Origin of the sequence: Paenibacillus solisilvae, from assembly GCF_042656405.1 — a bacterium.
In the GTDB taxonomy this organism is placed as follows: Bacteria; Bacillota; Bacilli; order Paenibacillales; family Paenibacillaceae; genus Paenibacillus_Z; species Paenibacillus_Z solisilvae.
The window spans coordinates 130,475-171,132 of sequence record NZ_JBHSOW010000028.1; the positions used below are offsets into that span (position 1 = coordinate 130,475).

At 49.4% G+C, this 40,658-nt stretch carries 42 protein-coding genes; 5 read left to right on the forward strand and 37 right to left on the reverse strand.

The window, feature by feature from the left end; translation table 11 throughout:
• Window positions 1-2: 2 nt before the first annotated feature.
• The 19 genes from rplS to ACFPYJ_RS07890 all read right to left on the reverse strand — a co-directional run bounded on the left by rplS (window position 3) and on the right by ACFPYJ_RS07890 (window position 17,263).
• Window positions 3-344: a 50S ribosomal protein L19 gene (gene rplS, locus ACFPYJ_RS07800; protein WP_379187523.1), complete on the reverse strand. Its 342-nt coding sequence runs from the start codon at window positions 342-344 to the stop codon at window positions 3-5.
• Window positions 345-492: 148 nt separating this feature from the next.
• Window positions 493-1,245: a tRNA (guanosine(37)-N1)-methyltransferase TrmD gene (gene trmD / locus ACFPYJ_RS07805; protein WP_379187524.1), complete on the reverse strand. Its 753-nt coding sequence runs from the start codon at window positions 1,243-1,245 to the stop codon at window positions 493-495.
• 2 nt (window positions 1,246-1,247) lie between these two features.
• Window positions 1,248-1,766, reverse strand: coding sequence for a ribosome maturation factor RimM (gene rimM / locus ACFPYJ_RS07810; RefSeq protein WP_379187525.1), 519 nt, complete (start codon window positions 1,764-1,766; stop codon window positions 1,248-1,250).
• 81 nt (window positions 1,767-1,847) lie between these two features.
• Window positions 1,848-2,078, reverse strand: coding sequence for a KH domain-containing protein (locus ACFPYJ_RS07815; RefSeq protein ID WP_379187526.1), 231 nt, complete (start codon window positions 2,076-2,078; stop codon window positions 1,848-1,850).
• Between the two features lie 29 nt (window positions 2,079-2,107).
• Window positions 2,108-2,380: a 30S ribosomal protein S16 gene (gene rpsP / locus ACFPYJ_RS07820; RefSeq protein ID WP_379187527.1), complete on the reverse strand. Its 273-nt coding sequence runs from the start codon at window positions 2,378-2,380 to the stop codon at window positions 2,108-2,110.
• 72 nt (window positions 2,381-2,452) lie between these two features.
• Window positions 2,453-3,826 carry a signal recognition particle protein gene (ffh, locus tag ACFPYJ_RS07825; RefSeq protein WP_379187528.1) on the reverse strand — a complete coding sequence of 458 codons (1,374 nt, stop codon included), beginning with the start codon at window positions 3,824-3,826 and terminating at the stop codon, window positions 2,453-2,455.
• A 50-nt stretch (window positions 3,827-3,876) separates the two neighbouring features.
• Window positions 3,877-4,197 carry a YlxM family DNA-binding protein gene (gene ylxM / locus ACFPYJ_RS07830; RefSeq protein WP_379187572.1) on the reverse strand — a complete coding sequence of 107 codons (321 nt, stop codon included), beginning with the start codon at window positions 4,195-4,197 and terminating at the stop codon, window positions 3,877-3,879.
• A gap of 154 nt (window positions 4,198-4,351) precedes the next feature.
• On the reverse strand, window positions 4,352-5,347 hold the full coding sequence (gene ftsY / locus ACFPYJ_RS07835; RefSeq protein WP_379187529.1) for a signal recognition particle-docking protein FtsY: 996 nt from the start codon (window positions 5,345-5,347) through the stop codon (window positions 4,352-4,354).
• Between the two features lie 111 nt (window positions 5,348-5,458).
• The gene (gene smc / locus ACFPYJ_RS07840; RefSeq protein ID WP_379187530.1) at window positions 5,459-9,034 is read right to left on the reverse strand and encodes a chromosome segregation protein SMC; all 3,576 of its coding nucleotides are present in this window, start codon (window positions 9,032-9,034) and stop codon (window positions 5,459-5,461) included.
• A gap of 162 nt (window positions 9,035-9,196) precedes the next feature.
• Complete coding sequence (rnc, locus tag ACFPYJ_RS07845; RefSeq protein WP_379187531.1) at window positions 9,197-9,889, reverse strand: ribonuclease III; 693 nt, start codon at window positions 9,887-9,889, stop codon at window positions 9,197-9,199.
• The gene (gene fabF / locus ACFPYJ_RS07850; RefSeq protein WP_379187532.1) at window positions 9,879-11,120 is read right to left on the reverse strand and encodes a beta-ketoacyl-ACP synthase II; all 1,242 of its coding nucleotides are present in this window, start codon (window positions 11,118-11,120) and stop codon (window positions 9,879-9,881) included. Before fabF ends, rnc begins: the two co-directional genes overlap by 11 nt.
• Before the next feature lie 145 nt (window positions 11,121-11,265).
• Window positions 11,266-11,502: an acyl carrier protein gene (gene acpP / locus ACFPYJ_RS07855; protein WP_379187533.1), complete on the reverse strand. Its 237-nt coding sequence runs from the start codon at window positions 11,500-11,502 to the stop codon at window positions 11,266-11,268.
• A 93-nt stretch (window positions 11,503-11,595) separates the two neighbouring features.
• Window positions 11,596-12,345 carry a 3-oxoacyl-[acyl-carrier-protein] reductase gene (gene fabG, locus ACFPYJ_RS07860; protein ID WP_379187534.1) on the reverse strand — a complete coding sequence of 250 codons (750 nt, stop codon included), beginning with the start codon at window positions 12,343-12,345 and terminating at the stop codon, window positions 11,596-11,598.
• Between the two features lie 375 nt (window positions 12,346-12,720).
• Complete coding sequence (gene fabD, locus ACFPYJ_RS07865; RefSeq protein ID WP_379187535.1) at window positions 12,721-13,650, reverse strand: ACP S-malonyltransferase; 930 nt, start codon at window positions 13,648-13,650, stop codon at window positions 12,721-12,723.
• Between the two features lie 43 nt (window positions 13,651-13,693).
• A complete protein-coding gene (locus ACFPYJ_RS07870; protein WP_379187536.1) occupies window positions 13,694-14,680 on the reverse strand; it encodes a beta-ketoacyl-ACP synthase III in 987 nt (328 codons plus the stop codon).
• 8 nt (window positions 14,681-14,688) lie between these two features.
• Window positions 14,689-15,678 (reverse strand): phosphate acyltransferase PlsX, encoded by a 990-nt coding sequence (gene plsX / locus ACFPYJ_RS07875; protein ID WP_379187537.1) that lies wholly within the window; start codon window positions 15,676-15,678, stop codon window positions 14,689-14,691.
• A complete protein-coding gene (fapR, locus tag ACFPYJ_RS07880) occupies window positions 15,662-16,258 on the reverse strand; it encodes a transcription factor FapR (protein WP_379187573.1) in 597 nt (198 codons plus the stop codon). Before fapR ends, plsX begins: the two co-directional genes overlap by 17 nt.
• 264 nt (window positions 16,259-16,522) lie before the next feature.
• The gene (rpmF, locus tag ACFPYJ_RS07885) at window positions 16,523-16,696 is read right to left on the reverse strand and encodes a 50S ribosomal protein L32 (RefSeq protein WP_188992574.1); all 174 of its coding nucleotides are present in this window, start codon (window positions 16,694-16,696) and stop codon (window positions 16,523-16,525) included.
• A 54-nt stretch (window positions 16,697-16,750) separates the two neighbouring features.
• Entirely contained in the window at window positions 16,751-17,263 is a 513-nt protein-coding gene (locus tag ACFPYJ_RS07890) for a YceD family protein (protein ID WP_379187538.1), read from the reverse strand.
• 113 nt (window positions 17,264-17,376) lie between these two features.
• Between ACFPYJ_RS07890 and ACFPYJ_RS07895 the strand changes: the two genes are divergently transcribed.
• Together ACFPYJ_RS07895 and ACFPYJ_RS07900 are read left to right on the forward strand one after the other, a co-directional pair.
• Entirely contained in the window at window positions 17,377-18,624 is a 1,248-nt protein-coding gene (locus ACFPYJ_RS07895; RefSeq protein ID WP_379187539.1) for a nucleotidyltransferase, read from the forward strand.
• A gap of 90 nt (window positions 18,625-18,714) precedes the next feature.
• On the forward strand, window positions 18,715-19,926 hold the full coding sequence (locus ACFPYJ_RS07900) for a nucleoside recognition domain-containing protein (protein WP_379187540.1): 1,212 nt from the start codon (window positions 18,715-18,717) through the stop codon (window positions 19,924-19,926).
• 43 nt (window positions 19,927-19,969) lie between these two features.
• Here ACFPYJ_RS07900 and coaD read toward each other — a convergent pair whose 3' ends face one another.
• Together coaD and rsmD are read right to left on the reverse strand one after the other, a co-directional pair.
• Window positions 19,970-20,488, reverse strand: coding sequence for a pantetheine-phosphate adenylyltransferase (coaD, locus tag ACFPYJ_RS07905; protein WP_379187541.1), 519 nt, complete (start codon window positions 20,486-20,488; stop codon window positions 19,970-19,972).
• Window positions 20,489-20,490: 2 nt separating this feature from the next.
• Window positions 20,491-21,081 (reverse strand): 16S rRNA (guanine(966)-N(2))-methyltransferase RsmD, encoded by a 591-nt coding sequence (gene rsmD / locus ACFPYJ_RS07910; protein WP_379187542.1) that lies wholly within the window; start codon window positions 21,079-21,081, stop codon window positions 20,491-20,493.
• A 140-nt stretch (window positions 21,082-21,221) separates the two neighbouring features.
• Between rsmD and rocF the strand changes: the two genes are divergently transcribed.
• The gene (gene rocF / locus ACFPYJ_RS07915; RefSeq protein ID WP_379187543.1) at window positions 21,222-22,127 is read left to right on the forward strand and encodes an arginase; all 906 of its coding nucleotides are present in this window, start codon (window positions 21,222-21,224) and stop codon (window positions 22,125-22,127) included.
• 85 nt (window positions 22,128-22,212) lie between these two features.
• Here the strand turns inward: rocF and ACFPYJ_RS07920 are convergent, their stop codons facing one another.
• From ACFPYJ_RS07920 to ACFPYJ_RS07980, 13 genes are all read right to left on the reverse strand, one after another.
• Window positions 22,213-23,184, reverse strand: coding sequence for an ABC transporter ATP-binding protein (locus tag ACFPYJ_RS07920; RefSeq protein WP_379187544.1), 972 nt, complete (start codon window positions 23,182-23,184; stop codon window positions 22,213-22,215).
• Complete coding sequence (locus tag ACFPYJ_RS07925) at window positions 23,181-24,173, reverse strand: ABC transporter ATP-binding protein (protein WP_379187546.1); 993 nt, start codon at window positions 24,171-24,173, stop codon at window positions 23,181-23,183. The genes ACFPYJ_RS07920 and ACFPYJ_RS07925 overlap by 4 nt, the downstream gene beginning before the upstream one ends.
• A gap of 19 nt (window positions 24,174-24,192) precedes the next feature.
• A complete protein-coding gene (locus tag ACFPYJ_RS07930) occupies window positions 24,193-25,143 on the reverse strand; it encodes an ABC transporter permease (RefSeq protein WP_379187547.1) in 951 nt (316 codons plus the stop codon).
• Window positions 25,140-26,075, reverse strand: coding sequence for an ABC transporter permease (locus ACFPYJ_RS07935; protein WP_379187548.1), 936 nt, complete (start codon window positions 26,073-26,075; stop codon window positions 25,140-25,142). Before ACFPYJ_RS07935 ends, ACFPYJ_RS07930 begins: the two co-directional genes overlap by 4 nt.
• Before the next feature lie 81 nt (window positions 26,076-26,156).
• On the reverse strand, window positions 26,157-27,797 hold the full coding sequence (locus ACFPYJ_RS07940; protein WP_379187549.1) for a peptide ABC transporter substrate-binding protein: 1,641 nt from the start codon (window positions 27,795-27,797) through the stop codon (window positions 26,157-26,159).
• A gap of 296 nt (window positions 27,798-28,093) precedes the next feature.
• Window positions 28,094-29,254, reverse strand: a complete 1,161-nt coding sequence (locus ACFPYJ_RS07945) for a peptidylprolyl isomerase (RefSeq protein WP_379187550.1) — start codon at window positions 29,252-29,254, stop codon at window positions 28,094-28,096.
• 154 nt (window positions 29,255-29,408) lie between these two features.
• Complete coding sequence (locus ACFPYJ_RS07950; protein ID WP_379187551.1) at window positions 29,409-30,101, reverse strand: LrgB family protein; 693 nt, start codon at window positions 30,099-30,101, stop codon at window positions 29,409-29,411.
• Window positions 30,079-30,447 carry a CidA/LrgA family protein gene (locus ACFPYJ_RS07955; protein ID WP_379187552.1) on the reverse strand — a complete coding sequence of 123 codons (369 nt, stop codon included), beginning with the start codon at window positions 30,445-30,447 and terminating at the stop codon, window positions 30,079-30,081. The genes ACFPYJ_RS07950 and ACFPYJ_RS07955 overlap by 23 nt, the downstream gene beginning before the upstream one ends.
• On the reverse strand, window positions 30,447-31,403 hold the full coding sequence (locus tag ACFPYJ_RS07960) for a D-2-hydroxyacid dehydrogenase (protein ID WP_379187553.1): 957 nt from the start codon (window positions 31,401-31,403) through the stop codon (window positions 30,447-30,449). The genes ACFPYJ_RS07955 and ACFPYJ_RS07960 overlap by 1 nt, the downstream gene beginning before the upstream one ends.
• A 38-nt stretch (window positions 31,404-31,441) precedes the next feature.
• A complete protein-coding gene (locus ACFPYJ_RS07965; protein ID WP_379187554.1) occupies window positions 31,442-32,680 on the reverse strand; it encodes an ArgE/DapE family deacylase in 1,239 nt (412 codons plus the stop codon).
• A complete protein-coding gene (locus tag ACFPYJ_RS07970; protein WP_379187555.1) occupies window positions 32,677-33,963 on the reverse strand; it encodes a Zn-dependent hydrolase in 1,287 nt (428 codons plus the stop codon). Before ACFPYJ_RS07970 ends, ACFPYJ_RS07965 begins: the two co-directional genes overlap by 4 nt.
• Complete coding sequence (gene allB, locus ACFPYJ_RS07975; RefSeq protein WP_379187556.1) at window positions 33,960-35,360, reverse strand: allantoinase AllB; 1,401 nt, start codon at window positions 35,358-35,360, stop codon at window positions 33,960-33,962. Before allB ends, ACFPYJ_RS07970 begins: the two co-directional genes overlap by 4 nt.
• A gap of 92 nt (window positions 35,361-35,452) precedes the next feature.
• Window positions 35,453-35,617 carry a hypothetical protein gene (locus ACFPYJ_RS07980; protein ID WP_379187557.1) on the reverse strand — a complete coding sequence of 55 codons (165 nt, stop codon included), beginning with the start codon at window positions 35,615-35,617 and terminating at the stop codon, window positions 35,453-35,455.
• Window positions 35,618-35,884: 267 nt separating this feature from the next.
• Between ACFPYJ_RS07980 and ACFPYJ_RS07985 the strand changes: the two genes are divergently transcribed.
• The gene (locus tag ACFPYJ_RS07985; protein ID WP_379187558.1) at window positions 35,885-36,424 is read left to right on the forward strand and encodes a helix-turn-helix domain-containing protein; all 540 of its coding nucleotides are present in this window, start codon (window positions 35,885-35,887) and stop codon (window positions 36,422-36,424) included.
• 348 nt (window positions 36,425-36,772) lie between these two features.
• Here ACFPYJ_RS07985 and ACFPYJ_RS07990 read toward each other — a convergent pair whose 3' ends face one another.
• Both ACFPYJ_RS07990 and ACFPYJ_RS07995 read right to left on the reverse strand, forming a co-directional pair.
• On the reverse strand, window positions 36,773-37,309 hold the full coding sequence (locus ACFPYJ_RS07990; RefSeq protein ID WP_379187559.1) for a GNAT family N-acetyltransferase: 537 nt from the start codon (window positions 37,307-37,309) through the stop codon (window positions 36,773-36,775).
• Between the two features lie 52 nt (window positions 37,310-37,361).
• Window positions 37,362-39,248 carry a heparinase II/III domain-containing protein gene (locus ACFPYJ_RS07995; protein WP_379187560.1) on the reverse strand — a complete coding sequence of 629 codons (1,887 nt, stop codon included), beginning with the start codon at window positions 39,246-39,248 and terminating at the stop codon, window positions 37,362-37,364.
• Window positions 39,249-39,501: 253 nt separating this feature from the next.
• Between ACFPYJ_RS07995 and ACFPYJ_RS08000 the strand changes: the two genes are divergently transcribed.
• Window positions 39,502-39,771 carry a hypothetical protein gene (locus ACFPYJ_RS08000; RefSeq protein ID WP_379187561.1) on the forward strand — a complete coding sequence of 90 codons (270 nt, stop codon included), beginning with the start codon at window positions 39,502-39,504 and terminating at the stop codon, window positions 39,769-39,771.
• Here ACFPYJ_RS08000 and ACFPYJ_RS08005 read toward each other — a convergent pair.
• On the reverse strand, window positions 39,755-40,459 hold the full coding sequence (locus ACFPYJ_RS08005) for a histidine phosphatase family protein (protein ID WP_379187562.1): 705 nt from the start codon (window positions 40,457-40,459) through the stop codon (window positions 39,755-39,757). The genes ACFPYJ_RS08000 and ACFPYJ_RS08005 overlap by 17 nt on opposite strands.
• Window positions 40,460-40,658 lie beyond the last annotated feature (199 nt).

The window sequence follows — 40,658 nt, forward strand, 5'->3', positions numbered from 1 at the left end:
CATTAACGAATTTCTTTGATTCTCGCAGCTTTACCGCGAAGATTGCGAAGATAGTACAGTTTCGCGCGGCGAACTTTACCACGGCGAGTTACTTCGATCTTCTCGATTTTTGGTGAGTTAACAGGGAAAGTTCTTTCCACGCCAACACCATACGAGATTTTACGAACCGTAAAAGTTTCGCTGATGCCGCCGCCTTGACGCTTAATAACAACGCCTTCGAATAGCTGAACACGCTCACGAGTTCCCTCGATAACTTTTACATGTACCTTCAGCGTATCGCCTGCGCGAAATCTTGGAAGGTCAGTACGAAGTTGTTCATTCGAAATGATTTGTAAAAGATTCATTGTAGTTTCACTCCTTCCACCATAGGCGTTCTTATAGCTACACGGTTCCCATCTGAACCGCCTCATCGCTTAATAGCGGACCGCCCGACTTTACAAAAGCAACACCAGAAATTTTACCACATCCAAGCCCACAATACAACAACAGAATCTACCGTTTTTTCGGTTCCGGCTCAGCAGCTGTCAAATTGTTCAACCACGCCCGTTCCTTCTTCGTTAGCTCAACTTGCTCCAGGAGCTCGGGACGGCGCTGAAGTGTGCGCAGCAGCGATTGCTCACGCCGCCAAGCTTCTACATTCGCATGATGGCCCGATAAGAGCACATCAGGAACCTCCCAGCCGCGAAATACCGCTGGACGGGTATAATGCGGATATTCAAGCAAACCTGTACTAAACGAATCCGTAACTGCTGAATTCTCATTGCCAAGAACACCGGGCAGCAAACGAACGACACTATCGATTACTGTCATGGCAGGAAGCTCTCCGCCAGTCAGAACATAATCGCCAATCGAGATCTCATCTGTAACCAGATGTTCACGTATCCGCTCATCATAGCCTTCATAGTGGCCGCAAACGAAAACCAGATGCTCCTCTTTAGAGAGCTCTTCTGCTTTGCTCTGCGTGAAGGTCTCGCCTTGGGGACACATCAGAATAACGCGAGGAGCCTTTGCGCCATCTGGAGCCAAATCCTCTACCGCAGCAAACAACGGTTCCGGCTTCAATACCATCCCGCCCCCGCCGCCGTATGGATAATCATCAACGGTATTATGCTTATTGTTCGCATAATTACGAAAGTTAACGGCATTCAAGCCGACAATTCCTTTATCACGCGCTTTACCCAGAATGCTTGCGCCAAATACCCCATCAAACATTTCCGGAAACAGCGTCAAAACATCTATCCGCATCTTTAAATCAGCCCTTCCATGAGGCGGACCGTTACCAGTTTGTTTGCAACATCCACATTCAGGAGCACTTCGTCAATAACAGGAATCAGCACCTGCTTGCCTTTAGGCTGGTCAACGACCCACACATCATTAGCGCCCGGTACCAGAATTTCAGAGATAACGCCAAGCTCTTCGCCCTCTTCCGTTACAACACGGCAGCCGATAATTTGATGGTGATAATATTCGCCTTCCTCAAGCTCAACAAGGTTGTCCTTTGTCACTTTAAGTGACCAGCCTTTGTATTTCTCCACATCATTAATATTATCGTAGCCCTTCAGCTTCACGATAATCAATTCCTTATGAAGTCTCGAGGATTGAACGGTCACCTTAAGCTGTTGACTATGATCAGGACTGAGCAGGATAAGCTCACTGCCGACAGCGAACCTTTCTTCGATAAAGTCTGTTTGTGAAATGACCTTTAAATCACCGCGTATGCCATGAGTATTGACCACTTTCCCTACGGATAACCATTGTTCTTCCATCTTTTTCTACCTACCTCTTTCGTTTGTTCCATCGAAAAAGGGCTAGGACATTTATCCTAACCCTGCTTCGATGTACGATCGCTACGAAATAATGTCGACCATGACGCGTTTGTGCGATTTGACGGCAGCCGAAGTGACAACCGTCCGCAGCGCTTTAGCAATCCGTCCCTGCTTACCGATTACTTTACCGACGTCGTCGGGGTGAACCGATAGCATAAAGACGGTGCCGCGATCGTCTTCTTTCACGTCGACGCGCACGTCTTCCGGGAAATCAACTAATGCCTTAGCTATGACAAGAATCAATTCTTTCATTATCTTAAGGCCCCCCGTAAAAGAGCAAGTTATTTCTGAAGTTTAAGCTCGTGAAGCTTAGTCATCACGCCTGCTTTGGAAAGCAAGTTGCGAACTGTGTCAGAAGCTTGAGCTCCGTTTTGAAGCCACTTAAGCGCCTTCTCTTCATCGATAGATACTAGAGCCGGTTGTGCAACCGGGTTGTAAGTACCGATTTCTTCGATGAATCGACCGTCACGTGGGGAACGGGAATCAGAAACTACTACACGGTAGAAAGGCGCTTTGTGCGCACCGATACGTTTCAAACGAATACGTACTGCCAAGAAAATCACCTCCTTTAAAAGTTTTACGGGTTCTTCGTAAGCGTAAAGCTTGAGCTGTAGAACTGCAGTTCCTTAGAAAGGGAACTTCATCCCTTTGCCCATTAAGCCCTTCAGGCCTTTCATGCCGCCTTTAGGACCCTTGGGACCCATCATCGAGGAGAACTGCTTCATCATCTTCTTCATATCGTCAAACTGCTTGATCAGACGGTTAACTTCAGTTACTGATGTTCCGCTGCCTGTCGCAATCCGTTTACGTCTGCTGTGATTCAAAATTTCAGGCTTGCGTTTCTCTTCCTTGGTCATGGACTTAACAATCGCTTCGACACGGCCAATCTGCTTCTCATCAACCTTAAGATTCTTCATGTCCTTCATCTTGCCCATGCCTGGCATCATGTCCATCAGCTGATCAAGCGGACCCAGCTTCCGTACCTGCTCCATCTGTTCCAAGAAATCTTCAAACGTGAATTCAGCGGTGCGCATTTTGCGTTCCATTTCGGCAGCCTTTTCCGCATCGATGCTCGACTGTGCTTTCTCGATCAAAGAAAGCATATCGCCCATTCCGAGAATACGTGAAGCCATACGCTCTGGATGGAACGGCTCCAGCGGCTCGATCTTCTCGCCGGTTGCAGCGAATTTAATCGGGCAGCCAGTTACGGCTTTGACAGAGAGTGCGGCACCGCCGCGGGTATCCCCATCAAGCTTCGTTAGGATAACGCCTGTCAATTCAAGCTGACTATGGAAGCTCTGCGCCACATTAACCGCTTCTTGTCCCGTCATTGCATCAACAATTAGGAGAACCTCATCCGGCTTTGTCGTCTCATGAATTTGTTTAAGCTCATTCATAAGGGCTTCATCAATATGCAGACGACCGGCTGTATCTATGATCACATAGTCATGACCGTTATCTTTGGCCTGCTGCAATCCCGCCCGGGCTATATCAACAGGCGATGTTTGATCACCCATTGTGAAGACAGGTACGCCGATTTGTTCACCCAGCACTTGAAGCTGTTTAATCGCAGCGGGGCGGTAGATATCGCCCGCAATGAGCAGCGGCTTATGCTTTTCTTTAAGCAGGAGCTTCGCAAGCTTGGCAGAGGAGGTTGTTTTCCCTGCCCCCTGTAAACCCGCCATCAAGATAACGGTCGGCGGCTTGTTAGCTTTAGCAAGCTTTGTGTTCGTACCGCCCATAAGCTCGGTCAATTCTTTGTTGACGATATCAATGATGACCATACCAGGCGTAAAGCTCTTCGCCAATTCCTGTCCGATCGCCCGTTCTTTCACCTTTGCGATGAAATCCTTCACGACTTTGAAGTTTACGTCGGCCTCAAGCAGCGCCAAACGCACTTCACGCATCGCTTCGTTGACATCATCCTCCGACACTTTTCCTTTGCCGCGCAGTTTACCGAACACATTCTGCAGCCTGCTGGATAATCCTTCAAACGCCATGACAATCACCTCAAAAGGTTTGTTTAAAAACTCAACTGTTAATGTTACTCTTATGACTCTTCCGGCTCGCGCAACCCCTGGGCAATCCGCCGTAATTGCAGACTAAGCTCCATGTGATCCGTAAGTGAATCCGCTAGTGAATCAAGCTTAGCAAGCCACGCTTTGGCAGCTTCATGTTTGGCGAGCAGATGCAGCTTGCTCTCATAGCTCTCAAGCACAGCTTCTGCCCGCTTCACGCTCTCATACACGGCTTGACGGCTGATATCGAACTCAGCTGCGATCTCACCGAGGGAATAGTCATCGTGAAAATAATATTTAAGGAACGTCTGCTGCTTATCTGTAAGCAGCAGCTCGTAAAAGTCGAAGAGCATATTGATTCGGTTCGTCTTCGCCAAGGCATCAGGTTCATGGACCGTCACCACAGCCGCCCCCTTTGTCAAGGCAAACACCTTTACAGGTTTACTACGACGTTTATCATAGCGCAGACGCCTATAGGCTGTCAAGTATATTCACTTGTCACCCTAATTAAACTTCTTCTCTTTCTTCAGCATCCTGCAGCATCCGGCCAAACAGCGCATGAATGAACTGCTCGGGGTCGAATTCCTGAAGATCGTCCATTTTCTCCCCGAGGCCAACCAGCTTTACGGGCAGATCAAGCTCACTGCGGATTGCAATAACGATCCCGCCCTTTGCCGTTCCGTCAAGCTTCGTCAATACAAGTCCTGTCACACCGCTTTTCTCGCCGAAGAGCTTAGCTTGACTAAGCGCATTTTGCCCGGTCGCCGCATCCAGCACAAGCAGCACTTCATGCGGCGCTGTTGGCACTTCCCGTTGAATAACGCGGAAAATTTTGTTCAGCTCGTCCATCAGATTGTTTTTATTTTGCAATCTCCCTGCGGTGTCGCAGAGCAAAACGTCAACTTTGCGCTGTTTCGCTGCATGAATCGCATCGAACATAACCGCTGCGGGATCTGCGCCTGAATTCTGCTTTATTACATCCACGCCTACGCGCTGTCCCCAAACCTCCAGCTGCTCGATGGCCCCCGCACGAAAAGTATCACCGGCTGCGAGAAGCACGCTTTTGCCTTCACTTTTGAATTTATGGGCCAGCTTGCCGATTGTCGTCGTCTTCCCTACGCCATTGACACCTACGAATAGAATGACTGTCATTCCTTCGTCAGCCATTTTCAGCTCGGTTTGTGCATTCCCTTTAAGCAGATCAACCAATTTCTCGGACAACACCGGCTGAAGCTCGGAAGCCTCTTCAATTTTGCGTTTCTTCACTTCAACACGCAAATCATCAATCAGCTTCATGACTGTATTGACGCCGACATCCGCGCCGATCAGAATTTCCTCGAGCTCTTCATAGAACTCCTCGTCGATTTTTTTGCGGCGGGTGATAAGCTCCTCGACACGTTCAACAAACGCGTTGCGCGTCTTGGTGAGCCCTTCCTTAAACTTATTCGTTACCGCTTCTGTTTTTTGCGAAATACTTTCTTTAAGCCGTTTAAAAAAACTCATCGGGCGCCCTCCATCAAATGATTTACAAAAGCCGGGCAAGGTCAACAAAGCACCAGGCACCGGCTTTCATTCGTTCTTACCAGCCATCTAACTATTCTAATCAGACACGCGCTAAGCCGAATACTGCTCCTCGTCTTCCAATCGTACAGAAACGAGCTTCGATACTCCGCCTTCTTCCATTGTAACCCCGTAAAGAACGTCGGCTTCTTCCATCGTACCTTTGCGGTGGGTAACGACAATAAACTGCGTCAGCTCAGAGAATTCGCGAAGGTATTGGGCAAACCGCGATACGTTCGCTTCATCCAGCGCGGCTTCGACCTCATCAAGGACGCAGAACGGAACCGGCTTGACCTGCAAAATCGCAAACAGCAGGGCAATTGCAGTCAACGCCCGCTCACCGCCGGAGAGAAGCTGCAGATTTTGAAGCTTCTTGCCTGGAGGCTGGGCTACGATATCAATTCCGCTATCAAGTACACGATCAGGCTCAACCATAATCAGATCCGCGCGTCCTCCGCCAAACAATTTGGCAAAAACGATCACGAAATGTCCGCGAATCGCATCAAATGTCGCTCTGAAGCGTTTGGACATTTCATCGTCCATCTCACGGATAACCTGATAAAGCGTTGTTTTCGCTTCAATTAAGTCATTCTTCTGGTCCGAGAGGAACGTAAACCGTTCGCTTACCCGTTCATATTCCTCAATTGCTCCGAGATTAACTTCACCCAGTCCCGAAATTTTCCGCTTCAAATCTCTGACTTCGTTTTGAAGAGCCTGAATATCCTCAGGTACAGGATATCGCTCTTTGGCAAGTTCGAAGCTAAGCTCGTATTCCTCGCTCAGCTTGCGAAGCAAATTATCAAGCTCCACATCAAGACGGTTCGCTGCGATTTCAGTCTGCCTTAACTGATCCTCAACCTTACGAAGCTGATTGCGCTGATCTCTGGTTTCATTCTCTCCTTCCTCCAGATCACGAGTCATCTCTGCACGCTCGGCTCGTTTCAAATCGGTCTGGGAAGAACAAGTTTCCTTCTGGAGCTTTAATTGATTCAGCTGCTCAATCTGTCTGACGCTTTCCTCCGTATGCTGAGCCGCATCTTCTTCTTGCCTCACCAGGAGCTGCCTGAGTCCTGCCAGCTCCTGCTTGGCACGACCGATATCGATCCGGATACGTGAAGCTTGATCCTCGAAGGAAAGCTTCTCCTGATCCGTCTTGGCAGCTGCGATCTTCAAATCGGTCAGCTGGTCCTGCAGCTGCTCCTTCGCTGATTCACCTGCTTTACGGCGCTCTTCAGCAATCCGTATAGCCGTTTGAAGCTTCTCTTCTTCTACGCTTAACAGCTCTAGACGTTTCTGAGCATCCGCTGCTGATGCGGCCAGCTGCGCTCTTTCGGTTTGATTACCCGTGCGATCGGCTTCAAAGAGGTGGCGCTGCTCTTCAAGATGACGGTTTTCATTATCCAGCTGCTGGAGCTCGGCACGAATTTGCTGTTCCTCAATACGCGACTGCTCTCCTTGCCCGCGCAGGTCATCAACGTTCTGGTTGCAGATGGACTGCTCTTTGCGAAGATCGCTGATCTTATCCCGCAGCTTGTTCAGCTGAAGGTCGGTCGTCTTAACCTCTTCCTCCAGCTGCTCAATTTGCCGCTGGCGGCCGAGCAGATTAGCCCCTTTCTTCTGAAGGCTTCCTCCGCTCATGGAACCGCCGGCATTGACCACATCGCCTTCCAGTGTTACAACCCGGAATCTATATTGACATCTGGAAGCAATTCGATTGGCCTGCTCCAAGTTTTCGGAGATTAATACGTTTCCGAGCAGATTCTCCACAATAGATCCATATCGGGACTCAAAGGATACCAGCTCGGCTGCGACGCCGACAAAACCTTCCAGCCCTGCAATCATTCGTTTATCCTGCTCGGAAATGTTACGGCTGCGGATGACATCAAGAGGCAGGAAGGTCGCCCTTCCTAATTGACGCTGCTTAAGGAAAGCGATAGCCGACCGGGCACTCCTCTCATCACTCATAACCACATGCTGCAAAGCCCCACCAAGAGCGGTCTCAATGGCAAGCTCCACCTTCTCTGGCACACGAATGAGCTCCGCAACAGCACCATGTACGCCCTCAATGCCGCCTGTAGAGCGGCGCGAAGCTTTCAGAACCTCACGGACACCCTGCATAAACCCATCCAGGTCATCCTGCATTTCTTTCATCGTATCGCGGCGGGAACGAAGCGCTTCAAGCTTCTGCTCCCATTTACGGACAGCAGATTGCGCTTCTTCGAGCAGCTTCTGCCCGGCGGAGAGCTTCTCGCTTTCTTGAATATATTTGTTACGAACGGACGAAATCTCATTAACCGTCACTTCAAGACGTTTACCCAGCTCAGAACGCTTAGCGCTCAGCTTCTGGTTCTGCTCCTGCCACTTGGCATTCTCGTCGCCCAGCCGTTCGAATCTTCTCTGCAGCGCTTCCTCTTGCTGTACAGCATAGCGAATTTCATTACGCAGCTGCGCCATGGAGCTGAGAATATCAAGCAGCTCGCTCTTCAAGGAATCTTCAGCCTCTCCAGATGCTGAAGCAGAGGTGCCAAGAAGCTGAATCTCTTCTTCCTCCAGCTTGATGCGCAGCGCCTGAAGCTGGTTCTCTAATGCTGCAGCTCTGCCGCGGAACTCTGCTTCTTCTTTGGCAAGCGAGCTAATCCGCTCTGTCTGTGCGGTTATGGATGTCTCTAGCTGAGTGCGGTTCTGTTCAAGGTTTTTCTTACGTTCCTTCAATACTTCCCCGTAGCCCTCGCATTTCTCATAATCTTCGCTGACTTGAAGCATCGACTCATGAAGGCGGTCCAGCGACTCCTCCAGTTCACGCAGCTTGAGGCGATCCTTCTCAAGCAATGCATCATGTTTACTTACGACTGTAGAGAGTGTAAGCTGCTCTTCCTGCAGCTTCTTCATGCGAATATTAGATTCATTCCATGAGGTATGCACGGCTTCAATGCTATGTACGTACATGGAAATTTCGGATTTCTTCAGTTGGTCGCGCAGCTGCTTGAAGTGGACCGCCTTCTCCGCTTGCTCACGGAGCGGTTCTACCTGTGCCTCAAGCTCGGAGACCAAATCATGAATACGCAGCAAGTTGCTCTCGGTATCATCGAGCTTCTTCTGCGCTTCTCGTTTACGCGATTTATATTTGACAATTCCGGATGCTTCTTCAAAAATACCCCGGCGATCCTCAGAGCGCGTGCTTAAAATCTCCTCGATCCGACCTTGTCCGATAATGGAATACGCTTCTTTACCAATACCCGTATCCATGAATAATTCCGTTATATCTTTGAGCCGGCAGGACTGCTTGTTAATCATATACTCGCTGTCGCCGCTGCGATGGACACGACGTGTCACCGTCACTTCATTGTACTCCAAGGGCAAAGCACCATCGGTATTGTCGAGTGTCAGCGACACCTCACCGAAGTTAACGGCTTTGCGTGCATCACTTCCGGCAAAGATGATGTCTTCCATCTTCCCACCGCGCAGACTCTTCGCACTTTGCTCGCCAAGCACCCAGCGGATACTATCGCTTATATTGCTTTTTCCGCTGCCGTTTGGTCCAACAACTGCCGTTATACCACGGACAAACTCCAGCTCCGTTTTATCGGCAAACGATTTGAATCCTGCTAATTCAATCCTTTTCAGGAACATAGCTTTGCCTTCACCTCAACGCCTATTGTACCATAATTGTCATAAAAGAGTAGGTTCATTTCCCCATCCCCCTAAGGCAGTCCAGGATCATTCCGATAGACGCAAAAAACCCCGGTTTACCAAAAAAGGCCACCAGGGTTCCTAACCATTCAAGGGGTGCTTTCAATCAGCCAGCTTTTTCCAAGCTTCCGCAGCAGCCTGCTGCTCCGCTTCTTTCTTAGTCCGCCCAATACCTGTGCCGTATGGGATTTCCCCAATCAGCACTTCGATAACAAACTCACGGTCATGTGCCGGTCCGCGTTCTTCCGTAATCCGATATTCAATAGGTCCCATGCTTGCATGCTGAGCTTTCTCCTGCAGGGTGGATTTGAAATCCTTTACGAGCAGCCCGCCATTGCTGTCAATATGAGGAAAGATATGGACAGCCAGAAAAGATCGCACGGCATCCACGCCTTGATCCAGATAGATAGCTCCGATAAAGGATTCGAACAAATCAGCCAATAGCGCGGGCCGTTGTCTGCCTCCAAGCTGCTCTTCCCCCCGTCCAAGCAGGACATGAGCACCAAGCTCAAGCATCTCGGCAAAACGAGCAAGTGAAGGCTCACAAACAATTGAAGCACGCATTCTCGTAAGCTGTCCTTCCGGCCGTTCCGGGAATGTCCGGTACAAAAACTCCGACACCGTTAGCTGCAGGACAGCGTCACCAAGAAATTCGAGCCGTTCATTATGTTCAAGTGCGGTTTGTCTATGCTCATTTACGTAAGAAGTATGGGTAAACGCCTGCCTGAGCAGGCGTATCGTACGGAAGCGAACTTGCAGCTGCTGCTGAAGTTCCTCAAAGCTATCATGCTTCATATTTCTTCATCACGATCGTGGCGTTATGACCGCCGAAACCGAACGAGTTGGACAATGCGATTCGAACATCCGCTTTACGCGGCGTATTCGGCACATAATCAAGATCGCATTCCGGATCCTGATTGTCCAGGTTGATGGTTGGCGGAATAATTCCATTCACAAGTGTCAGACCGAGAATAACGGCTTCCACGCCGCCAGCTGCACCAAGCAGATGACCGGTCATCGATTTGGTTGAGCTTACTGCAAGCTTGTAGGCTGCTTCACCAAACGCTTTCTTAATGGCCGTCGTTTCGGAACGGTCACCGACCGGTGTCGACGTGCCATGCGCGTTTATGTAATCAACCTCTGCCGGCTCTATGCGGCTGTCCTTCAGAGCTTTAACCATACAGCGGGCTGCGCCATCCGGATCCGGCTCCGTCATATGGTGAGCGTCTCCGCTCATGCCATAACCAATCACTTCCGCATAGATTCTGGCACCGCGTTTAACCGCATGGTCCAGTGATTCCAGAATCATGACGCCTGAACCTTCGCCCATAATAAAACCGTCACGATCCGTATCGAAAGGCCGGCTTGCTTTTTCCGGCTCATCATTACGCGTTGACATCGCTCTCATCGAACAAAAGCCTGCCATGCCGGTAGGACGAATGGTTGCTTCCGCACCGCCGCAAATCATCACTTCGGCATCTCCGCGCTGGATCAGCTTGTACGAATCACCTATGGAATGCGTACCTGTTGCACAAGCTGTTACTGCTGTGCTGTTCGGACCCTTTGCACCAGTTGCCATCGATACTTGACCCGAAGCCATATTTGCAATCATCATCGGGATAAAGAACGGGCTAACGCGCTTAGGACCTTTTTCAAGCAAAATATTATGCTGATCTTCCCAAGTACCAAGTCCGCCAATACCAGATCCAATCATGACACCGACACGTTCCGGATCGACATCATTGCCGATATCGAGGTTCGCATCTTTAATGGCAAGCGTACTGGCAACTACCGCAAATTGAACGAAACGATCCATACGGCGCGCTTCCTTCTTGTCGATATTGTAATCTTCCGGATTGAAGTTCTTAATTTCAGCAGCAATTTGGGTTGGATATTCGGAAACATCGAAAGCTTCGACATGTGATACGCCTGACTTTCCTTCCATTAAGTTACCCCAAAACTCATTCAAATCGGAACCGAGCGAGGTCATGACCCCCATGCCCGTAACGACCACTCTCTGTTTCATTTCTACTCACCTCTGATGGAAAACGATAATGGTATTTAACAAATATCTATGAAAAACGCTGATGCGCTGCTCATGTTCAGATTCCTTTAAAAGCTGCAGGAGATGGAGATAAGTCCCGTTTTGAAACGGGACTTATCAGCTTTAATTAAGCATTGAGAGAAGATATGTAATTCACTACTTCTCCTACACTTGTGATTTTCTCTGCATCTTCATCAGAAATCTCCATATCGAACTCATCTTCCAGTTCCATGACTAATTCGACGACATCAAGAGAGTCTGCGCCAAGATCTTCTTTAAAAGAAGCTTCAAGCGACACTTCCGACTCGTCAACGCCAAGGCGGTCGACAACGATGCGTTTTACACGATCATAAACATCGGACATCCGGTTCACCTCCTCCATGGTATTATACGAGAACTGCGGACAAAATGCCATACATCTATCTTAGGGCAAAAATGACTTTCCAGGAGAGTAAAACTACATATACATTCCGCCGTCTACATGGATCGTTTGGCCCGTCATGTACGAAGCCGCCCCGGATGCCAGAAAACGAACTGCGGCTGCAATGTCCTCCGGATCGCCCAGCCGGGCAAGCGGAATTTCTCCTGCAAGCTTCGTTTTCACTTCCTCAGGCAGCTTGTCTGTCATCTCGGTCTTGATAAATCCCGGCGCCACACAGTTGACGGTAATGCCTCTGGATGCAAGCTCCTTGGCGGAAGCTTTGGTAAGGCCGATGACGCCTGCTTTAGCAGCGACATAGTTAGCCTGCCCAGGATTGCCGAGAACTCCGACAACCGATGAAATGTTAATAATCCGGCCGGAGCGCTGTTTCATCATCGGACGGGTAACCGCCTTGATTCCATTGAATACGCCCTTGAGGTTCGTCTCAATAACTTGATCGAACTCTTCCTCTTTCATGCGCATGATTAGATTGTCACGTGTAATACCCGCGTTATTCACCAGGATGTCAATAACGCCAAACGTATCAATGACTGATTTTACCATTGCTTCGAACTCGTCTGTCTTGCCAACGTTCGCCTGAAGTACAAGTGAACGGCGGCCGAATGCTTCAACTGCCTGAGCAGTTTCTGCAGCAGCGGCTTCGCTGCCCGAATAATTAATAGCTACGTCCGCGCCTGCTTCAGCCAGTGCCAGGGCGATCGAACGGCCAATACCGCGGGATGCGCCTGTTACGAGCGCGACTTTACCTGTGAGGTCTGCAAACAAGTGGAACACTCCCTTCCTCTTGGAGAGGTCCGAGGGGTTTGCCTCTGGACTCCCTTTTTAACCGTTTTTAATTTCAAAATGAAATTAGTTTGAAAATAGTTTAACGTTCAAATGACATCCCCCTAAATCCCCCTTTAAAAGGGGGACCCCAAGGGCCCCGGCCCTCTGGACACCCGGATGTTTGCCTAAAGAGGTATGGAGCGTCTGATGCGCAAAGAATCCAACTTTTAGAGAACGTGGTACTGAACCCTTAAGTGAACCTTTAGGAACAATAATGACTTAAATGAAAAGGAAGATCCTAGACCTAAGCTTAGATTAAAACCGAAAATCAGCCTTGCCCCTAGCTCAACATTTCTCTTCGAAGACTCCCAGTATTTAAATCTCCGCTGCTTGAAGGGATTCTAAGGAGTTAACGGAGATAATGGTTACGGATTTGTCGATTTTTTTGATTAGCCCGGCTAAGACGGTGCCTGAGCCGATTTCAACGAAGGTATCTACACCTTCATTGATTAGATAGCGGATGCTGTCTTCCCATAGAACAGGTGAGTAAACCTGTTCCTCCAACAGCCGGCGGATCTCTGATGCTTGAGTAACCGGCTGCGCCGTTACATTGGCTATTACAGGAATCGATGCATCGCTCATGCTAATGCTTGATAATACATCCGATGCCAGTCTCTCGGCTGCCGGCTTCATTAATGAAGAATGGAACGGTCCGCTTACTTCCAGCGGGATCACCCGCTTCGCGCCTGCTTCTTTGCCGCGCTCAACAACACCTTGCACACCTGCAGCTGTTCCGGAAACAACAATTTGACCTGGGCAGTTTACGTTTGCGAGCTCAACGGCTCCCGCTTCCGCCGATACCGACTGACAAAGAGCCGCGAGCGCATCACGCTCAGCTCCAAGCACAGCCGCCATCGCACCTTGGCCGCTTGGTACTGCTTGTTCCATGAATTGACCGCGGGCACGCACAGTGCGGACGGCATCTTCAAAGGATAATACGCCAGCTGCAACCAATGCGCTGTATTCGCCAAGACTATGACCTGCTGCATAATCCGGCTTAATTCCCCGGTCTTTGAAAGCTTCAAGCAGGGCTATACTGACAGTGAGCAGTGCGGGCTGTGTATTAGCCGTCTGCTTCAATACTTCTTCAGGACCGTTAAATATGATTTCACTAAGATTAAAGCCTAATGCTTCGTCTGCACGGTCAATGACCGCGCGCGAGACATCGAATGCTTCGTATGCGTCTTTCCCCATGCCTACGGCTTGCGCACCTTGTCCTGGAAATACGAATGCGATTTTACCCATTGCTTCTTTTCCTCCAAACGATGACGATATTAACGGTCAATAATTACCAAACAAGTACCGATGCACCCCATGTTAAACCGCCGCCAAAGCCAACGAGTACAAGTGTGTCGCCTTCATGAACACGATCCTGCTCAACAGCTTCAGCAAGCGCAATCGGTATCGAAGCCGCCGATACGTTTCCGTATTTATCCAGGTTGATCATGCTTTTCTCAGCTGGCAGGTCGAGCCTGTTCAGAGCAGACTGAATGATGCGGATGTTCGCTTGATGCGGAATGAGCAAATCAATATGACTTTTATCCAAACCGGCCTTTCGCAGTGCTTCTTCAGCCGCATTACCCATTATGCGTACGGCAAATTTGAATACTTCGCTTCCAGCCATATAAATGAAATGTTTCTTGTCTGCAATACTCTCCGGAGTCGAAGGAATACGTGAACCGCCGCCGCAAACCTTCAACAGCTCGCCTCCGGAGCCATCAGCGCCAAGCTCGAAGGAGCGGAAGCCTCTGCCTTCTTGCACTTGCCCAAGAACAACGGCACCGGCTCCATCACCGAACAGAATGCATGTATTGCGATCCGTGTAATCTGTAATACGCGAGAGACATTCAGCTCCAATAACGAGTGCATGTTTGTACATTCCTGTCGCGATCATATTGGATGCCGTTGCCAATCCATAGATAAAGCCTGAGCAGGCAGCCGATAAATCAAAGGCTGCTGCTTTCTTGGCTCCAAGCTTATCCTGGAGCAAACAGGCCGTTGAAGGAAAGAACATATCCGGAGTAATGGTTGCTACAATGATAAGATCGATCTCCTCGGCAGTGATTCCTGCTGCTTGGAGAGCGATTTTGGATGCTTCAAAAGCTAAGTCGGATGTGGCCTGCTCCGCCGCAGCTATACGACGCTCACGTATTCCCGTCCGGGTCACGATCCATTCGTCATTTGTTTCAACCATTTGCTCTAATTCATGATTCGTTAAAATCCGTTCCGGCACATATTTACCGGTTCCAATGATACCTACAGGATTTAATTGCATCTTCCCACTCACTTCCTGCTAATTTCCGCTGCAATCGATGAAATCAACTGACTTTCAATAGCTACCTTCGCTTGTCTGATGGCGCTCTTAACCGCCTTAACATCCGAAGATCCGTGACATTTAATCACAAGTCCATTGATTCCGAGCAAAGGCGCGCCGCCATGTTCTTTGTAGTCCATCTTCGTGCGCAGCTGCCTCAGCTTAGATTGCATGATCGCTGCTGCTAATTTGGTTAGAAGCGAGCTTGTGAAAGCATCGCGGATTGTTTTGAATAATGTGCCTGCGGTGCCTTCCATTGCTTTAAGCATGATATTTCCGGCAAAGCCATCGCATACGAGCACATCGCAGTTTCGTACGAGCACATCTCTGGCCTCTACGTTACCGATGAAATTAATCGGGGCGCTCTTGAGCAGCTCGAAAGCTGTTTTGGTCAGCTCATTCCCCTTCATTTCCTCGGTCCCTACATTTAATAAACCGACCCGGGGATTGTTGAGACCGTTGACCTTCTGACGATAAATACTGCCCATAATGGCATATTGCAGCAGATGCTCCGGCTTGGCATCCATGTTCGCGCCAAGATCAAGAGCGAGCACTCCGGCATCATCCATAGTCGGCATCATCGTCACCAATGCAGGCCGTTCAATGCCGTTCATCCGGCCAACGACAAGAAGCCCTGTCGTCATGAGTGCGCCGGTATTCCCCGCCGAGAGCATCGCATCCGCTTGCCCATCTTTTACAAGCTGGCCGGCCATGACCATGGACGAGCTCTTTTTGCGCCGCACCGCTTTAACCGGTTCCTCATCCGGACCAATGACATCATCCGCATGAATAATGGTTAGATTAGACGGCTTCGCTCCGCCGAGATGTTCCTCGATTTGAGCGGTGTCGCCAACGAGCAGCAGTTGTATGGCTGGCCACTCGGTTGCTGCTGCAAGCGCACCTTTAACGATAAGAGAAGGGGCATGATCTCCCCCCATCGCATCAATTGCGATCCGCACCTTCATTTCCTCCCTCGATGACCGTTTCGCCAGCGGACCGGTAAATAACAAAATGACCCTGGAAGACCATTTCATCACCTACATATGAAAAAACTTCAACCTTCGCCTTCGTTTGACGACCCGAAATGGACCTCACATAAGCTTTGGCGATACATTTCTCACCAAGCTTAACCGATCGTACAAAACGGATGTCTGCCGCTGACGTTAAAGCAATTTCATCATTAATTACCGCAACCGCAAGCGAATTCGCCTGCGCAAATACATGATGACCGCGGGCGATACCGGTTCTAGAAAACACATGTTCCTCACGAATTTCAAAAATTGAAATGCCGCTGCGGTCAAGCTGCAGGTCGACAATATCTCCGATGACCTCATGCAGAGGCAATGAACGGACAGCATCATACGAACGCTCCGCCATTAGCTTCATACGTTCCCGCAGCTCGGGTATGCCTAGCTCCAATCGGTCAAGCCGCACGGTTTGAATACTTACCTTTAATTGACGCGTCAGCTCCCGATCCGTTATGAAAGGATTCTCGTCGATGAGACGGGAAAGCTGTTGATGCCGTTGACGTTTGGGGATACGTTCGATGGTCCGCACCACCTTTGCCTATTATTCTAAGTATGTGCCTCAGCTGCGCTTCGTACCCTTTATGATTCGAAACCTCACAGCTCTTTGCAGATACAACGCATGGAGATCTTACAATCAGCTATTATAACCAGGTACTAACAGTATATAAAAGAATGCGCTCCTGCGCAATGTCGTCGTCCATTTCACTTCTGCTGCATGACCAGGATATCAAAAAAAATAGCACCTCACCGCGGGATGAAGTACTACTTATTCGAACTATTGTTTGATGATCTCTCTTGTTTTATAATAACCGCAAACTTTACATACTCGGTGAGCCAATTTCAACTCTCCGCACTGCTCACATTTCACCATACCCGGCACCGCCAGTTTAAAATGTGTACGGCGTTTGTCACGACGAGTCTTGGATGTTCTACGTTGTGGTACTGCCATGTTTCCCACCTCCTTCAAAAAATTAGGAACCGGCAGCTTCCTAAAGCTCCGAACCTACTGATCCTTAAACAAATCTTGCAACGCGGCCAGCCGAGGATCAATACGCTCCTTCGAGCATCCGCAGTTTCCCTCATTCAAGTTGGCGCCGCAGGTTTGACAAAGCCCTTTGCAGTCTTCGTCGCAAAGCGGTATGAATGGTAAAGCGAGCATCATCGTTTCTTCAAGAAACGGGTCAAGTTCAACTTTATCTTCATCCACCGGAGTGATTTCTTCATCTTCTTCCCCGGATTTAGCCATTGCAGCCGTTGGTTTGAACCGCTCATGAAATGGAATGACAAAATGTTCTTTTGTCGGGTCCAAGCAGCGGGAACATGCAAACTCAACATCGATCGACAGTTCGCCCTCCACATGAGCAATACCGTCTTCCCCTCTTGCGTTTAAATCGACTTCAAGGGGACTTGTACGAATGACATCTTTACGCACTTGCAGTAACCAATCCGCGTTTAAACTGGCACGCAGCGGCACTTTCGATTCTTTGGCAATTAATTCTTTAACCTGAATCTCCATCGTATCACTCCAAACAAACAAAGATTATTATATCTATTATTGAATCATTTTGTCAACATTTTCACGGCGTGATATAGTAAAAACATACGTTAATTCGTTCGGAGGACAAGCGCATGCGAACAGTCGGCCTAATTGTGGAGTACAATCCGTTTCACAACGGTCATCTCTATCATTTACAACAATCACGAAAAATAACGGAAAGCGATGCGGTTGTCGCGGTAATGAGCGGACATTTTCTGCAGCGCGGCGAACCGGCGCTGCTGAATAAATGGACGCGCGCCGAGATGGCCTTGCGCGGCGGCTGCGATTTGGTTATCGAGCTGCCGGTGGCCTATTCCACGCAGGCTGCGGAATGGTTCGCCTTTGGCGCCGTGAAGCTGCTGGCGGCAACCGGCGTCGTAGACGCCTTATGTTTCGGCAGCGAGGCCGGAGATATCGGGCCGCTGCGCCGCATCGCGCGGATGCTCGCGCATGAGCCGGAGTCCTTCGGGCGGCTCATGGCGGATACGCTTGCAGCAGGCGTGAGCTATCCGGCTGCTTATAGCGAAGCCGTGCGGCGGTTCATGTCCGCTGCAGGCGATGACGAAGCCGCAGCGTTCGGACTGTCACAGCCCAATAATACGCTGGGGCTGCATTACCTGCTGGCGCTGGAGCGAATTGGCAGCGCGATCGAGCCCTTTTCGATCCGGCGCGAGAAAGCCGGATACTCACAATCCACCATTACAGATGCGCAAATCGCCAGCGCCACAGCGATCCGCAAGCTTGTCGCTGAAACCGCCTCACCGCGGGAAGCAGCGCCGTTTATCCCGGCCTCAACTTTAGAGCTGCTGCTGCGTGATAGCGAAGCAGGCCGCGGGCCAATCGGCTGGCCGATGTTCGTGAAGCCGCTCTTCCATAAGATTCTAAGTGAATCCAGGGAAACATTGGAGGGCTATCACGAAATGAGCGAAGGCTTGGAGTACCGCTTGAAACATGCAATCCCTACCCTGCCATCCTTAGAGATTGATACCCTTCTGGATGCCCTCAAAACGAAACGCTATACGCGAACGAAACTCCAGCGTGCGCTGCTTTCCGTTCTGCTTGGACACCGCAAGGATTTATTATCTCCGAATCAGCTGCGAGAGGGCGTCCAGTACATTCGTGTCCTAGGCTATACTGCTAAAGGACGCGGGCTGCTCAAGAGAATGCGCAAATCCGCATCGCTCCCTGTTCTTCAAAGCGCAGCAAGAGCCGATGCGCGATACCCATACTTAGAGCTGGATGTACAAGCCAGTTCAGTTTATGCGCTCGGATGGCCGACTGCCGGCGCGAAGGATTTATTAAGGGATTACTACGACAAACCCGTTACTTTGGAGCCATAACCACAGGAAGGTTCTAGGATCGGTAAGACAAGCGTACAATGTAGTGGCTGTTTTGTCCAAGCTACTCTAGTGGAACGGAGCTGAAGTGGTATGATCCGCACCTTGCTGCTTGCTTGCTTGTCGATCCTATTGGTCGCTACAATTATTTACCGCCCCGATGATGCTTTCCAAGCTTCGCTGCAGGGCTTGACGATCTGGTGGAATATCGTCTTCCCGGGTCTTCTCCCCTTCTTAACTCTGCTCGAGCTGATGCTTGCTTTCGGTGCTGTTCACGCCTTTGGAGCCTTGCTCGATCCATTGATGCGCCGACTGTTTCGTTTACCCGGAGAAGCCGGGCTGGCGCTCGCTTTCGGGTGGTCTGGCGGATTCCCCTCCGGTGCAGAGACAGCGGCAGCCCTTCGCCGAAGCGGTACCCTGACTCGCAGCGAAGGACAGCGCCTGCTTGCAATGGCTCACATGCCGAATCCTCTTTTCATGCTGCTCGTCGTCGGTTCAGGCTTCTTGAAGCGCCCTGAGCTCGGTGCAGCGATCGCTGTCGCTGTATGGGCATCCGCCATAACGGTCGGGTTCCTGCATAGCAGATTAAGCGCCGGAACCATCACCGGCCACGAGGCATCTCCGCCCGCCAGCGGCAGCAGTCATTACCGTATTGCAGGCAGCTCACTGCGTAAAGCTGCTCATGCGATGGCAGAAGCGAAACAGAAGGATGGCCGCACATTCGGCAAAGCACTCGGTGACTCCGTCATTGCCTCGGTATACAAGCTAATGGCTGTCGGCGGTTATATGATGATCGGCGCCGTTCTCGTAAGGTTGCTGGAACCGTTAATGCCAGGCGCTCTCCCCGGCTTCATTCTGCCAGGCCTAATTGAAAGCCATATCGGCGCCTACTCTGCAGCTGTCGCCAAATTCGATGGCGGCATGACCTGGAACGCCGCAGCAACTGCAGCTGTTCTTAGCTGGGGCGGAATCAGCGCCCTCCTTCAAGCCGGAACCGTCATGGCCGGTACGGACTTATCGACTCGATCACTTGCAGTCATACGCCTGCTGCAAGCTGCGGTCGCTTTCACTTTCACACTCCTGCTCTGGCAGCCTTTATCCAGCCTCATGACGAGGATCATTCCTGCTTCCGTTCCAGCCCTTCTGCCAATCGGAGCTGCCAATTCACCGAACCCAACCGTTATTCATGCCGTGGAGCTTCACTCCCTATGGCCATATGCACCATTTATGCTTGCCGCGTTCATCAGCGCATTAGCAATCCTAACCTTGACTTCAAGCGGTGCTTCCAGCTTGTTTAAGCGCTAAAACGCCGCATAATGCCGAAAGCAGCACTAGCGGCGTCATATAATCACAGCGTTTTCCCATATTTTAACGCTAGAGCCTCAGCAACCTCAGGCGGCACAAGATCCGCTACATTTCCTTGGAATTTGGCGATCTCCTTCACGATACTTGAGCTCAAATAAGAATATTTGGGATTGGTCATCATGAATATCGTTTCAATATCGCCGTCTAATTGATGGTTCATCGAGGCAAGCTGCAGCTCGTACTCAAAATCCGTGATCGTCCGAATGCCGCGTACGATTACCTGAGCCTTACTCTTACGCATGAAACGAACCAATAAGTCACGGAAGCTGTCAACGGAAACGTTAGGGAGATCACGTGTCACCTCGGTAAGCAGCGCTTTGCGCTCATCGACGGAAAAAAGTGGATTCTTACCCGTGTTATTGAGCACAGCGACAATTAAATGATCGAATTGCTTGGCTGCACGTTTAATGATATCGACATGTCCGCAGGTTACCGGATCGAAGCTCCCGGGGTAAACGGCCACTCTTGGTTCCGTTGTTCTTGCTGTTGGTGTGCCTTGCATCGTTATTCCTCCATTTGTACAGGTGAACCGCTTTCGAATTCAGGACGGTACCGGTAAATCGTAACCGCTGTGTCTCCATACTGCGTGCGCTTGATTTGATCATAGCCAGGCAGTTCTTCAGGGTAGCTGTGAGCGGCATCATGCTCGACCACAATAACTGCGCTGGGTTCAAGCAGCTTACGCTGAGCCAGCTCCTGCATCAAGTTATCCATCTCTTTCATCCGGTAAGGCGGATCCAGAAACACAATTCGAAAAGCAATACCGCGTTTCTCTAGCGCCTTCACTGCGCGCGTAGCCTCATTCCGATAAATCTCGGAGGATGCAGCAAGACCCGCTGCCTGAATGTTATGCTTAATAACCTCAATGCTGGCGCCTTCAAGATCGACGAATACTGCCCTATCCGCGCCTCTGCTTAACGCCTCGATGCCTAATCCGCCCGTACCTGCAAACAAATCCAACACCCGACCGCCGTCAAAATAAGGACCGATCATGCTAAAAATCGCTTCCTTCACCTTATCCGTCGTCGGACGGGTATTTGTTCCCGGCACCGCTTTCAAAGCACGGCCCTTGGCTGTACCCGCTATAACTCTCAAAAATGTCTTGCCCCTTTCACGTGTTCACTGCTGATATCGTACCATCTTTTGCTTGGTTGTAAAAGCTTTAGTCATGCGGACCTGCCGCGCGGTCTATATATAAGCATAGCTTCCGCAATTATATTTTAGGAGGAATTCGCATGCAAGATCCACAACCGGTCACCATTCTTCCCATCCCTTTCGACTGGGGCGCTAGTAAACGGGGCGCAGACAGCGGAGCTGCAGCGATTCTACAGTCTGGACTAACGAACAAACTCCAGCTTCTTGGCCGTGAATATGAAATAAGATCAACCGGTTATCTCCCTCCACCGGCCTCTGATCGACGGACGCTTGACCGAATGAAGCATTGGGGCCGCGTCCTCGCAATGAGCGAGGCAGTCGCCAGGGAAACAGCCATCATTTCCGGCCAACATACCTTCCCACTTGCGCTTGGCGGCGATCACAGCATCGCAATCGGTACAATCGCCGGGATCACGCAGCATAAACAACGGCTCGGCGTCATTTGGATTGATGCTCATGCTGATCTGAATACACCTGCAACCTCGCCTTCTGGCAACATTCACGGCATGGCATTAGCCGCAGGGCTTGGTCTTGGGGATACCCGCTTCACCTCTCTCAACGGCAAACAGCCGAAGCTGCAGCCGCAAAGAGTTGTTCTCGTGGGTGTCCGGGAGCTTGATGAAGGCGAGAAACAAATCATCAGAGAGCAGCATATTACCTGCTTCACAATGCATGACATCGACAGGTTAGGAATGTCGCGGGTGATGGAGGAAGCCATCGGCATCGCTTCTCACGAATCCGACGGCGTCCATGTCAGCTTCGACATCGACAGCGTCGATCCAAGGGAAGCTCCGGGAACCGGTACGCCGGTCCGGGGAGGGCTCAATTACAGAGAAGCACATTTAGCCATGGAAATGCTCTACAATGCGCGAACCGTAACCTCTGCTGATTTTGTTGAAGTGAACCCGCTCCTCGATAACAGTCACCTTACAGCAAAACTATCCGTTGAACTCATCGCTTCGCTGCTCGGAGAACAAATTCTTTAACGATCCTGTGCGGCAAAAAAGCGGATGTCCCTCGATTGAAGGGACATCCGCTTTCTTGTTAACGAAACAAATAGATGAATTCGGGTCATGCATAATGACAAGCTGCCCAGTGGTTCGGACGAACTTCACGGAAATCCGGCTGTTCCACTTTGCACAGATCTGTTGCCATCGGGCAGCGCGTGCGGAACTGACAGCCGCTGGGCGGGTTGATTGGACTCGGCAGATCGCCTGTCAGTACAATTCTCTCTTTGTTCTCCTCAATATCCGGATCCGGAATCGGAATTGCCGACATCAAGGCTTTCGTGTAAGGATGCTGCGGATTCGAATACAACTCCTCGCTATCCGCAAGCTCAACCATTTTACCCAAATACATGACGGCTACACGGTCACTGATATGCTTAACCATCGCAAGGTCATGTGCGATAAACAAGTAAGTTAAACCGTAATCGCGCTGAAGATCCTGAAGCAGATTGACAACTTGAGCTTGGATGGATACATCAAGGGCAGAAATCGGCTCGTCACAAACGATAAATTTGGGATTAACCGCAAGCGCCCGCGCAATTCCTATCCGCTGCCGCTGACCGCCGGAGAATTCATGCGCATAACGAGCAGCATGTTCGGGACGCAGGCCGACACGGTCAAGCAGTCGTTCCACCTGCAGCTTGCGCTCCTTACGGCCGGATGTCAGGTTGTGAATATCAAGCGGTTCGGCGATCAGATCCTCAACCGTCCAGCGCGGATTCAAGGATGCATAGGGATCTTGAAACACCATCTGCATTTCGCGGCGCAAGGCTTTGAGCTTCGAGCCTCGCGCTGTCATGATGTTCTCGCCGTTGAATTTCACAGAGCCGCCAGTCGGTTCGTACAAACGAAGCAGGGTTCTGCCTGCTGTTGACTTACCGCAGCCGGACTCGCCGACCATACCGAGCGTTTCACCTTTGCGAATGCCGAAGTTTAAGTCATTGACCGCTTTTAGCGTGTTCCCTTTGCCAACGGTAAAAAACTTTTTCAAATGATCCACTTCAATCAACATCGGGGACTCTTGGTTTGATTTCATGCTGTTACCCCCTTGCGGGCTGAATCATGCAGCCAGCATTTTGCCGTTTGTGTATCGCTGATTGTATAAGTCGGAGCGTCTTTGTCCACGCAGATACGCATCGCATAGTCGCAGCGTGCACAGAATGCGCAGCCCTGAGGAGGCTGGGACATATCCGGCGGCGTACCGATGATCGGAATAAGAGGCTCATCCTTCTTCTGATCAAGTCTTGGCAAAGAACGTAATAATCCCTTGGTGTAGGGATGCTGCGGATTACGGAAAATCTCATGCTTCGTACCGGTCTCTACTACTTTGCCGGCATACATAACCACAACACGGTCACACATATCAGCCACAATGCCCAGATCATGGGTGATCAAGATGATGGACGTTCCTGTTTTCTTCTGCAAATCCTTCATTAGCTGCATGATTTGCGCTTGTATGGTTACGTCGAGTGCTGTGGTAGGCTCATCCGCAATAAGCAATGCAGGATCGCAAGCCAGAGAAATCGCAATCATCACCCGCTGTCTCATACCGCCGGAGAATTGATGCGGATATTCATGGACACGAGCTTCCGCATTCGGAATCCCAACCAGTGTCAGCAGCTCCGCCGCGCGTCTGGATGCTTGAGCACTGCTCAGTTTTTGATGTTTAATCAATACTTCAGAAATCTGTCTGCCTACCGTGAGCGTAGGATTAAGCGAGGTCATCGGATCTTGGAAAATCATCCCGATTTCCTTGCCGCGGATGGCCTCCATCTCTTTCTCAGTCTTCGTAAGCAGCTCCTGCCCCATAAATTCGATAGAGCCTTTCTTCACGATGCCTGGCGGCGACGGAATAAGACGAAGAATGGATTGCGCCGTAACGCTCTTACCGCTGCCGGACTCGCCGACTATAGCCACCGACTCTCCGCGATTCATTTCCAAGTCAAAACCCCGGACAGCCTGTACCTCTCCACCACGCACATGAAAGGAGACATGCAAATCAGAAATACGCAAAATCGGATCCATAAACTCACTCCCAGTGCTGTTATTTTTTCGATTTTGGATCAAAAGCATATTGAAGCCCATCACCAAACACGTTAAAGGCATACATGGTAATACTGAGCAAACCAGCCGGAATCACCATTAACCATGGATAAAGGGTCCATGATGACAGCGCCTCGCCGATCAATGTACCAAGCGATGAGGCTGGAGATTGTACGCCAAGACCAAGGAAGCTAAGAAAGGCTTCCGCAAAGATTGCCGACGGAACGGATAACGTAACGGTCACGAGAATCGGACCGAGTGTATTCGGAATTAAGTGGCGGAATAAAATGTGCGCACCGCTTGCTCCCATGGACTGGGCTGCGAGCACATACTCCTGATTTTTAAGCTGCAGGATTTGGCCGCGAACGATCCATGACATCGTAATCCAGCCTGTGATGGATAATGCGATAATAATCGTAACAAGACCAGAGCCCATGACAACGCTCAGCAGGATAACAACCAGCAAATGCGGAATCGCGTAAAGCACTTCCGCAAGCTTATTCATTGCCCCGCCCAGACGTTTGCCCGTGAAACCCATAATGCCGCCATAAACAACACCAATAACAAGATCAATAAAAGCGGCGGTAAATCCGACAATCAAGGAAATACGCACACCCATCCAAACTCTCGTAAACAAATCACGGCCCAAATTATCCGTTCCAAACCAGTGAGCCGCAGAAGGCGCTCCAAAGGTGTTATCCAAATCATTCGTGTAGGAATTATAAGGGGAAAGCATCGGGCAAACAATTGATAAGATGATGATAACGATCAGCGTGTACATCCCGCCCATAGCCAACCGGTTCGCTCTCATCCGCGCCCAGGATTCCTGCCAAGTCGAGCGGCTCTCCGCTACGATGCTTTCCGCATCGATATGCTTCTTATCCAGCTTCTCGAAAGGGTCGGAGACAGACGCTTTTGCGAGGGGCGCGTATTCTTTGGATTGTAAACTCATGATTTAACGACACCCCCGCTGATTTTGATTCTAGGATCAATAAAGATATAAGCCAGATCAGTTAAGAAACGGGCCGCCATTAGAATAACCGCGTAGAAAATAGTAATTCCCATGATCAGCGTATAATCGCGATTCGTAATGCTCTCGACAAAGTGAGCACCTAAGCCCGGTAAGCCAAAGATTTGCTCAACCACTACCGATCCTGTAATAATGTTAGCGGTCATAGGTCCCAAATAAGTGACAACCGGCAAAATACCGTTACGCAGGCCATGCTGCCATAGAATAGCGGAAGGCGTCAGCCCTTTAGCCTTGGCCGTACGAATGTAGTCCGATGTTAAAACTTCAAGCATCGTGGAACGGGTTAGTCTCGAAATAAAAGCAACCGGCAAAGTGGAAAGCGCAAATACGGGCAGCACATAATCAAGCGGTCCATCCAAGCCCGCAACGTGAAAGATCGGGAACTTTACGGCAAGCAAATATTGAACCATCGCACCGATAACGAAATTCGGTATCGAAATTCCGATTACCGCAAGTGTCATTGCACCGTTATCTATCAGCTTGCGGTGCTTCAGCGCGGCCATCATACCCAGATAGACACCAACAATGAGCGACACGATTACGGCAACCAAGCCAATTTTGAAAGAAGTACCGAAGGAATCCGTAATAATACTCGTTACCGTCCGATTCTGGCTTTTCATCGACAAGCCAAGATCCAGCTGAAACAATTTCTTCATATAAATGATATATTGCTCGCCAATCGGCTTATCCAGACCATAATGAGCCATAATATTCGCTTTAATTTCCGGCGGAATCGCCTTCTCTTGGGTAAAAGGGTCCCCTGGAACAGCTTTCATTAAGAAAAAGGTCGCGGTGGCTAGAATTAGCAAAGAGACAACGATATTAATGATTTTACCACCCAAATACCGAACCATCCTAAGCACTCCTCATTCATAAGAGAAGGGATATATATGGGCTAGCCATATATACCCCTGTGCCCTCGTTTCATTGTTGTATTATTTCTCGATCGAAATACGGGTGTAGTCAAGGTTACCGCTGTAATCCACCACATAGTTTTTCACATAAGGTTTAACCAATTGGTTAGAGGTGTAGTAGTAGATCGGCATGATTGCATTGTTATCCCCGATAAGGATTTTCTCCGCTTTCGCCATTGCATCAACACGTTTTTGCTGATCATTCGTGCTGTAAGCTTCTTTAACCAGCGCATCGTAATCCGCGTTTTTGAAGCCGATATCGTTGTTGCCGCCTTTTGAAGTGAACATGTCAATGAAAGTCATCGGATCATTGTAGTCCGCTCCCCAACCGGCGCGAGCTACATCATAGTTCAAGCTTTGACGGTTTTTCAGGAATACTTTCCATTCTTGAAGCTCAAGCTTCGCTGTAATTCCAAGATTTGTTTTCCACATATCAGCGATTGCTTCCGCGATATTCTTGTGAAGACCTTCATTGAAGGAAAGCGAGAATTCAGGCATCGAGCTCAAGCCTTCTTCAGCCAAGCCTTCAGCAAGCAGTTTCTTCGCTTCTGCAACATCTTCCTTGAAGTAGTCATCTTTCACTTCTTCACGGAACTCGCCTTTTACGCCATGGATACCGGTGGATACGAACCCGTATGCAGGCTGTTGACCGGCTTTCGTTACTTTATCAACGATAGCTTGACGGTTGATCGCCATGGAGAGCGCTTTACGTACTTTAGCATTGTTGAAAGGTTTCTTCGTATTGTTGAAGTTGTAATAATATGTGCTTGCAATCCCCTTTATATTAAGCTCCGGGTTTTTATCTGTAATTGCTTTAGCCAACTGTTCAGACGGGATGCTTCCTGTCGGAGTGCCTGTCCAGTCAAGCTGACCGGTTTTGTAAGAATTAAGCTCTGTATTCGGATCCTTCAGCATGACGAATTTGACACTTTTCAATTTGATTTCGTCTTTCTTGTCATAGTTTTCGTTTGGAACCATTTCGATTGTATCGCCATGTTTCCAAGACGCTAATTTAAATGGACCATTGCTGATGTAGTCTTTCGCTTCAGCAGCCCAGTTCGGGTTGTCTTTAGCTGATTTGTGCACCGGGTAAGCTGTGAAGAACGCTGTGATATTCAGGAAGTACGGCGTTGGATTCTCTAGCTCTACTTCCAACGTGTAATCGTCAGTCGCTTTCACGCCAAGCTGGTTCGGGTCACTGATGTGATCAGGGTTGTCCGCTTTGATGTTATAGTTTTGAGCGTTCTTAATATAATAAAGCTGGTATGCGTAAGGTGCTGGAGGGTTCAAATCCGGATCCAACGTGCGCTTCCAGGAGTATTCGAAGTCATGTGCAGTAACAGGATCACCATTCGACCATTTTGCATTTTTGTTCAGGTGGAAGGTGAATTTCTTGCCATCTTCAGATACTTCCCATTTCTCTGCAACGCCGGGAACAATGTTTCCATCTTTATCCATACGGGTAAGACCTTCATAAAGACCAGTGAGAACCGTAAACGAGGTTTGATCCTGCGCTTGAGCTACGTCAAGAGTAGGCGGCTCAGTTGTGATATTCATCCGGAATGTTTGATCACCACTCCCTCCGTTCTTCGAACCACAGGCTGACAATAAACCTGTAATTACGAGCATTAGTGAAACAAGTACGAGCATTTTCTTTTGCATAAAGCCCCTCCGTCACTTAATAGTAGTTTAAATTTTTAAACCTGCTACTTATAATACTATTATTTAAATAAAATTAACAACATTTTTTATATTCCTGTTAAAAGTTTCTATGCTTATATGTCATATATGTTAACTCTAATATAACATAAATATGACATTGATTGATAAAATTCAATCTTTTTAGCTATTATCGCTTCCGATCAAACGCAATTTATTACATAAACAGCAAAAAAACCACCTCGTGCAGCAGAGCACAAGGTGGTTTCTCAAACTCAAACTCTATTAAATTGCCGACCTTATCCAGCGTTTGCCGGAGCTGCTGCATTTCCTTCAGCCGGTGTTTCTGCAGCCGCTTTATCTTCAAGCGTGTTGGTGATTTTTGATTTTGTTTTCAAATCCGCAAGCCATGTTTGAGACAATTCAGATACCTTCTGCGAAATCAGCAGATCTTTGATTTTGGACTTCTCCTCATCGTAAGTGGCTGTCTTCGCTTCTTTACGATCGGTTACTTTAATAATGTGATAGCCGTAAGTCGATTTGACAGGCGCGCTCAGTTCATCTTTTTTAAGCGCGAAAGCCGCTTTTTCGAATGCCGGATCCATCGCGCCTGCTCCGAAGAACCCAAGATCTCCGCCGCTTTCTTTACTTCCTGTATCCGTGGATTTCGCCTTTGCAATTGCTGCAAAGTCACCGCCGGCCTTAAGCTCCTTCAAAATATCATTCGCTTCCTTCTCAGTTGCAACCAAAATGTGGGATGCACGAACTTGAAGCGGCGTATTAAATGATGCTTTGTTCTCATCAAAGTATGTCTTCATATCCGCTTCCGTTACTTTATCAACAACTTGCGGCTCCAATATTTTACGAATACGAAGCTGCATAGGAGTTTGCTTCTTCAGATCTTCCAGTGTCATGCCCGCTTGCTGCAAAGCAGCTTCAAACTCCGCTTCGGAAGGGAACCGACCTTTAACGCTCTCAATTTCCTTGTCAACATCAGCATCAGTTACTTTAATTCCCGCTTTATCCGCTTCTTGAGTGATCAGCTCGTCTTGAATCAGATTATCAAGCGTTTGCGCTCCGCCAAGCTCAGCCATCGAATCAAAGAGCTTGTCCTTGCTGATTGCAACCCCATTGACCGTAGCTACTGTCTCACTGCTCGAACCACCGAATGGCGGTTTAATCAGTGCAATGACTAACAGAATCGCAAGTCCCATCGAAATGTACATCCAGGATTTGCTGCCGCCTTTTACAGGAGCTGCAGCTTCCGGAGGACGATTAGTATTGTCTTTGTCAGCCGACCGAGCGACTGTATCATCATCTTCCTCTTCTTCATTCGGATCATAAGTACGATCCACCACAGTTTCATCTGGCGTTTCTTCGGAATGGACTCCCTCGTCTGCTCCGGTTTCCAATTTCTCTAGTTCGGTCTCTTTGTTTATTTCATTCTCTTTCTCGTTCAAAGTTAAATCTCCCTTCAACATGTAAGTGCAGCGAATGGTCCACTGCAGTCATAATATCAGAAGTATAACCAACAAACCTTAAAAGAAGATAAAATGTATGCAAAAAACAAGAAAAATAAGGAAACTACGCAGAATAACTGCATTTCTTAGCTATTTACAACCAAAACCAATGCACCGGCAGCAGCAGCATCGGCGTAAACACGCAGCATGCCGCCATGGAAAAACCGCTTACACCCCCGTTTTCCTCCGATTCCGCCAGTAATCTGGCAGAACCGATACCATGTGAAGCAGCGCCGATAGCAACTGATGCTGCCAGCCGTTCATGAACACCGCATGCACGAAGAAGCGCAGGGCCTGCCATACTGCCAAATAATCCGGTCAATACCGTAAGAGCAGCCGTCAGTTCAGGCGAACCGCCAAGCCAATTCGATAAGTCTACAGCAACCGAAGCCGTTACGGATTTCGGCAGCGCCGACTTCATCAGCAGCTCCGAACCGCCTAGCAGCGCCATGCAAAGCGCGTTGACCGCAAGACCAGCAGCACTCCCAACGAATGCTCCCATCAGAAGTGACGGCAGCACGGAACGCAGTCGAAGCGCATGTTTATACAGCGGAACCGCCAAGGCGACCGTAGCCGGACCAAGAAAGAACGTCACGATATCTCCGCCCACCTTATAGTCCTTATAATCGATTCTACCAGCGAGCAGCAGCACATAAATGATCAACGGCGCAACCAGCAAAGGATGAAGCCATCTAACTTTACGGTGAAGAAAAAGCGCGGCCGCATAGGCGCCTATCGTTGCCGTAAGGCCGAATATAGGATCTTCAAAAGGATTGCTGCTGCCCATGAGCTTTCTCCTTCCGTTTGTTCATTAAGAGCTGGGTAACTCCTCCGGTAAGCAGCGTGACCGCTGCTGTTCCGGCAGTTAGACTTACGGCAACCGCAAGCCACGATTGACTGATCATCGGAATAAAACCTGACACACCTGCAAGCATCGGCACAAAAAAGAGCATCATATGGCGCGTGAGCAATACAGCTGAGCGATCGACCCATTCCAGCTTAATCCACTTCAGAAATAAGGCTGCCGTTAGCAGCAGCAGCCCAAGAACATGAGAAGGCAAAGGAATACCGATCAGCTTATGCAGCATCCAGCCCAGTCCGTCAAACCCCATAATAATAGCAAAACCGCGCATTAATTCACCTTATTGACGATAAGATTTTGCTGAAAAGACCGCAAGTTTGCCGCTGCAATACTCATTAGACGCCTGCGGGCATCTACGGTAGCCCAGCCTAAATGCGGAGTAATAATACAGTTGCGGGCGCGAAGCAGCGGGTGATCCGCTCGCGGTGGCTCAACCGCCAGAACATCAAGCGCAGCACCTGCGATCACACCTTCATTTAGCGCATCAGCCAGATCCTGCTCAACGATATGACCGCCGCGGGCCGTATTGATGAGAAAAGCATTCTTCTTCATCAGCTGAAGAGAACGGCGGTTTATCATTCCGGAAGTGTCTGGCGTCAGCGGGCAGTGCAATGAAATGACGTCCGAAAGCTCGAACAATTTATCCGCCGGAAGGAATCGGACATCTTCAAGCCCCGGTATTACCTTGGCTGTACGCGTATGAACGGCTACATTCATGCCAAAAGCAAGAGCAACTCTGGCGACCTGCTGGCCGATCTGTCCGAAACCGATAACTCCAAGGGTCTTGCCGGCAAGCTCATGCAGCGGATAAAGGGAGAACGTAAAATCAGACCCCGCAGACCAGCGTCCCTCATGTACAGCCTCACTGTGCTCTCCGACATGATGGCAGTGCTCAAGAAGAAACGCGAAAACAAGCTGTACGACCGAATACGTGCTGTAATCCGGAACGTTGGTCACGATAATTCCACGCTCTGCCGCAGCTGCTGTGTCGACAACGTTATAACCCGTCGCCAGCACACCGATGTACTTCAATTCCGGCAATTGCTGAATCGCTTCTGCTGTAATCGGCGTTTTATTCGTCAATACGACCTCCACACCTGCTGCTCTTTCCACAATCTCATCAGGCGAAGTCCGTTCATACACCGTCAATTGGCCCAATGCCGCCAATTCATCCCATGACAAATCTCCGGGATTAAGGGTATATCCATCTAATACCACGATATTCATGTCGCTGCTGCCCCCATTTGATGTAACGTAGATTCACTCTACCGCGAAAGTAGATCATACAAAGTGAAAGCCACAATCCGTACGGCCTTCGTCATATCCGAAAGCATAACATGCTCGTCCGCGCGGTGTCCATTCGCCTCTTCGAGCGTTCTCGGACCTGCACCGAACATGACAGCCGGCACACCAGCCTCGGTAAAATGTCTGGCATCCGCATATAAGGGTACTCCTTGAACAGGAAGCTCCCCCTCTTGAATGACGCCTGACCAATTCGAGCGAAGTGCCTCAATTAATAGCTCCGTACCCGCCAGCTCTCTAAACGGATGCGCAAGCAGAACACGCCTCACCTGGAGTTCAATGCCCGGCACTTCTTCAAGCGCAGCTGCAATAACAGCTATTAGTTCCTTCTCCGCCGTCACAGGATTTTCCTCCGGGATAATCCGGCGGTCAATCCGAATTGCGCAGCGGTCCGGTACAACATTCGTATTGATGCCGCCTTGAATTAAACCAACAACTAAAGTTGGAGAATGAATTCCATTCACATTCGAAACCATCTTTGAAAGCTGCTTGCGATACGCATATAATGCATTCAGCACGTCTGTCATGGCCTCAAGCGCATCTGCTCCCGTATGGGGAATGGCCGCATGGGCGGAGCTCCCTTTCAATATCACCTCCAAATGCAGGCAGCCATTATGCGCGGTTACCGCAGCGTAAGTAAACCCGGCAACCAAAGCGTAATCCGGTTCAAGCAGCCCTTTGCGCAGCAATCTTTGCGGCCCAACCTCTCCGCCGGTCTCTTCATCAAAAGTTATAGCCAGCGCCAGTTTGCCGGATGCGGTAACGCCGCTTTCGCGCAGAGCCATAACCGCGTATGTATATACCGCTATATCCGATTTGGATACAGCGGCACCGCGCCCGTAAAGCTTGCCCTCCACAATCAATCCGCCATATGGATCATAAGTCCATCCATCGCCCGGAGGCACCACGTCGCCATGTGAATTCAGCGCAATGACCGGCCCCTCCCCAGTACCGATTACAGTATCGGCAATTATATTTTGAACCCGGATCATCCCTGCAGCTTGAACATCTTTCTCGTCAACAAGATCAAGCTGAGGTTCAAATCCCCTGAGCCGCAGTTGATCGGCCACAACCTCCGAAATCGGCAGGCAATCCCCCGCCGGATTATCCGAAGGTGTCGCCACAAGCTTCTTAAGCATATCAACCATTCCAGATTCATGTTTCGCAAGCCATGCTTCAAGCTTTATTTTATCAGAATTCATGAAGCATTCCCCTCTCTATTACGATAACCAAGCTCATATAACAGCTCCGTTAACCGTTCAATCCCCGTTCCAAGTTCCTCGGGTGACGTATATTCATGTTCAGAATGGCTGATTCCGCCGCGGCTTGGTACGAATAGAAGCGCTGTAGGGTAAAAGGGCGCAAATAATTGGGCATCATGTCCGGCTCCGCTTGCCATTGTGCGCCATCTGACACCGCTGCGATCGCATTGCTCACGCAATAACCCCTGCAGCGAAGCGTTCATGGCGACAGATTTGCTATCCATCCAAAGATCCATATTCAAGCTTAACCCAAGACGGGAAGCCGATGCATTGAATTCAGCTTTACATGCCGCAAAGCAATTGTCCAGCACAAAATCATCCGGATGCCGCATATCGACTGTAAAAGTAACCTGCTCGGGAATCACATTCGGCGTATTAGGCACAAGCTTCATAAACCCGACGGTCGCAACCAAAGGACCGCCTTCTTCATTTACTTTCCGGTACAGTTTCTCTATCATTTCAACAGCCGCCGCAAGCGCATCCTTGCGAAGATGCATCGGTGTCGTACCGGCATGATTGGACCGCCCGCGAACGGTGACGGTCGCACGTTTTTGAGCCACAATCCGATCCACGATTCCGATGGACAGGCCTTCGTCTTCCAGCCGGCCGCCCTGCTCAATATGGAGTTCAACGAAAGCAGCAATATCCGATCTTATCGGTTCCTTTTCTTCATTAGCAAATCCGGCCTCCTGCATCGCCGCTTGGAGTGTTATTCCGTCTCCGTCTTCAATTGTCGCTGCAATTGCAGATGAATAGGAACCAAGAATACGGCCGGATCCCCAACAGGTTAGAGGAAACCGGCTTCCTTCCTCTTCGCATAACGACACCACTTCAATTGAACGCCGAGGCCTGCCGTACCGCTCCTTCAAGGAACGCAGCGCCATCATCCCCGCAACAATACCGAATGCTCCGTCATACTTACCGCCGCCAACAACCGTATCAAGATGTGAGCCCGTAACAATTACACCCTCATTCTCTGCTTCCCCCTGCAGCCTGCCATACAAATTACCCACGCTGTCCAGTCGAACTTCAAGGCCGTCTTCCGCCATTTGCGCCGCAAGCGCCTGCTGAGCATCTATCCATGATGCCGAATAAAGCAGTCTGGTAACTCCCCCTCTATCATCAGCGCCGTATTGACTCAGGCGCACCAACCGCCGCTCCGCTTCCAGGCCGATCCACTCCGCTTTAAAGCTCACAAAAGGACTCGCATGGCTCTCACTCATCCGAACACCTTCTTCTCACCAGTCTTAGGAATGGAAGCCGACAGAAAAAAACCCTCTCTTCCTTCCGGCACGCCGCTGCCAGCTGCATATACAAGATTTCCGCGGCAGTAAGTAGCCATTACTTTACAGTCAATCCCCCGGCCGATGAACGGGCTGTGAGGATGAAGATACAACAGCTCCGCTCGTTCGACGCGATAGGAATGTTCAAGATCAATAAACACAAAGTCAGCATCCTGCCCGGCTGCCAGTCTCCCCTTACGTTCCGATAATCCGAATCGGTCAGCAGGAGCGCCAGACAGCAGTTCAGCTACCTTGGAGAGCGGAATACCCCGCTTCAAATACGCTTCATCAATCATAAGCTCCATCCGATGCTGCGCTCCGGAAACACCGCCCCACGCCTCAAAGAAATTTTCACTCGCCTTAAGCTCGGTTGGACACGGGGAATGATCGGATGCAATCATGTCGATTTCACCTCGGACAAGCGCTTCCCACAGACCATCGATTTCCGCTTGATTACGCAGCGGAGGCGCGCATTTAGCAGCCGGACCAATGACAGCCAGGTCATCCTCTGTCAATATCAGATGATGCGTGCATACCTCCGAGGTTACGTCCATCCCCTGCCGCTTCGCCGCCGTTATGACAGCCAGCGCTTCCACACTGCTCATATGAACAAAATGAAGCCGGCATCCTGTTTGCTTCGCATACGTCAAGGCTCGTTTAACTGCCTCTACCTCCGCTTCAACCGGTCGTGACGCCGAATAATCATAAGCTCCCGTCCTGCCCGCTTGCCTCGCTTCTTCCGCCAGAGCCGAAACCATTTCTTCATTCTCCGCATGCAAAGCGAGAATACCGCCAAGGCGTGCGATGGCTTCCATCCCAAGCAGCAAAGTCTGATCATCGACTTCCCGAAAGTCATCTTCCCCTGTCATACCCGGCGAGGACATGAAGGCTTTAAACCCGATCGCCCCCGCTCCCGCCAGCTCATCCAGCCGGTCGAGATAACCCGGCATTAACCCGCCCCAAAGCGCATAATCAACAGCGCTGTTCCCCTCAGCAAGCTCGATTTTATGATGCAGCGTCTTTGCCGTCACGGTTGGGGGCCTGCCGTTAAGCGGCATATCCGCATAAGTCGTCGTACCACCGGCAGCAAGTGATGCAGAACCTGTTCGAAACCCTTCCCAATGTCCCATGCCAGGTTCATTCAGATGAACATGAACATCAATTCCACCCGGCATGACCGTCATTCCAGCAGCATCCACTTCCGGACATCCGCCTCCCTCAAGCCGCGGCTCAATCGCTGTGATACAGCCATCCCGGATACCCATATCAAGCTTAAACACACCGCTTTGCTGCACAAGATTCCCGTTTCTTACAATGAAATCGAATTCTGAGTTCATGAGGTACCGCCTCCTTCTGGTTGTAATTGACGATCTGGTTCTCCCGAATGGAAAACCGGGTCCCGCATCATGCGGGACCCTCTTCCAGCATATTATTTGATTTCCACTTTAATGAGAGAAGGATCTACCGCTTTCAGGAGAGAGAGGTCCGTGTAGTCCGCAAACGCGGGTACCGATTTAATATTTCCGACGCTTAGCAGGTAATCGCCCACCGCATCCGCTGTGACCAAGAATACAAATGAACTGGTGCGGATCAACCGAGAAGCTCACAGCTTTCAGCACCTTCCTGCCCCCGTAACTCTTCTCAACGCAGCGCAATTCCGGCTTCACAACCTGACACCTCCCTTTTCTTTAATGTTATTTTTAATAACATAATATAGGTTGAGTACTGTTTTGTCATGAGTTACTTTAGCTAAATCTTCACATTATATTTAGTGATTTTCAACAATGGCGTTAGATTTATAATCAAACTAACTCGATTTTATATTTATATGTTAGTCTATATTACATAATGAGGTTATTAAATGAAGCTGCTCGACCTTTTAAAACAGCCCTTTTACTCGGGATCGGTTGTAATCGCTGGAGAGCTTGGGCTCACTCGAACCGTTCAGTCTGTTAATATGATGGACGCTCCCGATATTATAGATTTCCTTAATCGGTCGATGGAATTACCGACAGTCTACAAGGAAGCGCTTGAAGCGCTGCAGGCCGGTTATGCCGCTAATGAAAATTGCTTTATCCGAACCTACCGGGCCAAAGACATGCTCGATCTGCTGCGCCGTATCCCAACGCCGGATCTGAACGAGTTCTACAGCGATACCTTCCAGCATTTATTGCATGCAGAAGATAAAGATAAGCAGGAGTTGATGCAGACGCTGCGCATCTACGTGGAGAATGAGGGGCAAATTGCCGAAACCGCGAAGCGGTTGTTTTTGCACAGAAACACCGTCATCTACCGGATCGATAAATGTGAACGATTGACGAGGCGCAACCTGAAAGACCCCAGCGATACGATGCGGATATGGCTGGCTTTTCAAATCGAGCCGCTGCTGGATGGAAGGTAACGCACAGGAAGAAAAAACAAGCCGATGTATATATTGGCTCGTTCTGGGCATTCTATATTTATCGGCGTCGCGAGATGCCGTAGACAACCGCGGAGAAGACTTACGTTTCCCCATAAGCTCTTCGTCCGGTTTCTCCTCTCCCATGAAAGGGGCCCCAGCAATGGGGCCCCGGATTTTTTTGTGCAAAACCAGTTATACGAAAGGTATACGTTCAATTCCGGATTCACTATTTTCATCACAAATAAACTTGTTGTCCATCGGTTGCCCAACATTCGATAGGTCTAATGAAACAATCCCCGCATTGCCTAAATGCGGGGATTGTTATTGTTCAGTGATTAGCAGCTTGTTTTATCCGATTATTTTCTCAAATATAAAGATAACCTCTTTAGCGTTATGTTTGCTCCGCAGCTTCTCCTGCATGACTTTGCCGGTCTCATAGTCATGTACCGAAGTTCTTTTGTATTCTTCATGATGGCGGCCCTTCGCTACTAATTCATAAGGCACAAAACCGTTTTTCAAATAAAAATGTTCGACTTTCCGATCATCGGCAGCACCGAGATCAATTTTACTATAGCCCCGACATGCAGCTGCTTCTTGAAATTTCGCGATCAGCATGGAACCGATTCCTGTTCTCGCCAATTTTTTCGTCTCATCAAGATTGACTGCAATGCCCTGCAAAGTTACTGCTGCGTCATCCTTCAACGAAGGCTGTCCGTAGCATATTCCAGCTAGTTCATTACCTGCAAACGCGGCCAAGTATAAATCCGGATTGGCTTCCATTCTATTCATAAAATCGCTATACAGCTCTACATCCAAATATTCACACTGAAACGCATGAAAGCGTCCATATTCTCCTTTGCTAACTGCTCTTATATCTACGTTCATCCTGAGAACCCCCTAGCGCCCTGAAAATGGACCCGGATTGTGTTCAAATCAGCTATCTTTCACTTATTATGATAACCGACTCGCCCTGCTTCACAGCTGCAGTTGCCCGCAGCTTGATCCGGAATAATTGATCTCCCCATATCCCTCTCATGACTTCGTCCCCAAGAGAAATCACTTCGGCCGATACCACAAACTTATCTCCGTTATATCGGACGATCAGCGTATTGTGGAGCTCATCCTGCAGGACAATACTTCCGTTTCCTTCGATGCGCGGAGGGTGCGGAGTCATGAATACAAGTGTAATATCGTCTGATGCGCGTTGTAATTGAAAGCAGTCCTTGATTTCAATATACGGCTGCGGATCGCGAATGAGACTTATGGAACGCTTCCATTTTGTAATCTCGGCACAATCTGGATATGCCCCCGCGAGATTCATCGATAACGATGCCAGCCTGTCCTCCTGGCGGTAATGGACATCATCCGCTTGATGCTGTCTTCCCTCCCGCTGCTCTACCCCGTTAATGATCGGCAGATTATGATAAGCGGATTGCATTGCCCATATGGTATAGCGCTCTGCAAAGAAAGATTTGGATGTATAAGTCACTACCCCCGGGTCTATTATCATCGGAGAGCCATTGCAATAGACGATGAAATGGCCGATATCATTGTGGTTATGGCTTTCATCATTATGCCCGCCCTTAGCGGCGAGGTACAGCCCTTTGGACGAACCTTCCTGCTCCCGGGCAGCCATCACTTGTATTCCGTCAAGCCACGCATCACGGATGTACGGAGCATCTCCAACGTCATTCTCGATTTCCGCATAATGAAATAAAGCCGGCAATAGACGAAACATCGCCGAGAACTCCAGTTGGGTCGCTTCCTCCCGCTTTCTCTTCTGTTCCATGGCTCCAAGTCCAGACAGCCTGGCATCTTGAATGCGGCGCCCGTATCGATAAGCAAGCTCAGCGGGAATATGCACCTTAGCCGAACTGTCGGCGAAGTTGGCATACGAGGAATCATCGATAAAAACCTTGTAAATATAACTTCCGATCTGCCTGATAAGAGGCTCATCATAAATGTCGATCATCCCTCCGGAGGCACCGTAAAGCAGCTCCAAGCAATCGAAGAGCGTTCCTCCCGCATAGATCCAATACTTGGGCCCCTCCTCGCAGCCGCCATCAGAACCGACCCGCTCTAAATAATGATCCAAGCTTCGCATCGTTTTGATCACCGCTGCAGCACGTCGCTGCGGGTCATCTTCCAATAGCAGAAACGCCGATAAGCAATTTGAATTGCACCACGGATTCCAATTGTTCAGCATCCGCTCTTGATTGAAGCCCATCCACCAGAAATCCGAACGGTTCAGATAAGGATCCAGAATCCGCTTCTTTACTTCCAGCTGTATTCGCTCGCCTACCATGATGCTGACAGCATCCAATTTAATTCTCAACAGATAATACGTCCAGGCAAGCAGCGCTGCAGTTTCGGCCGAGAACAATTCGATGACCGGGTCAGACACATCCGGAAGCGGATCCTGTCTTTGCATCATGTAGCCATGACCCGGAATCCCCCAGAAGGTTTCTTCACAAATACACCAGATCCCGTTAACGATGTCATCCAAAAAGCGCCCCTCGTTCTCGATGCATTCGGCCACAACCAAGGCAGCCAGGTCCTGCCTTCGTCCTAATAAAGCGCTGTCATATTTGACGCGGTTGCCAGTACGAATGTAATCCATATACAGCGTGGCTGTAAGTGTTGGCCATGGATGATTGAGCTTGCTTTCACCTTTATCCATCCAAAACTTTTTAAGACTTTGCGGTATTTCGGACCATTTATGACGCTCCTCAATTGCAGGGAACGGCTTGTAATCCTCTCGTGAAAGCAGTCCTTCTCTAAGATTATTGTCAGTTACATATCGCTCTGCTAACATCCACATCATCCTTCTGCTCCGAATCGTAATTTGACCGCTAATCTGTTATCAAAGGCACTTCGAATCATCTTTTCTTGACGAATTCGATGTATGGTCTAATCCTATCAAATTCTTTCGTGAATAAGGGAACTTTTTCAGCACTTCGCTCTGATTCCGCTCTCCGCTCCGGATTCCGATCTTCACTCTGTTTCCGCGCTTCTCCTTCCATCACTCGCCCCAGAGTGAATTATGTAGTAAAATAGGGCATCCGAGGTGAATTGAAATGAGCAAACGAATCCTTATTCTTGTATTAATCGTGATCTTATTCCTGGCAACAAATCCAACCGAGGAGGAGTATGCGGCCTTTGTCGTTAATCATGAATTAGGGGATTACTCCAATGGTCTGACAAAAGCGATCGGCGTGCCTCTCGTTAAATCGGTCACTGCCACAACTAACTATTACATTGGTACAACATTCACGACCTCAATCGATAAAGACCATCCCATCGTCGTCATCGGCTTTTTGAAGAAGATTTTCATAAAAGTAAACTAACGGCAATAACTCCCCCGATACGATCGGGGGAGTTATTGTCTGCCTGCTTCGAGAACAAATCCGTCCATTCGTCCAAGCGAATCCTTCGGATGATCTCATATCCTTTGCCTGCGCCATTTGGTTTTATGACCACGGTCCCCATGAAAGGAATCTCTCCCAGCCCTTTGCCGGCAGGAAACGTATGGCCGACGATAACAAGGTTCGAGCCCTGCGGTACCGGTATTTCGAATAGCTCAGCAAGCTTCTTGAGAATGATTCGCTCTTCTTCGTTCGTACGTTCATCACTTGATAAAACATTGATTTGCGCAAGATGGGGCATGACCTCTACGTTTGGTTTGCCGAAAGCGAGCTCCGCTGTTTCGCGGGTCCGGCAATAGGGACTTGCCAAAACCGGTGTTTGCACAGGGATTTGTAATTTACGCAGTCGTTCCCCAATTAATCCGGCTTGTACACTTCCGAGCAAAGTCAAATTTCTCTGCTTGCTGCAATCTTCAAAGTCCACACCGGGTTGATCTTGACCTGCAGCTTCGCCATGCCTCATATAGAGAAGATAACCCCCTCTTTGCAGCTCGCCGGCAATCGATTGATCATCTAATGGAGCCGCGTCCCCTGCTGGCGCTGTATGGATAGCTTGAAGGGGAAGCATAACAACGATGCAGACCATGAGCATCCAGATCGGTTTCTTCATGTTGATCGTGAAATCATCCTCTCTTTAACATGTTGGCCCGATCAGGCTTATTCTTCTTATTCTCTGTTCTTCTTATCAAAAAAAGTATCTTCTTTATCCATGAAAGTAAAAAACACCGGAATTCCCGGTGTTTCAGGCTGTAGAGAAACCCACTCTTTTCTGAAGCGATGGGTTTCTCTTTTTGTTTGAGACATGGTTT

Excerpts from the sequence above, each read along its gene's own strand:
- rplS (WP_379187523.1), bottom strand. The coding sequence starts at position 344 with ATGAATCTTTTACAAATCATTTCGAATGAACAACTTCGTACTGACCTT.
- trmD (WP_379187524.1), bottom strand. The coding sequence starts at position 1,245 with ATGCGGATAGATGTTTTGACGCTGTTTCCGGAAATGTTTGATGGGGTA.
- rimM (WP_379187525.1), bottom strand. The coding sequence starts at position 1,766 with ATGGAAGAACAATGGTTATCCGTAGGGAAAGTGGTCAATACTCATGGC.
- ACFPYJ_RS07815 (WP_379187526.1), bottom strand. The coding sequence starts at position 2,078 with ATGAAAGAATTGATTCTTGTCATAGCTAAGGCATTAGTTGATTTCCCG.
- ffh (WP_379187528.1), bottom strand. The coding sequence starts at position 3,826 with ATGGCGTTTGAAGGATTATCCAGCAGGCTGCAGAATGTGTTCGGTAAA.
- ylxM (WP_379187572.1), bottom strand. The coding sequence starts at position 4,197 with ATGCTCTTCGACTTTTACGAGCTGCTGCTTACAGATAAGCAGCAGACG.
- ftsY (WP_379187529.1), bottom strand. The coding sequence starts at position 5,347 with ATGAGTTTTTTTAAACGGCTTAAAGAAAGTATTTCGCAAAAAACAGAA.
- smc (WP_379187530.1), bottom strand. The coding sequence starts at position 9,034 with ATGTTCCTGAAAAGGATTGAATTAGCAGGATTCAAATCGTTTGCCGAT.
- rnc (WP_379187531.1), bottom strand. The coding sequence starts at position 9,889 with ATGAAGCATGATAGCTTTGAGGAACTTCAGCAGCAGCTGCAAGTTCGC.
- fabF (WP_379187532.1), bottom strand. The coding sequence starts at position 11,120 with ATGAAACAGAGAGTGGTCGTTACGGGCATGGGGGTCATGACCTCGCTC.
- acpP (WP_379187533.1), bottom strand. The coding sequence starts at position 11,502 with ATGTCCGATGTTTATGATCGTGTAAAACGCATCGTTGTCGACCGCCTT.
- fabD (WP_379187535.1), bottom strand. The coding sequence starts at position 13,650 with ATGGGTAAAATCGCATTCGTATTTCCAGGACAAGGTGCGCAAGCCGTA.
- ACFPYJ_RS07870 (WP_379187536.1), bottom strand. The coding sequence starts at position 14,680 with ATGCAATTAAATCCTGTAGGTATCATTGGAACCGGTAAATATGTGCCG.
- rpmF (WP_188992574.1), bottom strand. The coding sequence starts at position 16,696 with ATGGCAGTACCACAACGTAGAACATCCAAGACTCGTCGTGACAAACGC.
- ACFPYJ_RS07890 (WP_379187538.1), bottom strand. The coding sequence starts at position 17,263 with ATGGAGATTCAGGTTAAAGAATTAATTGCCAAAGAATCGAAAGTGCCG.
- ACFPYJ_RS07895 (WP_379187539.1), top strand. The coding sequence starts at position 17,377 with ATGCGAACAGTCGGCCTAATTGTGGAGTACAATCCGTTTCACAACGGT.
- ACFPYJ_RS07900 (WP_379187540.1), top strand. The coding sequence starts at position 18,715 with ATGATCCGCACCTTGCTGCTTGCTTGCTTGTCGATCCTATTGGTCGCT.
- coaD (WP_379187541.1), bottom strand. The coding sequence starts at position 20,488 with ATGCAAGGCACACCAACAGCAAGAACAACGGAACCAAGAGTGGCCGTT.
- rocF (WP_379187543.1), top strand. The coding sequence starts at position 21,222 with ATGCAAGATCCACAACCGGTCACCATTCTTCCCATCCCTTTCGACTGG.
- ACFPYJ_RS07920 (WP_379187544.1), bottom strand. The coding sequence starts at position 23,184 with ATGAAATCAAACCAAGAGTCCCCGATGTTGATTGAAGTGGATCATTTG.
- ACFPYJ_RS07925 (WP_379187546.1), bottom strand. The coding sequence starts at position 24,173 with ATGGATCCGATTTTGCGTATTTCTGATTTGCATGTCTCCTTTCATGTG.
- ACFPYJ_RS07930 (WP_379187547.1), bottom strand. The coding sequence starts at position 25,143 with ATGAGTTTACAATCCAAAGAATACGCGCCCCTCGCAAAAGCGTCTGTC.
- ACFPYJ_RS07935 (WP_379187548.1), bottom strand. The coding sequence starts at position 26,075 with ATGGTTCGGTATTTGGGTGGTAAAATCATTAATATCGTTGTCTCTTTG.
- ACFPYJ_RS07940 (WP_379187549.1), bottom strand. The coding sequence starts at position 27,797 with ATGCAAAAGAAAATGCTCGTACTTGTTTCACTAATGCTCGTAATTACA.
- ACFPYJ_RS07950 (WP_379187551.1), bottom strand. The coding sequence starts at position 30,101 with ATGGGCAGCAGCAATCCTTTTGAAGATCCTATATTCGGCCTTACGGCA.
- ACFPYJ_RS07955 (WP_379187552.1), bottom strand. The coding sequence starts at position 30,447 with ATGCGCGGTTTTGCTATTATTATGGGGTTTGACGGACTGGGCTGGATG.
- ACFPYJ_RS07960 (WP_379187553.1), bottom strand. The coding sequence starts at position 31,403 with ATGAATATCGTGGTATTAGATGGATATACCCTTAATCCCGGAGATTTG.
- ACFPYJ_RS07965 (WP_379187554.1), bottom strand. The coding sequence starts at position 32,680 with ATGAATTCTGATAAAATAAAGCTTGAAGCATGGCTTGCGAAACATGAA.
- ACFPYJ_RS07970 (WP_379187555.1), bottom strand. The coding sequence starts at position 33,963 with ATGAGTGAGAGCCATGCGAGTCCTTTTGTGAGCTTTAAAGCGGAGTGG.
- allB (WP_379187556.1), bottom strand. The coding sequence starts at position 35,360 with ATGAACTCAGAATTCGATTTCATTGTAAGAAACGGGAATCTTGTGCAG.
- ACFPYJ_RS07985 (WP_379187558.1), top strand. The coding sequence starts at position 35,885 with ATGAAGCTGCTCGACCTTTTAAAACAGCCCTTTTACTCGGGATCGGTT.
- ACFPYJ_RS07990 (WP_379187559.1), bottom strand. The coding sequence starts at position 37,309 with ATGAACGTAGATATAAGAGCAGTTAGCAAAGGAGAATATGGACGCTTT.
- ACFPYJ_RS07995 (WP_379187560.1), bottom strand. The coding sequence starts at position 39,248 with ATGATGTGGATGTTAGCAGAGCGATATGTAACTGACAATAATCTTAGA.
- ACFPYJ_RS08000 (WP_379187561.1), top strand. The coding sequence starts at position 39,502 with ATGAGCAAACGAATCCTTATTCTTGTATTAATCGTGATCTTATTCCTG.
- ACFPYJ_RS08005 (WP_379187562.1), bottom strand. The coding sequence starts at position 40,459 with ATGAAGAAACCGATCTGGATGCTCATGGTCTGCATCGTTGTTATGCTT.